We start from the raw sequence: 57,671 nt of genomic DNA, 5'->3' as shown, positions 1-57,671 counted from the left end.
CTCCGGATTGGGACTATCAATCGTTCAAGGTTTAGTGGAACAGCATGGCGGAAAAGTCACCGTCGATAGCGTCGTCGATGAGGGAACCACATTTACTGTTCTTTTGCCCCACGAATAGAATTCTCGCGGGTGGAATCCCCGCGAGCAGATTCCCCACGAATAGGGCTTTTCGTGATCGCAGCCTTCACCATCGCGATAGCCCGCCCATCGCGCGGCAACAAATTGTGCAGTATTTTCACGCCGGGAAAATAATCCTGAAGAAGAACCGGCCTCACGTGGTCCGTCGGCACATCAAACGCAGCACTAGGCCTCACGATGTAATCGGTGCTACTAGCGATGGGAATAACTTCTATCGATCGATCGACACCCTGCAACGCGCGTTGCAAGTCCGGTGAATCCTTGAATTGGTCCTCGGCCGACGCACCCACGGCCCAATATGCAAACTTGTGCGTCAGCCGAAAGAAAACCGAAAGAACGGGGCCATATGAGGACACATCTTTCGGTAGCAGTTTCCACCGAGGAATTCCCGAAAAATGGGCACCCAAGCCAATAATTCGACGAATCGTGACCACACTCTGAACCTCAGGTCGGGAGGCCGCGAGAAGCGCAATCAATCCTCCCCGAGAATGACCAAGAAGAATAAGCTCCCGCGCATGAATCTTTTGGCTCAGCTTAATAATCTGTTCCGCTAATTCATCCACGCACTCATCAACGGGAGCGGTCCCTGCCTCGCCATAATCAACATAAAAAGTCCGTCGATCCGTGATGTACCGAACAAGAACTTCCCAATTGCCTTTCGCCCCTATCATTCCGTGCACACAAAGCAGCGGTGGCTTCTCATCATCCGCCAGCGGGCTAAAATCCTGCTCCGGCACCCGGCCCATGTCGGGAACGTGCGCCATGGCAGGTATCCGGTCGGCCCGATGAAAACGCCCATCCTCGTCGGTGTAGGGATGGACGCGTGACGAACCAGCCCACTGATGACCGCGGGGACGGAGAATCCGCGGGTTCATGTGCAGGGGATGTGCGGTCATAGCCTCACGCAGCCGTTGAGACACTCTGAGCATCGTCAGCTATTCACCGTCAATTATTTGTCGTCGACTCCGGTATCGATCCCGGCCTTGGTCAGCTCCGCGCGGATCTTCGCAGCGGCAGCGTCCATAGCATCCGGGTCGGTATCGTCGGCACGCATGATGTTCTGCAAGCTATAACCGGACATGTCGGAGGCAGGGAAGACGTGGACGTGAGCATGGGGAACTTCAAATCCTGCGATCAGCATGCCGGCACGGGGCGCATCAAATGCGTCGGTAATGGCACGGCCAATGTTGTGGGCGACGGCAGAGACATGCGCCCATTCGTCGGCACTGAGGTCAGTCCACCGGTCAACTTCCTTAATCGGCACAACTAAGGTGTGCCCGTATGCGATGGGTTCGATGGTGAGGAATGCGGCGACGGTCTCATCGCGGTACACGAACCGACCTGGGATGTCGCCGTTGATGATTTTTGTGAATACGGTAGCCATAAGTCCAGGGTAGCTATTTCCGAAGTGGGTAAAAAGCTTTGTATGTCAGGTGGGTGCCTTAGAGTATTGAGTATGCAGATTCTTGTCCTGGGTAATGGTTCTCGTGAGCACGCTCTTCTTTATTCGTTGTCCAAAGATTCGCAGGTGAGTGGGCTGCACGTCGCCCCAGGTAATGATGGGATGACCGCGATCGCGCAGCTTCACCCCGATATCGATATCAACGACGGCCCGCAAGTTGTTGACTTAGCGACGTCATTGGGTGCGGACCTGGTGGTGATTGGTCCGGAAGCGCCGCTGGTTGCTGGGGTGGCTGACGCTCTTCGCGACGCTCACATCCCCGTGTTCGGGCCGAGTGCCCAGGCTGCACAGATTGAGGGGTCTAAGGCGTTTGCCAAGGACGTAATGAAGGCTGCTCATGTGTGTACTGCACAGGCGGAGTCTCTGCAACCAGGGGCCTCGACGGACCAGGTCGACGCAGTGTTGAACGACTTTGGCCCGACGTTTGTCGTGAAAGATGATGGGCTGGCCGGCGGTAAAGGTGTTGTCGTGACGCAGGACCGCGACGAAGCCCGCGACCATGCGGTCGCTGTGTTGGAGTCGGGCCACCCGGTGTTGGTGGAGTCCTTCCTTGACGGCCCGGAGATTTCGCTCTTTTGCCTGGTAGATGGCGATACGGTGGTGCCTCTGCTGCCCGCTCAGGACCACAAGCGCGTTGGCGAGGGAGATACGGGGCCCAACACGGGCGGAATGGGTGCCTATGCACCGCTTCCGTGGTTGCCCGATGGTGCCGTTGACCAGATTGTTGACGAGATCGTGCAGCCGGTGGCCTCAGAGATGGCTAAGCGCGGTTGCCCCTTTAACGGTCTGCTCTACGCAGGCTTGGCCTGGGGGAATGAAGGCCCGGCCGTCGTCGAGTTCAACTGCCGCTTTGGGGATCCGGAAACCCAGGCAGTGCTGGAGCTACTCGATACTCCGTTGGCAGGTGTGCTGAACTCCGTGGCGACGGGGCACCTGGCGGACGTACCTCCGTTGGCCTGGAAAGATGGCTACGCCGTGACAGTGGTGTTGGCCGCCCAGGGGTACCCAGCGGGGCCACGAAAGGGAGATCCCATTTCGGGCGCGGAGCCCGGCACAGAGGACGATGGTGTCCGGCACGCGGGTGTCGCGCGGCTCGGCGACCGCTTAGTGTCCTCCGGCGGACGTGTGCTCAGCGTGGTTGGCGTCGGCAAGGATCTAGACGAAGCACGGGCAAAGGTGTATCGAAGGATGGAAGGTATATCGTTGCCGGGCGGGCATTATCGGCGCGATATTGCTCAGAAGGCCGTCGAGGGCCGTATTGGCATCGCAAACTGATCTGGAGGAGAGCAGAGTAACAGTGGGACGTGACAATTCGGAGTCAGCCGATTACAGTGGAATGAATTATTCGGAGGATCAGCATTCAAATTCGGGTAGTTCTGGAAAGGATTATGGCTTAGCAATTCAACGTGGCCATGCCGATCCTTTTTATACGATGGAAATGGTGGCCCGCACCGCGGAAAGAGAAGCCGAGAAACATGACACGGTGCCGTTATGTATCGGCCAGCCGTCGACTCCCGCGCCGCGCGTTGTTCGAGATGTTGCTATTGAAGCCATTGAAAAGGACAAACTGGGATATACCGAAGCCTTAGGTATTCAACCGTTGCGCGAGCGTATTGCTCGGTGGCATTCCGAAACATATGGGACGGATACCAAGGCCGATAACGTCATTGTCACGACGGGGTCCTCGGGCGCCTTTGTTGCTATTTTCGCAGCGTGCTTGCCTTTCGGTGGGACTGTTGCCCTGTCCAGCCCTGGGTATGCGGCATACCGCAATGTTCTCCAAGCATTGGGTAATTCTTTTATTGATATTCCGACGACGGCTGAAACCCGTTTCCATATGACCCGCAAGCACCTTGAGGATCTTGCTCAGGCGGGGAATAAGCCGGATATGGTGTTGATTACGTCGCCAAATAATCCGACGGGGTCCATTATTGATCCCGACGAATTGCGTGCAATTTCGCAGTGGTGCGATGAAACCGACACGGTGTTGGTTTCTGATGAGATTTACCACGGAATTAGTTATGGTCGGCCCACCGTGACGGCGAGGTCGCTTTCTGATCGTGCCGTGGTTATTGGCTCTACATCCAAGTACTTCTCCATGACGGGCTGGCGCTTGGGTTGGCTGATCATTCCCGATGATCCGACGCTACGGGAAACAATCGAAAATATATTAGGAAACATTTCTCTCTGTGCTCCCGCTCTTTCGCAGATCGCGGCGACCCGCGTGTTTGACGATGACGCCCTGGCTGAACTCCGCGTCCACGTCGAGCGCTACAAGGAAAATCACGACATCCTTAACAAGGAGCTGCCCGCAGTGGGGCTGCCCCGCTTCGCGCCCTCCGACGGTGCTTTCTACTTCTGGGTTGATGTCTCGGATTACACCGACGATTCCGTCGCCTTTGCTCATGAACTTCTTGACGCCACGGGTGTGTCCGTCTCTCCGGGGACGGACTTCGACGGAAGCGCCGACAAAGCGCTGGGCAAGAAGTACGTCCGTGTGAGCTACGCAGGCACACCGGAAGAGATGCGGGAAGCGTGCCGTCGTCTGAAGCCATTCCTGGAGGCCCGGCGTCGGTAACTCCGATTAGTGCGTCGGTAAAAGTGTCTGCCATATCCGGGTGGTGTCGTGGCTGGTTATGGCCCTGGTAGCCCCCTAGACTGATAGTGTGGCTGAGAACAAAACGGACAACTCGCGTACCAATTCCGTCGACACAGGCAAGGACACATCACCCGACCAGGGCAGCACTGGTGCTCCGGCCGGCACACACAAGAAAGACATAGCGAATGTGCTAGCGCATCGGTATGCCTCTCCAGAGCTGGTCAACCTATGGAGCCCGGAGCACAAGATCATCATGGAGCGTCGGCTCTGGATCGCCGTTCTTCGCGCGCAGAAAGAGCTCGGCGTCGACGTTCCCGACGAGGCTATCGAGGCCTACGAGTCGGTTATCGATCGCATTGACCTGGATTCCATCGCTGCCCGTGAGCGCGTCACCCGGCACGACGTCAAAGCGCGCATCGAGGAATTCAACGCGCTGGCTGGGTATGAGCACATCCACAAGGGCATGACCAGCAGGGATCTCACCGAAAACGTTGAACAGCTGCAGGTCTACCGGTCGCTGGAGCACGTGCGGGACAGGATGGTGGCGGTCCTCCGGGCGTTGGCCGATTGCGCGGTTCGCTACCGCGATCAGGTGATGGCGGGGCGGTCCCACAATGTCGCTGCTCAGGCGACCACGTTGGGCAAGCGTTTCGCGTCGGCAGCAAATGAAATCCTGGTTGCCTACGAGAGGTTGGAAAACCTTATCTCGCGGTATCCGCTGCGTGGAATTAAAGGCCCGATGGGAACCTCCCAGGACATGCTGGATCTCGTCGGTGGGGATGAAACCAAACTTGAGCAGCTAGAAAATTCTGTATCGGAATACTTGGGAATTTCCCGACGATTCGATTCGGTTGGGCAGGTGTACCCGCGCAGCCTTGACCTGGACGTGATCTCGGCGCTGGTGCAGCTGGGGGCGGGGCCGTCGTCGCTGTCCATGACCATCCGCTTGATGGCCGGAAATGAGCTGGTCACGGAGGGATTCAAGGAGGGGCAGGTGGGGTCCTCCGCGATGCCGCACAAGATGAATGCCCGCTCGTGTGAGCGCATCGGCGGCCTGCAGATTATCCTTCGCGGCTACCAAACGATGGCTGCAGATCTGGCGGGTCAGCAATGGAATGAGGGCGATGTCTTTTGCTCTGTTGTCCGCCGAGTGGCCCTTCCGGATGCATTCTTTGCTTTCGACGGAATGGTGGAAACCTTATTGACCGTTCTCAAAGAGTTCGGCGCATTCCCCGCCATGATTGATAAAGAACTAGAACGGTATTTGCCGTTCTTGGCGACGACGCGCATCCTCATGGCTTCCATTCGCGCTGGCCTCGGACGTGAAACCGCGCACGAGATCATTAAAGAGAACGCCGTGGCCACCGCGCTTGATATGCGTGAGAAAGGCACGGAACAAAACCTCATCGAACGCCTCGCCGCCGACGATCGGCTTCCGTTGAATCGCGAACAGCTGGATGCGGCGATTGCCGACCGTCACGCTTTCATCGGAGCAGCGGGTTCGCAGGTTGATCGCGTTGTCGCACGCGTGAAAGACATTGTGGCGGAGCATCCCGAGGCTGCCGCGTACATGCCCGGCGACATCGTGTAGCCTCCAGCCCCATCGCAGGGTTAGCCATTCGGCGGAACAACGCTGTATGGTCAGCCATTCTGTACGCCGCGACCGTATGATGGGCCGGTGCATATTCTTGGAGACATTCCCCTCGTGGGGACGATGCCCTCACTAGTCAATGGTGTTGTCATCATTCTGGTGTGGGCTTTCTTCTTCGTATCGACGGCACGCGCCCGCAGCGTCGGCTATGCCATCCGCCTGGCATGTGTGCTGCTCGGCAGCGTGACGACGGTGACGGCCTTGGTGTGGCTGGTCCTGGAAAAGACCTGGAAGCCGTTTGGTGGCGGGACCGCTATCGGGGTGTATGTCGCAGGCTGGGCGCTCATCGTTTTGATTGGCCTGGCGATCGGATCCCATTGCGCCAGGGGTCGAACCCGGTTGGTGCCCTGGTTCAAGAAGTTGCGTGCGACCGAGCCACGTGCGACGGGGCCGCGTTCTTCGAGGCCACGCGCCACTTTTTCGCAGCGGTGGGCGTCGATCAGTTGGAAGTCGGTGCTGCACGCCGTCGGAGCGTGTGTTGCGTTCACTTGTGGCACTGTCGCGTGCGTCAATGTGGTGAATAACAGTTTTGCTCTGTATCCGTCGGTCGATTCTCTGGTTGGCAAGGAGCCGTACACCACCGCCCAATATGCCGACGTCAAGGGAACGTCGACCCCGTTCACTCCTCCTCAGGGCAGTACGATCGCCGGAGCGTGGAATGGGGTTTCACCGCGGAATAAGGGAGTGCTTGTTCCATTTATGATCCCGTCGCCGGTATCTCATTTCCAGACGACTGAGTCTCAGGTGTATTTACCGCCGGCCTATTTTGCGAATCCACGGCCATTGTTGCCGGTCGTTGTCCTGATGAATGGCCTGCCGGGCTCCCCATCGCAGTGGTTTGAGATCGGCAACGCGGGCCAGACCCTTCATCATTTTGAGCGCGTTCACCACGGTTTGGCACCCGTGGTTGTGGCGATTAATACGACCGGTAATGATGATGAGGATTTAGGGTGCTTTGATACAAAGAAAGCCAAAGTGCAGACCTATATGGATACCGACGTTCCGCAACAAATACAAAAGTATTTTCAGGTGTCCAATGATCCGACCCAGTGGGCCATTGGTGGTCTGAGCTACGGCGGAACATGTGCGCTCCAGGCCATCGTGAATAATCCGGAGCCGTATCGTTATTTCCTTGATTTTTCGGGCGACCGCACCCCGGGGACGATGTCGGCCAAAAAAAATGCGGATACATATTTTGAGGGAAACCTCAATGCTTATCTACGGGTCAATCCGGAAGATATCCTAAAGAGAAGAAAATTCACGGGGATTAAAGGTGTCTTCGTTGCCGGCCAGTCTGACAAGTCGTCCGTTCGAGATTTGAAGTATATGAACGGGTTGGCTCAGAGCGCTGGAATCGACTCGTCATTCCGTGAGGTCCCCGGCGGACACGATTTTGGCACCTGGCGGCTGGCGTTAGTTCTCACTCTTCCCGATGTTGCCCGAGCTACGCGGTTAATCGGTTAGCGGTTTATCTGTTAGGCGCTTACTGGTTAGCAGTTAACCGGTGAGAGGTCGTCGCTGCACAGCGCGGTAAATCGCCATTGTGGGGATATGAATCGGGTTTTCGGGTTCAGGGGAGTAACATACCGGGCCATGCGCCCTGAACTCTCTTCATATGAGCACCTTTCCGCGGGAAAGGTTCGCGAAAATTATGAAATTGACGACGACACTTTGTTGATGGTGGCGTCGGATCGTGTTTCTGCGTTCGACTATATTCTGGATACCCAAATCCCGGATAAGGGCAGAATCCTTACCGCAATGAGCACGTTCTTTTTCGAGCAGCTTGATATGCCGAACCATTTGGTTGGCCCTGTTGACGATGAGCGGATTCCAGAGGAAGCGTTGGGCCGCGCCCTAGTCTGCGAAAAGCTCAAGATGATTCCCTTCGAGTGCGTTGCCCGAGGCTATCTGACCGGCTCAGGCCTGAAGGAATACAACGAGACCGGCCGGGTTTGCGGCATCGAGCTTCCAGAAGGCTTAGTTGAGGGCTCGAAGCTTCCAGAACCCATTTTCACTCCCGCGACGAAGGCGGAGTTCGGCAGCCACGACGAGAACGTCGATTATGACTACGTTCTCGAGCACCTGGGGGAGCGTCGCGCGGAAACGATCCGTGACGCAGCACTGTCGCTCTACTCTCAAGCAGCTGCTATTGCCGACGAGGGTGGCCTGATCTTGGCCGACACCAAGTTCGAGTTCGGCGTGGACGCTGACGGAAACGTGAAATTGGCGGATGAGGTGCTCACGCCCGATTCGTCGCGGTACTGGCCCAAGGAAGGCTACCGCGAGGGCCACCGCCAACCGAGCTTCGACAAGCAGTACCTGCGTAACTGGTTGATCGGCCCGAAGTCCGGCTGGTCCCGCGAATCCGGAGTGCAACCACCAGCGCTTCCGGGATCGATCGTGGAGGCCACCCGCGACAAGTACGTGGAGGCCTACGAACGCGTGTCGGGCTTGAAGTTCGCCGACTGGATCGGCCCGTCAGCGTAAGACCGTCAACCTAAGACCCGTCGGGCACGCTATACGCGCAGCTCAATCCTACTTTTCGACGCCATCACATGATCGTGTCCGGGTCGGACAGTAGGGTGGTGGCTATGTCTCACGTTGATGATGCTCATAACGCAACTCACCCACCGCGCAATGTAGCCTCCACGGATCCCGACGAGGGCTCCCTCCAGTACAGTTCCTCGGGCGTGCCGGTCCCTCCGACGGCGCATACTCATTCGACGACGCGCTCGCATCATGGGCACGACGTCGTCGATAATTATGAATGGCTGAGGGATAAGGAAAGCCCCGAGACCTTGGCTTATCTTCGGGCCGAAAACGAGTACACGGAGGCCCGTACTCGTGATTTAGCTCCTTTGCAGGATTCCATTTTCCACGAGATTAAAAGCAGGACGCAGGAGACGGATTTGTCCGTTCCGGTCCGTTCGGGGGATTGGTGGTATTACGGCCGCAGCCTCGAGGGGAAGAGCTACGGGGTATCGTGTCGCATTCCGGCGTCCTCAACGGGGGACAAAACGAAGGATTGGACTCCGCCGGCAATTGATGCCGAGTCCGCGCCCGAGAATGAACAGATCATTCTTGATTCCAATGTCCTGGCCGAGGGGGCAGAGTTCTTTTCGCTCGGTGCGTCGAGTGTTTCGGTGGACGGAAACTATTTGGCTTATTCCACGGATACGACAGGTGACGAGCGTTTTGACCTGCGCATTAAGGATCTCCGGACAGGTGAGCTTCTTGACGACGCTATCGATGGCATCGGGTATGGAGCCACATGGGTCGGTTCGGAGTGGTTGTTTTATGAGCGTGTCGACGATTCCTGGCGCCCGAACGAGGTCTGGCGTCACCGCGTCGGCACCCCGACGGACCAGGACGTGTGCATTTTTCGTGAGGAGGACGAGCGCTTCTGGGTTGGGTGCGGAACAACCCGCTCAGAGAAGTACCTTTTTGTCGAAGTTGGATCCAAAGTCACCTCCGAAGTGTGGTTCCTGGACCTGGGGGCCACCGGTGACGGGAAGTCGAAGACGGTTGACCCCGAGCGTGTGATGGGTGAATTGCAGTGCATCTTGCCGCGGCGTACGGGCGTGCAGTATGACGTTGATCATGCCGTTATCGGTGGGGACGACCGCTGGATTGTGCTGCATAACGCGCATGGCGCGGACTTTGAGCTCGGCATGGCCAGTGCCGCGCCGCTGACCAGCCTGGACGACCTGGACGTTGTGATCCCACACAAGCAAGGCCGTCGCATCGAAGGAATGGATGTGTTCGCGCAGCACATGGTTGTGGGCTACCGCGAGAACGCCATTAACAAGTTGGGGCTTTTTTCGTTTGTCGACGGCACCGTTGGGAATCTCGAGCCTATCGATTTTGATGAGGAACTTTACAGTGCCGGTACCGGGGGAAATGCCGAGTGGGAGTCCCCGTATATCCGCATGGCCTACGAGTCGTTTGTGACGCCCGGCCTGGTTTTTGACTACGACTTGGCGACGGGCGAGCGGTTGGTACGCAAGCAGCGGATCGTGAAGGGCGGATATGACCCGTCTGCCTACGTCGCGCGCCGGATGTGGACAACAGCCCGGGACGGCGCGAAAGTCCCGGTCTCGTTGACTTATCGAGCGGATCTTGAAGGGAAGGCCGATTCCGACGGTCTCCCCACCGACGGCCCTCATCCGACGATTCTTTATGGTTACGGATCATATGAAGCGTCGATGGACCCCGCGTTCTCGATCGCTCGCCTGTCGTTGCTTGATAGGGGCATCGTGTTCGCCATTGCGCATGTTCGGGGTGGTGGAGAGATGGGCCGATCCTGGTACGACAACGGCAAAACGTTGGCTAAGAAGAACACGTTCTACGACTTCATTGACGTTGCTGATGACTTGATCAGCAGGAACGTGACTGACAACAAGCACATGGTTGCGCTCGGGGGATCGGCCGGCGGACTGTTGATGGGTGCTGTCGCCAATATGGCGGGGGACCGGTTCGCTGGGATTGAAGCCGTCGTTCCGTTCGTCGACCCCCTGACGTCGATCCTGATGCCGGAGCTTCCGTTGACCGTGATCGAGTGGGATGAATGGGGTGACCCCCTCCACGATCCCGAAGTGTACGACTACATGGCATCGTATGCTCCGTATGACAACGTGTCGGCAGAGAACACCTACCCGCCTATTCTCGCGTTGACCAGCCTGAACGATACGCGAGTGCTGTACGTGGAACCAGCCAAGTGGGTTGCTAAGATTCGCGCGACTGTTCCACAGGCTGACGTCTGTCTGAAGACTGAGATGATCGCGGGCCACGGCGGGGTTTCCGGTCGCTATGAGCAGTGGAAACAGACCGCGTTTGAATATGCCTGGATGATTCGCCGTGCTGGCGTCGGTGAGGATGCTGCCGTTTAAACTCCGTCACTCTCGAAACTGAGCTGCGCCATGACTGAGCAACTGTGTGCTGAGCGTGACCAGCTCATCGAGGGGCATCGTTTTACCATCGGCAATCCACTGACGGTACATATCCAATGTGCCGGCTACTAGAAAAGTATTGATGGTGTTTTGCTGTTCACGGGAAAGATGCGCATACGGATTATGCCGTGCCCGATTATGGACGAGATTCATGTGGAAGAAACGTTCGGCATAGTGCCGATATTCGGGAGACACCACGAGCTGTTCGAATAAAGGCCCTTGCCGCGTGGAGAAGTCGAAAAATACGCGGTTGATGTCGGCAATAGTCATTGTCGGAGGAATTGAATCAATAGTATCTGCATAGTCTTGCTTCATTGATTCCAATTCCTCGCGAAAGAGTTCATCCACCGAGTTGTAATGCAAGTAAAATGTTTTCCGGTGAATATTTGCGCGCCGGGTAATTTCCGCAACAGTAATTCGATGCGGAGGTTTTTCGCAGACGAGCTCTTCTAACGCACAATGGATAGCCGCTTGTGTTTTGACAACACGACGATCGACACGGCTCTGGGGACGGCCCTGCTCTGTAGAGCTGTCGAGCGAACCGTCGCGTTCGGCAGTGTTGGTCATCGCGCCTCCATCATCGCTACGTGCATAATCACCACTTCGGCATAGAGTGTTGATTATTCGACACATACACCCTTTGTGTTCATTGTGCATGAGGGAGCGTCGTGTGAATATGACTGGCACCACGTGATAGGAGGTCACCATGTCAGCTTCACAACAAGATGCAGACTCACAGCCAGACCAACGCCATACCGATCGATCCATACCCGACGTATTCCGTGAAGTCTTCGACCACGACTATTCGGCGCTGGAATCCTCAGCGCGGGTGGGCGACGAGTTTAACCAGATCACCGACCGGTTTGCTTTTGGCGAGATGTGGTCTGCGGTTGAGCTCGATGACCGTCGCAAGATCTTGGTCAGCGTAGCGTGCGTGGCCGCGAGTGGCAGCGATGAACTATCCGCATTATTGAGAGCAGGCCTTCATCTAGGTGTTGCAGTGGAAGAGCTGCAGGAAGTTTTCCACCAAATAGCGCCCTACGTTGGGATCAGTCCCGCCCGCCGCGGACTGCAGGAGCTAGACAAACTTGTCAACGCTCCCGTCAGCAACCAATCGACGGTGACCGAGGACGACCGCCTGGCCAAAGGAATTGCCGCGCAGAAAGCAATGTTTGGCGACGGAATCGACGCAATGCGTGAGAATGCACCTGAGGATGAAGGTTTCATCCAAGATGCTTTGTCAGCTTATTGCTTCGGTGATACATACACCCGGAAAACGCTAAGTCTTGCTGACCGGGAATTGTTGACGTGGGTGGCCATCATTTCCTTAGGCGGCTGTGACCCGCAAGCTCGGGCCCATGTTTCGGGGAACCTCGCAGTGGGGAATGATCGCGCAATTCTCCTGGGTGCTCTGGCGGTCTGCGTGCCCTGGATTGGTTTCCCAAGGAGTCTTAATGCCCTGGCCGCGATTAATAGCCAGGCCAAAAATGATGCTTCAGAAAACGACGACAAGGAGTCATAAACATGAAAACCACCAATAAAGACGAATTCGACAAAGTCAACAAGTTTGGCACAGGCGAATCCAACGATGCATTTGCCGAATACTTCGTCGGGAAGTCATTTTTACAACCCATCACCCAGCTTGATGAGGCGAACTTGGGAATCGCCAATGTGACCTTTGAACCTGGATGCAGGAATAACTGGCATATTCACCACGCCCGGCGCGGGGGTGGCCAGATCCTGATGTGCACCGCGGGAGAAGGCTGGTACCAGGAAGAGGGCAAGGCCCCCGTCAGCATGACGGAAGGTTCCACAGTGGTCATTCCGCCAAATGTGAAGCATTGGCACGGCGCTAAGGCGGATAGTTGGTTTTCCCATATCGCTATCTCGGTGCCTGGGGAAGAGACCAGCAACGAGTGGCTGGAGCCCGTCTCGGACGAGGAATATCAATCCCTCACATCGTAGCGGCCGGGTGTTCTGGTTCGGGGGTAATCTTATTCGATAATGATTACCCACACAGGGGAACCCGGCTGTAGCATCTCAGCTCATGAGCTCCTCTCCAGTTCGGATCGTCGAACCCAAAAAAGAGAAAAAAGATAAGTCCCACTGGCTTTATATCTCTGTCATTGTTGCCGTTCTTGCGGGCGTCATTCTGGGGCTTGTTGCTCCAGACGTGGCGGTCAAATTCGAGTTATTAGGAAAACTCTTTGTCGCGTTGATCAAAATGATGATCGCGCCCGTCATTTTCTGCACGATCGTGCTGGGGATCGGCTCCGTTCGAGCAGCTGCATCGGTGGGGCGGGCCGGCGCAATTTCGCTGGTGTACTTCATCGTCATGTCGACGTTCGCCCTGGCGATAGGTCTCGTCGTCGGCAATATTGTTAAGCCCGGATCCAGCTTGGCAATGCCAGAGGCTGGGTCGGGAATGTCGTTTGTCGATAACAACAAAGAAGCCGCTCATGGGCTGAGCGGGTTCGTTATGTCCGTTATCCCGGACACGCTATTTTCCTCGTTGACCAGTGGTTCTGTTCTTCAGGCCTTGTTTATTGCACTCCTGTGTGGCTTTGCTATTCAGTCGATGGGCAAAGCGGGGGAGCCTTTATTATCCGCCATTGCTCAGGTTCAAAAGCTTGTTTTTAAAGTTCTGATGATGGTTCTGTGGACAGCCCCTATTGGTGCTTTCGGCGCCATTTCCTGGGTTGTGGGGTCCACCGGCCTCGACGCCGTCAAGCAGCTCGTTTTGTTGATGCTCTGCTTTTACGTCACCTGCGTGATTTTCATCTTCGGCGTATTAGGTCTGGTTCTCTATGCCTTTACCCGTTTCAATATCTTCAAGTTAGTGAAGTATTTAGCCCGCGAGTATCTCCTCATTTTCGCAACCTCGTCGTCGGAGTCCGCGCTTCCCACGTTGATTCGCAAGATGGAACACGTGGGTGTTGATAAATCAACCGTGGGTATCGTCGTTCCGACCGGCTATTCGTTCAATTTGGACGGCACAGCAATTTACCTCACGATGGCGTCGATTTTTATTTCCGACGCTATGCACAAACCCCTTAACTTGGGTGAGCAAATTGGGCTTTTGGTGTTCATGATGATTGCATCCAAGGGTGCCGCTGGTGTCTCGGGTGCCGGGCTAGCAACTCTGGCTGGTGGACTGCAGGCACACCGGGCTGAGCTGTTGGACGGTGTCGGGATCATCGCTGGTATCGACCGCTTCATGTCTGAAGCGAGGGCTTTGACGAACTTCGCCGGCAACTCCGTCGCGACGCTGGTTGTGGGCGTCTGGACACACACGGTCGATAGAAACCGTGTTAACGCCGTGTTGTCCGGGGAGATTCCGTATGTGGAGACTCCGGAGGATATGGAGTCGGATGTGAACCTGCGTAATCCTTCCGTGAAGAACCCCGCCGACAAACTTCAGCCCACGCCTCAGGTGGATGTCGACGAGTATCAGCGCACCTAAATACACCTAAATTCCTCTAAATACGCCTAAATATTTATAGATATTCTGCCCCCAGACACGCGTACTCTGGGGGTATGAGTATTTATGACATCCCAGTAACGACGATCGACGGCAAAGAAACAACGCTGCGCTCGTGGGAGGGCCACGTTCTTTTAATTGTGAACGTAGCTAGTGAATGCGGTTTTACACCGCAATATGAAGCTCTCGAGCACATTTTTGAGGAATACGCGGCCCGCGGTTTCTTTGTCATCGGCGTTCCCTGCAACCAGTTCGGTGAACAAGAACCCGGCTCGAATGAGGAGATCAAGGAGTTCGCATCGTCGAAATTTGGTGTGACATTCCCACTGCTGAGCAAGACGGATGTGAATGGTGGCAACGAGCACCCGCTCTACACCGAGCTGAAGAAAACCGCTGATAACAATGGCGAAGCGGGCGACGTGAAGTGGAACTTTGAGAAATTTGTTCTGTCCGATTCGGGGGAGGTCCTGGGCCGGTTCCGCAGCGATGTTGATCCTGAAGATGATGCCCTCCTGGATCTGATTGAGGACAACCTCCCTCTCTAGCTGGCTTTTCAATTGGTTGAGTTCCCCAACTATTCGGTAATGTTGTCGGTGGTGTAGTCAACTGACCTGATAGGGAGCGCCACTGTGGCTCGAGTTGTTGTCAATGTCATGCCGAAGACCGAGATTTTGGATCCGCAGGGGCAAGCGGTTCTGCGTGCGTTGGGGCGAATCGGGGTGAATGGGATTCGCGACGTCCGGCAAGGCAAGCGGTTTGAGCTGGATGTCGACGGTTCAGTATCCGACGAGGAGCTGGACCGGTTGGCATCGACGCTTCTGGCCAATACCGTCATTGAGGATTATGACGTCGTTGCCGAGCGTGCCGACGATTCCGACGCCACCCCCGTGGCCTCAACCAGCGCGAACGAGGGGGCCAACTAATGCCACGTATTGGTGTGGTGACATTCCCCGGCACCCTCGACGACGGCGACGCTGCCCGCGCTGCCCGATTGGGTGGCGCCGAGGTGGTGCACTTATGGCACGCCGACGCCGACCTGAAAGGCGTCGATGCTGTGATCGTGCCGGGCGGCTTTTCGTACGGGGATTACCTCCGAGCAGGCGCTTTGGCAAGCTTAGCGCCGGTGATGGGTGAGGTCGTGCGTCGAGCTCGCCAGGGACTTCCCGTGCTAGGTATTTGCAACGGGTTCCAGATTTTGCAAGAGGCAGGCCTTCTTCCAGGAGCGTTAACCAGGAATAAGGGCCTGCATTTTCATTGTGTGGACACATACTTGAAGGTGGAACGCACATCCACCCCGTGGACTGCCGGTTTCACGCAGGGCCAGAAGATTTTGGTCCCGGCCAAGCACGGTGAGGGCCGTTTCCAAGCGCCCGCGGAGACGATTTCCCAGTTGGAAGACGAAGGTCGCGTCGTTTTTCGATATACCGATAATTTCAATGGTTCAGTCAATGCCATTGCTGGAGTGTCTAGTGCCGACGGTCGCGTCGTCGGGCTCATGCCGCACCCGGAGCACGCGGTGGAGTTGCTGACGGGCCCGTCAACGGATGGGTTGGGTTTGATTCATTCGGTTCTTGATTCGGTGGGAGTGTAAGCGATGGTGAACCAAACGAATACGAACCAAACGAATAAGACTGACATGAATGCCGAGGATAATCAGATGCCCAAGTCCACAGAGACTGCGCGCGCCGACGCGGGCGCTGATAATGCGGCCGCTGATAACGCGGTCGAAAGTTTTACGGCTGCTCAGGTAAATGACACGGTTGCTGCTGCTCAGTCGGATCCGGATGCGTCGCAACCCTATGCGTCTTTGGGTTTGAAGGACGATGAATACGCCCGAATTAAAGATATTTTGGGCCGACGTCCCACCGATGCGGAATTAGCAATGTATTCCGTCATGTGGTCGGAGCACTGTTCTTATAAGTCCTCCAAAGTGCATCTTCGTTACTTTGGCGAAACGATGACAAAAGAAATGTCGTCGAAAATTCTGGCCGGCATTGGCGAAAACGCCGGCGTAATTGACATTGGCGACGGCAACGCCGTGACTTTCCGCGTGGAATCGCACAATCACCCCTCCTATGTCGAACCACATCAGGGCGCGGCGACGGGCGTCGGCGGAATTGTTCGCGACATCATGGCCATGGGCGCGCGTCCGATTGCCGTCATGGACCAGCTGCGTTTCGGCCCGGCCGATGCGGCGGATACGCAGCGCGTTCTTCCCGGTGTGATTGACGGCGTGGGCGGTTACGGTAACTGCCTGGGCTTGCCGAATATCGGTGGTGAAACCGTCTTCGATGAGTCCTATGCCGGGAATCCTTTGGTGAATGCTTTGTGCATTGGGACGTTGAAAGTTGACGATCTCAAACTGGCCTTCGCCTCTGGTAAGGGGAACAAAGTGATGCTATTCGGTTCCCGAACGGGACTGGACGGCATTGGTGGAGTGTCCGTATTAGCGTCCGACACTTTCGAAGATGGTGCCGAGCGAAAGTTGCCGTCGGTTCAGGTGGGTGACCCCTTTGCTGAAAAGGTCCTCATCGAATGTTGCCTGGATTTGTATCACGCCGGGATCGTCGTGGGTATTCAGGACTTGGGTGGTGCAGGACTGTCCTGCGCAACGTCCGAGTTGGCTGCGGCCGGGGACGGTGGCATGGAGGTCAACCTCGACGCGGTACCGCTGCGCGCGGAGAACATGACCGCCGCCGAGATCCTCTCGTCGGAGTCCCAGGAGCGCATGTGTGCCGTCGTCACCCCGGAAAATGTTGATCGTTTCCGGGAGATCTGCGCCCATTGGGATGTGACCTGCGCGGAGATCGGCGAGGTCACGGATGGTGATCATTTGATCATTCACCACCACGGCCAGGTTGTGGTGGATGCGCCGGCACACACGATTGCCCATCAGGGACCCGTCTATGATCGCCCCTATGAGCGCCCGGATTGGCAGGATGAGCTGCAAGAATCGGGTGTCGAAGCGAAGGGGTTCGCCCGTCCTCAGGGTGCCGGCGAGTTGCGTGAGACGTGGCTGCGTATGGTTGCTTCCCCTGCGCTGTGTTCCCGCGCCTTCATCACCGAGCAGTACGACCGCTACGTCATGGGTAATACGGTGGAGGCGCAAAACGCCGACGCCGGTGTGTTGCGTATCGACGAATCCACTGGTCGCGGTGTCGCTGTGTCGGCGGATGCGTCGGGACGGTACACGAAGCTCGATCCGAACATGGGGGCCCGCTTAGCGTTGGCGGAGGCCTACCGCAACGTCGTTGTGACGGGCGCCCGTCCGGTGGCGGTGACCAACTGCCTGAACTTCGGTTCCCCGGAGGACCCTGCCGTCATGTGGCAGTTCCGTGAGGCCGTGCATGGCCTTGCCGATGGTGCCCGTGAACTGGGCATTCCCGTGTCGGGCGGCAACGTGTCGTTCTACAACCAGACCGGGTCGGAAGCGATCTTGCCGACGCCGCTCGTGGGTGTTGCGGGCGTCGTGACCTCGGTGGATCACCACATCAACCACCTCCTTGGGGGCTTGACGACGGAACGCTCGGCCTTCCCCGAGAGCGAATCGGATGCCGGTGATGATTCTTCGACGTCGGAGTCGACGTCGGCCAATGACCAGTTCGAAGAGCTGTATCTCTTGGGTGAAACCCATGATGAGCTGGGCGGTTCCATCTGGCAGCAGGTGGAGCATAATGCTCTCTCGGGGCTTCCCCCGCAGGTGGATTTGGCAGCGACGTCGGCCCTGGCTGATTTCTTCTGCGATCAGGCTGATCCCGATACGCCGCGGGTTGTCACTGCCGCGCACGACCTGTCCGAAGGCGGACTTGCGCAGGCCCTGGCCGAAATGGCGATGATCTCTGGCGTCGGCATGGACGTGGATGTGTCCAAGGTTCACGCGGATCCCTGCGTTGCGCTGTTTTCGGAATCAGCTAACCGAGTCGTGGTCGCCTGTGCTCACGGAGACGGCGATAAGCTAGTTTCTCTTGCAAAACGCTGTGGTATCCCTGTGCTGCGGTTGGGTTCTGTGACCTCACGAGCGTGTGGGTCTTCACAGGAAATGTCCGCTCAGGTACGAGTCAGGGTTAGCACTGGTGAAGCAGATGAGATCACGCTGCCCGTGACAGAATTGAGAGACGCCTGGACAAGTACGTTGCCTAAGCTCTTTGCTCACGCAGCGGGTGCGAACTCTGTAGTGGAATAAGATATTCAACTTTTTCTGGGAAGAATATCTAAGCTTTCCGTGACAGATTTTCTAAAGGTTATTTTTCCAAACCTGCCAGCGGGGAATACTTGAGTATAGGCCATGACATTTCATGCGCTGTATACCAGTAAGTCCAAGAATCCGACTATCGAGCCCGGCTCCTTCGCACCGACGGCACAGCCATCTGATCTCAGTGCCGTCGCTGGGGGAGTCTCCTCTGGTGAAACCCGCTCCGCTGTATCTACGTTGAATTCGCGTGCCGATTCGGAGAACTCAACTGTCGCTTCACGGGTGTCCACCGCCACGCAGGAGAGTTCATCTGCCACGGGGGAGAGCACGCCTGCCGCGCCGGGTGACTCAGTTCAGGGGAACGCTGAGTCCTATCATCCAACAAATCCGCGCCAGGCCACGGTGGAAATCGTCATTCCTGTGTACAACGAGGCCACGTCCTTGCCCACCTCGATCCCTCACTTGGTGGAGAGTTTGTCGAGCCTGGTGCCATTCACGACGATGGTCACGATTGCTGATAATGCGTCGATCGATAACACATGGATCGTCGCCGGTGAGTTGGAGCGCCAGCTGCCGTCGGTTCGCCGGGTCCATTTGGACCAAAAAGGCCGCGGGCGGATGCTGAAGAAGGTGTGGCTGGAGTCGGAATGCGATGTTGTGGCGTATATGGATGTAGATCTCTCCACCGATCTGCATGCTTTGCTTCCGTTATTAGCGCCTTTGGTTTCTGATCATTCCGATATCGCTATCGGTTCACGGTTAGCTCGTTCAGCCAATGTTGTTCGTGGTTCAAAGCGTGAATTTATTTCGCGGACATATAACCACATGCTGCGTCTCATGATGTCAGCACATTTCTCCGACGCTCAATGTGGTTTTAAAGCAATGCGTACCGACGTTGCTCGCGCGATTTTGCCTCATGTTGAAGACCCCAATTGGTTCTTTGATACCGAAGTGCTTCTCCTCGCAGAAAAAGCCGGGTACCGAATTCATGAGGTCCCCGTCGATTGGACCGACGATCCCGATTCGCGCGTGAATGTCGTCGAAACAGCTTTGCAGGATTTGCGTGGAATGTGGAGAGTGAGACGAAACATTGCGTCTCATCGGATTAATCTCGATTCGTTCCGTCGATCGTCGAGGACATCTGAACCCCCGGTATTGGAGGGGGTGAGGGGCCGGCCGGAGCCCCAGCAGAGTTTTTTAGGCATGTCTGGCGATTCGGCGTTGTCGGAATCGCCTCGACGGTAGCGTATGCCGTCCTCTATTTGGCTTTCTCGGCGTTTTTACCCGCACAGGTTAACAACTTTCTTTGCCTTCTGATCACGGCAGTTTTAAATACCGCGGCTAATAGGGCATTCACCTTTGGTATATCCGGTCGTAAAAACGCGGCCAAAGATCAGCTCAGCGGTTTGTTTATTTTTCTTGTGTGCTGGTTGGTCACGTCGTTATCCCTGGTGGGGTTGTCGTGGGTGAATCCCCACGCTTCGGCAACGACGGAGCTGATCGTGTTGACAGTGGCCAACGTCGTCGCCACGATCATCCGTTTTGTTGCTTTACGTGCGTACTTCTATTCATTCCGACGTCGGCGTCGCACGGGGAGTGGAATGTAAAACACGTGCTGAACAAGGACAAATACGAGAGATATATGACAGGCAAATATCCATTGCACGGTATGTCGAATCGGATTGCTATGCAGTCGTTGGAGTCACGACAAGGCCGTGTCATGACCGACCAGATTAAAGAATAAGGAGCATCACATGACAACCGATGACGTATGCGGATTGTGTGGAAAAGATGTGACGAGAATGAGGAGAAAGAAATGACGATGAGCATGGTGAAAGGAGCTGGTGGCAGTCATAGTGAGACAACTCATCGCAGACAGCATCACGCCGGCGTCCCACAGGGGTCGAACCCCAAGGAAAACGCCACGAAGTCGGGGATTCGTGCCCAGGTTCAGGGCTTCCCGCGTGGAAAAGAATTAGCTGGATTCATAGCCTTATTACTAGGCTCAGCATTCCTTTTCATGTGGGAACTGGATAACAACAACTATGGCAATGACTTTTATGCTGCCGCCAGCCAAGCAGGGTCAAAGAATTGGACCGCATTTCTCTTCGGTTCATCGGACTGGGGCAACACCATTACCGTCGACAAAACTCCACTATCACTGTGGCCTTCAGCCTTAGCCATCAAGATTTTTGGCTTAAATTCATGGTCCGTCCTGTTGCCGTACGCACTTCTGGGTGTGGCATCCGTTGCCGTCCTATGGGCCACGGTCCGGCGCTATGCCGGGTCGACAGCAGCCTTTGTGTCGGGAATTGTGCTGGCCCTCACCCCAGTCGCGGTGCTGATGTTCCGCTTCAACAACCCCGACGCGATGCTCGTCCTCCTCATGACGTGTTCCATCTGGGCGGCCATGCGTTGCGTGGAAACCGGTAAATGGCGCTGGGCCGTGTTAACCGGCGTCTTCGTCGGCCTTGGTTTCTTGGCAAAGCAGGGCGAAGTTTTGCTGATCATTCCCGCGCTCGTCGTCCTTTTAGCGGTGGTTTCCCCGCGTTCCTGGAAGGTCAAGCTGGGGCAAAGCCTTGCCACCGTTGCCGCCATGATTGTTTCCGCTGGCTGGTACATCGTGGCAGTCGCTTTGTGGCCATCGTCGTCACGGCCCTATATCGGTGGCTCGACTAACAACTCTATTTGGGAGTTGACCCTCGGATATAACGGATTCAGCCGGCTCAGCGGCAACGGCAGTGCCCCAGGCGGTGGCGCAGGTGGCGGTCCCGGTGGTGCCGGCCAAGGGGGAAGTTCGGTTTCCGACGCTGCTCAGGGCGCTGCTTCTGCTGCCAGTAGCGGCATGGGTCAGGCTGGAAGTTCTGGGCAGATGGGTAACATGCCGCAAGGTGGATCCCCAGGTGGCGGTGGCCATGGTGGCCCGACGTTCTCTGGTGAGCCGAGCATCCTCCGACTGTTTAACGAACAGTTAGGTGGCCAAGCTACGTGGCTATTCATTGCAGCGCTGATCGCCCTCGTGATGGGGATTGTGCTGTGTGGGCGAGTACCTCTGAAGAACACGAAACGCGGCCTGTACATCGGCCTTGGCGTCTGGCTGCTCATGTGTGCCGGGACGTTCAGCTTCATGGAGGGCACGATGCACCAGTACTACACCGTGGCCATGGTTCCTCCGATGGCTGGACTGGTCGGCATGGGCGCGGCCGATGCATGGCAGCACCGCGACCGCCTGTGGGTTCGTGCCGTGAGCGCCGTCGCTATCCTCGCGTCCGGTGTGACGGCATTCGGCGTCCTTCGTCGTGCGTCCGATTCATTCCCGACGTGGTTACCGTGGGCTATTCTCGTCGCCACCGTTATCGGTGCATCGGGATGGTTCGCTTTGCCGTGGGTGTCCGCGGCAGGGGCTCGTCGGCACGCAGACGGATCTGCGTCGTCGAAGCTTTCCGCAGGTGTCCTGTCACTCCGGGTGGGCGTCGTCGGTGTTGTCGCAGCTGCGATGCTCGCGGGACCGAGTGCGTACAGTGCGTACACCATCGCCCACGCCAATACCGGTTCGGTCGTCGCGGCCGGGCCGAAATCCGATTCCGGAATGGGAGGCCCAGGTGGCGGTGGTCCCGGTGGCCAAAATGGAACCGACGGTCGAGGCGGTGCCGACGGACAAGGTGCCGACGGTCAAAATACTGGCGACGGCCAAGGCGCTACTGATGGTCAATCCGGCAACGGCCAAGAAGGTGCTTCCTCGCCTGGACAGATGCCCGGTGACGGTCAGAACGGCGGTCCCGGCGGCACCCCACCGAACGGTGGCAATGGCCAGGGTATGCCTGGCGGGCCTAATGGCAGTGGCTCGACGTCGGATAACTCGAGTAACGGTATGCCGGGCGACTCGTCGGATGGAAAATCGGATGGAAAAGGTGGATCGTCGGCTTCAGTTGGTAAGCAGGGCGGAGCGTCGTCGCCGGGTGGCCCGGGTCAGATGGCTGTCAGTGAGACTCTGAAGAACAAGCTGAAGGAAGATTCGGACAAGTACAAGTGGTCCGCGGCGACGATCGGTTCGCAAGGCGCGGCCAGCTACCAGTTGGCGACGGACACGGATGTCATGCCGATCGGTGGCTTCAGCGGCAGCGATGATGCTCCGACCTTGGATCAGTTCAAGAAGCTGGTCTCGGAGAAGAAGATTCACTTCTTCATCGCTGATTCTGGTCAGGGCGGCGCCCCTGGCGGGAACAACGAGATCACGTCATGGGTGAAGGAGCACTTCACTGCTACGACTGTCGACGGTGTGACCGTTTATGACCTCACCCAGGAGAAGAGCTCATAACGCTCGGGGTTGCCGGGGTTCTAGCGAGTCGCCATCGCCAGAGCCCAACTTCCCGCCCCGCGCCTCATCGAACGCATACCATCGACCGCCTTACTGAATCCGCCTCGAGATCGGATTTTGTGGCACAAGCGGGTGAGGGGAGTACTCGGCACGCAAATTACGCAGCGTCTCCGCGTGTTCGGCGAGGCGCTTATCCTCCTCCGTCGTAGGAGTGAAGTGGCGCGCAGCCAGCGGGTTCCCGTCCTCGTCGATACCCATATAAGCGGCCGAGGCGTGGATCGCTAGTTTCATTCCGCTGCGGCCTTCCCGCGGGTCGCCAGCGTAAACGTGAACACTAGTTTGCATGGAACGCGTGTCGGTGCGGATGATCCGGGCGTCGGCTTCAATGAGATCCCCGATCTGGATCGGCCGGTAAAACCGAATGCCGCCCGCATAGACCGCCACAGTGCGATGACCAGCGAATTCCATCGTGCAGGCGGTGGCTGCTTCGTCGATCCATGCCATCGCGGTGCCACCGTGGACCTTGCCACCCCAGTTGACATCTTGGGGCTTCGCCATAAACCGAGTGACCAGCTCCGGGGCCGTCGAGTCCTCCGTGTACGTCTGTTTCAGCATCTCGTCTTCGATGGCTTTGCGCAGGTCGACGCGGGAGAGGGCGGCGTCCCGAACTCGGATCTCTTCATCTGTGGTGGGGGTCCAGGTGGGGACGGGGATGGATTTTCCGTGCTCGTCCAGCGCGACGAAGATGACCAGGCAGTCGCAGGCGCGGCTGAAGGAGCCGTCGCGGGGGTCGGCGGAGAAGACTTCGTTCACAATGTGCATCGACGATCGCCCGGTGTAGGCGATGGTGGATTTCACCTCGACGAGGTGCCCGGATGGGATCGGGCGGGTGAAGTGAATATGCCCGACGTATGCCGTGACACAGTAGGCCCCTGACCAGCCGACGGCGCACGCGTAGGCAGCTTTGTCGATCCACTCGAGAACGCGCCCGCCGTGCACACCCATCGCACCCGCGAGCAGGATGTCATTGGGGGCTGCGAGGAACCGTAGCGTGACGCTGTTGTTGCGTCGACCGGTCGCGTGGGGTTTCTCGGCTGTCGCTCCGGATTCTGCGGTGTCGGTGGTGTGTCCTGTGTCCTTAGTTGTCATGGTTTCCTTTATTGATGCGTCGGTGCTTATGCGGGTCCCGCTCAGCGGGCAGTGAACTATGTAACTCTTGCATTGTAAGGGGTGGCGATACAGTTAGTGCGTGACCAAGAGAATTGATGCGCAGCAGTTGGTGGCGGACCTGGAACAAGTCAGGCCTTGGGCGACGGACCCGCAGAACGTCGAACGCCCCCCGCGGAGTGTGATTGCCCGCGCGGTCCGGACGAGTCTGAAGGCATTAGAAGCCGACGCCCCCGGGCATAGCGTGGAAGTTCGCGTTCCTCCGTTTGCGGCGGTGCAGTGCATCGAAGGCCCACGTCACACCAGGGGAACCCCGCCGAATGTGGTGGAAACCGATGGCCTCACGTGGATTCGGCTCGCGCTGGGGATCGTCGAGTGGGAGGACTGCAGCTCCGAGGTAGAGTTCTCGGGTTCTCGCGCGGCAGAGGTGTCGCGCTGGTTGCCTCAGGTCCGGTAGCGGCCGCCTGAGTCTGATTGCCGACGCACCCCACCGCGGTGCCACCCGTGCACCCCTCCTGCACTCCGCATCGTGGGGATTTAGTTGGGAAAACCAGCAATTGTTATTACAGTGGGGGACGTGTCGCGCACTGATTGTGTTGATCCGTGGTGTGTAGAGGCCAATGCCCCCACCTCGAGCGAGCCATTCACGACCGGGCCCTGGGAGGCCGATTCCGGTGTACCTAGTGGAGGATTCGCACCAATCAACCTCGACGATCGCGGTGAAACCGAGCCGCACGAAGAGTGTGGCGTTTTCGGGGTGTACGCGCCGGGGGAAGAGACCGCGAAGCTCACCTACTACGGTTTGTACGCTCTGCAGCACCGGGGGCAAGAAGCCGCAGGGATCGGCGTCGGCGACGGGCAGCAGATCCTAGTTTTCAAGGACCTCGGCTTGGTGTCGCAAGTTTTCGACGAGCCCACCTTGTCGGCTCTCAGAGGCCATGTGGCCATCGGTCACACGCGGTATTCCACGGCCGGCGGTGTTCGGTGGGAGCATGCCCAGCCCATGTTCCGCACGGCTCGCAGCGGTGGCGACGTCGCCCTCGGGCATAACGGGAACCTCATCAACCAGGGCGAGCTGCGTCGGGAAGCCGCAGCATATGGCCTGATTGACCCCGCGTCAGACCCCACCGACTCCGACGTTATGTGCGCGTTGCTCGCGTACTACCACGACGAGGACACCTCGCTGGTCCAGTCGGCCCAGGAACTCCTCCCACGTCTTCGCGGCGCCTTCTGCCTGACCTTCACCGATGGTGAAAAGCTCTACGCCGCTCGCGATCCCCACGGCGTCCGCCCCCTCTGCTTGGGGCGTCTGGAACGTGGTTGGGTTGTCGCGTCGGAAACCTGTGCCCTCGATATCGTCGGTGCCCGCTTTATTCGTGAGGTCGAGCCGGGAGAATTCCTTATTATCGACGACGACGGCGTGCATTCGCACCACTTTGCCCGCCCGCAGCATCGCGGATGCGTGTTCGAGTACGTGTATTTGGCCCGCCCGGATTCGACGATCCGCGGCCGTGCGGTCAATGCGACGCGCGTGGAAATTGGCCGGCGTCTTGCCGAGGAAGCCCCGGTGGACGGCGATTTGGTTATCCCCGTGCCCTCATCGGGAACGCCGGCGGCCGTTGGTTACGCACAAGGTTCGGGCATTCCCTTCGGCGAGGGGCTGACCAAGAATGCCTATGTTGGCCGCACGTTCATTGAGCCCTCACAAACCATCCGTCAGCTGGGAATCCGCCTCAAGCTCAACCCGTTACGCGAAGTCATCCGCGGAAAGCGGCTCATTGTTGTCGACGATTCCATCGTGCGAGGCAACACCCAGCGCGCATTGGTGAAGATGCTTCGCGACGCCGGAGCGGCCGAGATCCACGTCCGCATTGCGTCCCCGCCGGTGAAATGGCCGTGCTTTTATGGGATCGACTTCGCCTCCCCCGACGAACTGGTGGCTAACGCGTTTGACCCAGATGACGTCGTTGAGGGAGTGCGTGCCTCGATCGGCGCGGATTCCTTGGCCTACGTGTCGGTGGAAAACATGGTGGCCGCGTCGCGTCAGCAGAGGTCGGAACTGTGCTGTGCCTGTTTCGACGGCCATTACCCACTCGGGTTACCCGACATCGGCCGCAAGGCTGGTGCCGTGCGTGACCTGCAAGAACACACCGCGCCGGGCGGGCGCTGACGGAGACCGAAACGCCCGGTGCACTTAGGCGACGCGCCTAGTTTTATGTCGATCGCGGTGTACTCACGGCGATTGAGATTAATTGCCCCAGGTTATATTAGTTTTAGTGAGACCGACATTTATTTAGCGAGAAAGAGATATACACAATATGAATGCTCACGAGGTAGACAGCACGGATAATCATGACGACACGTCGTCGGCTCATGAGGGAACATCGTATGCCCAGGCCGGTGTGGATATCGAGGCAGGGGACAGGGCTGTTGAGCTCTTCGCGCCATTAGCTAAGAAAGCGACAAGGCCAGAGGTTCGTGGCGGCCTCGGTGGCTTTGCCGGGCTTTTCGCCTTGGGGAAGTACAAGGAGCCGCTGCTGGCTGCCTCATCGGATGGCGTCGGCACGAAGCTCGCTGTGGCTCAGGCGATGGATAAGCACGACACGATTGGCCAGGATCTCGTAGCGATGGTCGTCGATGATCTTGTGGTGTGTGGTGCGGAACCCCTGTTTTTGCAGGACTATATCGCCATCGGCAAGGTGATTCCGGAGCACGTGGCGCAGATCGTCGGCGGAATTGCTCAGGGTTGCCAGATGGCGGGGTGCGCGTTGCTCGGTGGCGAGACCGCCGAACATCCCGGTGTGATGGAGCCTGGTGAGTATGACATTTCCGCGACCGGTGTGGGCGTCGTAGAGGCTGCGGATGTGTTGGGGCCCGATAAGGTCCGCGATGGTGATGTCATTATTGGCATGGCTTCGTCGGGGCTTCACTCGAATGGATACTCACTGGCTAGAAAGGTTTTGCTCGAGGACGCCGGCCTTCCGCTTGATGGGGTTGTCGAAGAACTTGACCGGCCCTTGGGTGAGGAACTCTTAGAGCCGACGCGGATTTATGCGTTGGATTGCGTGGAGCTTATTCAGGAGTGCGAGACTCACACGTTTTGCCACGTCACCGGTGGTGGACTCGTGGGAAACATGGAGCGCGTGATTCCCGACGGGCTCGTCGCGGAGATGGATCGTGCATCCTGGACGCCGAGTCCCATTTTCCGGTTGATCGCGGAGTTGGGCTCTGTGTCTGACGAGGAAATGGAGAAGACGTTCAATATGGGCGTGGGCATGGTCGCCGTGGTGAGTGCAGATGAGGTCGATCGCGCTCAGGCACTGTTGACGGCTCGCCACGTGGATTGTTGGACCTTAGGCCGGGTGCGTATTGCTGCCGAAGGCGAGCAGGACCGCGCGGTTCTGGTCGGGGATCACCCGCAGGCGTAGGCCCGGGTAAATCGCGGGAAGCGTGCCCTGCCCTCTGGGCACACGAAAATGGCCAGCTCAGCTATGCCGCGCTGGCCTGGGTTTTCGTTGGGTTGTTCCGGGGGTGAGGTGGACTGGATGTGCCCAGGAAAGACGCCCCCAGTGGTAGTTAGCGCCAGTCGTCTTCGTCGGGCTCGTCTTCTGCCCAACGATCCCACTTGTCGTGGGAGTCTTCTTCTTCCCGTTGTCCGGTCAGTTCACGCTGGAGGCGCTCGAGGTCCATCTCAGGTGAGTTGTACTTCAACTGACGTGCTACCTTGGCTTGCTTTGCCTTGGCGCGGCCGCGACCCATGGTCTGACCCCCTTGGGTTAGCGGGCCGGTGCGGTAATCCTGCGCCGGCCCATGACGAGTTCATAGTTTCTTCCTGCCCATACCCTACCGGTTCTGAACGAAAAATTCTGCATAGGGGGACGCTATGTCGCCGAATTGCGCCGTTGTTGCAGCGCACAAGGCCCTTATTGACTAAAAATTCGGGGTAGGTGCCCGGAGTGTGAAGGTATGGGGGCGCTCCGAGTCTGGTGTAGCGGCGCGCGTGGGGTGGTCGGTTGAGAGGCCCCTCGTCGAGACGTTTTAAGTTAGGGCGTTTTCCCGCGCAGCTTGTCGACGGCTTGTCGCCCGGCTTTGGGAGCCTCGTCCAGGTGAGTGGTGTCGGGATCGATGGCGAGTGTTGTACCGCCGACCTCTAGGGCGATGGCGTGTGTGGCCAACGATGACCGTGAATGTGGTTCTCGGCTGGTTGGATCACCGGATACGCCCCCCGATGGACCGGTGAATGCGCCGCCAGCGATTGTTTTTTCGACAATGCTCCGCTTGATGAGTCCCAGCGCGATGGGTCCTTCGTCGCAGTCGTCAACGACGGTTCCGATTCGGCCGACCTTTCTTTTCCCAGCGGTGATTGCCTCGCCAGGTTCGGGTCGGTGGGCAGAGTAACCGTCGACTTGGAACTTGACCAGGAGCCGGGGTGGGCGGCCGAGGTTTTGTATCCTCGATACCGTCTCTTGCCCGCGATAGCACCCTTTGTTCAGGTGAACATAGGAGGACGTGGGCCCATCGTCGACTGTGGCCCGTTGGGTAGGTGCGTTGGCGGGGGTCCCGATAAAGGCTTCTATTTCGTGGGGCACGGTGCGGCTGTCGAGGTCGGCGTGAACGTCCGGTATGACCGCTTTGACGCGTTCTGCCTCGTAGGCCATGAGCCCGGTCGGTTTCGCGTCCGCGTTGATGAGCGCCGTGAAAGCATCGGTGATCGCAGGCCTCGGCATCAAGAGATGGACAGAATCTTCCGTGCCGACGAGGGAATCGATGAATGTGACCGTTCCTTCGGGAAGCGTGTCGGGCGGGGTAGTGGTCGCCGGCGTGCCCGGGGCGTGATGGCCTTCTAAAGCGTGGGCCATAACTGTCGACGTGTCCGGGCCGATGACGGTGATGAGGGCAAGGTTTGCTTCGTGGACGCTGACTGCGGACCAAAAGACCATTTGTGTCAGATATGTCTGAAGAGCGTCGAATGTTTCTGGTTCGGAGACCAGGTAGAGGGTGGGCTCGTCGGAATCAGTGGGCGAAGATACTTGAGGCCGCACAATAGTGAACGCGTGTTCGACATGCCCCTTAGCATCCAAAATCAGCCCGTGAGTGGTTAAGCCAGGGGCAAGAGCATCAACTTTTTGGCTGATCAGTGAGTTCAGCCACGATAACGTGTCCGCACCGCTGATCTGGAGTACTCGTTGATGGGATCTGTCGACGGCCCCCGCGGACCGCTCAAATGCGCGTTGCTCACCAAGGGGGTTCCCGTAGTGCCAGGCCACACCGTATTGCCGGTGTCCGTCGGGCGCGTCGGCGGCTCCATTGATGGCGTCGAGAAGTGGGCTCTGATATGTCGTGGGAGTGGGCGTCTCTACAGGGTTTTGCTTGGTGTTCGAAGTTTCGCGGGTGGCCACGAGTGTCAGTGTAGCTGGGAATGTGGTGGTTATCATGAATTGTTTAACCAGGGTTATGTCCCAGGGCCGTCATACAATACGGATATGTCTTCTGCTTCATCTGCGCTTCCCCCATTGTCACCGCAGTCGCCGGGTACGACCCCACTGCTCGTTGTATCTGTGTTGCATGCAGGTTTGGATTCGGTAGGGCGGGAACCTCGTGTCCATGATTCGTCCCAGCCGCTGTTGTTTGCCGACGACCTCGCCGCTGTTCGTGGCGACGGAATTTTTGAGACGCTCATGGTCCGTGGTGGAAGCGTGCGGAATCTGGACCGGCACGCAAAGCGGTTCCGTCGTTCTGCTGCCATGTTGGGGTTGCCGGAGCCAGACCTGAATTTATGGGGTCGTGCAACGAACTTGGCTGTGGAGTCGTGGAAAAAGCAGTACCCGGAGCTAGCGGATCGCGATTGTGGCCTGCGGTGGGTGTTGTCCCGTGGGCGTGAGTCAACGGGGCGGCCGACGGGATGGATTACGGTGGCCCCGATGTCGGAGGAAGTTGAGCGTGGCCGTCGTGAGGGTGTGAAGGTCATGTCGGCGGAGCGAGGTTTCCGCTTGGATTTGTCAGAGCGATCACCGTGGGCATTGATTGGTGCGAAGACATTGTCTTATGCAGCGAATATGGCGGCCTTGCGTTATGCCCATGAGCATGATTTCGACGACGTTATTTTCATTTCCGACGACGGTGCCGTGTTAGAAGGGCCGACGTCCACTGTGATTGCGGTGTCTGATCGTCGCATGGTGACGCCGAAAACGGACGCGGGGATTCTTGCAGGAACGACACAAGCATCCATGTTCGGAATCGCGCGCGAGCGTGGTTGGGAGTGCGAGGAGCGACGGCTAACGCTAGACGATCTTAAGGCGGCTGATGGTGTGTGGTTGGTGTCCTCAGTACGGGTGGCTGCACGGGTGCTGAGCTTGGACGGGTTCGAGTTTGATCAACCGGATAGAGCTGATGAGGTAGAGGAGATTGCCGCAGAAGCCGTCGGGGAGTGAGCGTGTTTGCGGGATGCCCCGGCTATAAGGAATGTTTTACCTCGTGATAATTAACGATGAATCGGACGACCGTGTTGGTTCCAGCAGCTTCCCGCACCTACTTACATAAGATGTGGCAGACGATCTTCTCCATCCGCTTCGGGTCTCGTCGATAACTGCGGGAATTGGTCAGCCGCCTTGGAAAACGCATGTGTTAGGTGATCCAATGTCTGTCCAGCTTGGCCAGATTTGGGGTCTCGGAGGGTACGGTTTAACTCAATTTGTAGGGCAGAGTGCCCCTTCTTCTGCAGGTAATCAGTCACGGTGTAACCTGATTCTGCCGTAAACTTATCCTGCGACACATGGCCATCAAATTCTTGTTGCAAAGCGCCAACAATGGCATCGGTTGACTCCGATGGTTCGTCGCCGGTGCCGACAGACACAGGTTCGTTCAGCGACGAATCTTTCATACCATGAATTTCTACGATGACGGCATTATCAGGCAGACTATCAATAATCCGAGTGAACTCGTCATCCCTCGTAGACCAATCCTTGTTCCAATCTGAAACTTTGCCGGTCGTTGTTAATGATGACGCTCCGACGCGGTCGGCCACAATCTCTGTAATGCCACCGGTGTAGAGGTCAGCGGGCTTTCTTTTTCCATCACGAGTCTGTGTTGTGGCGTGAGGGGCGATTAGCACAAGAGGTGAGCTTGCCGTCCTATCCGCCCATCGCACCGAATCAGCTGGCCCAGCACCATCATTGTGATTAGCCTGGTACTTTGCATTCCGCGCGATGAGCTCCGCAGTTCCCGAGTCGTGGGTTGTCATAGATTCTGAAGCCGTGGGATCGGAAGTAGCAGGTTGGGCCATTAGTGAGGTGTTAGAAACAGTTGACGTGTCAGAAACGGATGCGTGTGCTGAGCCTAGAGTTCGTCCGTTTACCGCCCCATGAATAAGAAATGTGCCAGCGAGACCGAGAGTCAGTCCCAACGCTATCCCTAATCTTTTGTTGCTTAATAAGGAGCTGCGCTGATCTGTGGAGTGGTGAGCTCTTCTGGTGTACGTTCTGGCAGATTCTGCCGGATAGATATCGCTAGTCAAAAGCTGTTCCGGGGGCCTATGTCTGCGAGTAGGCCGGCTATGGATAGACAGATTGTGAATAGGTTGATTATTACGCATACCTATACACTAACGCAGAATTGACACTGAAAACCAGTAGGTGTGATCGGTGTGACTCCGTCGCAAGGGCTGCATTTTCGCTGCTTAAGGGCCCATATCGGGTTTTAGAAGACCTGGGAGTCACGCCGATGAGCTACGTCTAGGCCAACCGCACCTAAGCCGTGGCCTCCGCTTTTTCTTGTCGCGTCGCCCATTCCAGAAGCTGGAACAGGTTCTGGTAATTCTGGCCGGTTGCCTCGGTCATTCCTTGCTCGCACGTCCGGTTGATCGATGCGTAAGCAGAGTATGGCCGCTCATTGACCTCGTGTGCTTCCGCCCTCGTGGCACTCTTTGTCAGCTCAGGGTGAAGCATGCCACGGTCACCCGCGTACGCGCAGCAACCCCAATGCTTCGGCACCGTCACATCCCGGGCGACAACGCGCGCGATCGCGCACATCTCGTCGATAAGACCTAAATGAGTCAGAGAGCACGTCGGGTGGAGGACCAGAGAATCCAGTTGGCGCTTCGCTTCCACGTGGGGCAGCAGATAGCGCACACAGAACTCGACGGCATCCATCACCTGCACGTTTTCCCACTTAGGGTCGCAGGCCGCGGCCTTCTTAACAGTGTCCCGCATGACCTGAATGCCCTCTGTGCACGAGGCAGCATCGCACACGATCGGCAGTCGGCCTTCCTCCGACGCCTGCCACAACCCGGAGAGCACGCGTTTGCGCATGACCTCGTAGCCCTCCAGCATGCCCTTGGACTTCCACGGCGTACCGCAGCACATGCCACCAATACCTTTCGGGGTGCGCCACGTGAGCCCCGCACGCCGCGCGACGGCCTCGAAAGCCTTTGTCGCGTTCATTGCTCGCTTTCCGTCGCCATCAACGCCGCCGAACATTTCGTTGACGCAGGCGGGGAAGAAAACAAAATCCGCATGGTCGGTGGAGACATCATGGCGCAAGGGGCCACCTTGGGGCAGCGCACTCTTATACAGAGGCATCGTGTCATCGCCGACCACTTTCCTCGCAACCCGCGTGGCAGCCGTCGGCAAGGACGACGGGACAGCATGCGCGGCAGTCATCGCCAGCGAACCAGCCTTAGCGCCCAGGTTCCACCCGTGTGCGGCCGCCTTCCAGCCTTTCTGTGCAACACTGCCAGCACTTTCCGCACGCAACTGACGGATCAAATCGCCCGTGTTGATCCCCACGGGGCACCGCGTGAGGCACATACCGTCCACCGCGCACGTATCCTGCCCGTCATACTGCCACCGCTCCTGCAACTCTGTGGCCAGCTTCGTATCTCCGCGGTTCTTCGCCGCAGCGATCTCACGGCGAACAACAATCCGCTGGCGTGGCGTCAATGTCAGATTTCGCGATGGGCACACCGGCTCGCAATACCCGCACTCGACGCACCGATCCGCCACCTTCTCGATCTGGTCCGCCACCTTCAGATGCTCAACATATTCATGCGGATCGTCGGTAATAATAACCCCGGGATTGAGCATTCGCTTCGGATCAGCCGCGTCCTTAATCCGACGCATAATCTGGTACAACTCCGAACCAAATTGGCGCTCAATAAACGGAGCCATAATGCGCCCCGTTCCGTGCTCCGCCTTGAGCGAACCGTTATACCCCAGAATGACATCAACCATATCCTCGGTAAAACGCTGATATCGCTGAAGTTTCTTTATATCACGGAATTGTTCATTTAAAAGGAAGTGAACATTGCCATCTTTTGCGTGACCAAAAATAACGGAACCAGGATAATCGTGATTCTGGAAAAGATGCGTGAGATCATCGCATGCCCGCCCCAAATCCTGGACTGGAACGACAACATCTTCCAGCAGCGCATTCGTCCCGCTTGGTCGGGCTCCCGCCACGGCCGCATACAAATTATTTCGCGTTGCCCACAAGAGATTTCGTTCTTTTTTATCCGACGTCATCTCATGTGGCACCGCCAAGGGCATGGCTTCAAGATGGGGGAGCGCAGCTGAATACCGGTCGTGCAGTTCGTCGTCGCTGTCCCCGGTGAACTCCACCAGCAGCGCAGCGTGATCCTTCACGTCAATTTCGCGAATTGACCGCGCTACCGACCCCGTCCGCTGTGCCACCTTGAGGCTCGTCGCGTCCAACAGCTCAGCAGTCTGAAATCCATCCGCGACCAACTGAGGAACTGCCGACGATGCGTCGATCAGATTAGAGAAAACCAAGAGCCCAGTAGAAACTCGTGGTTTTACTTCCAAGGTATTAAACGTAGCTTCGGCAATATATGCCAGAGTGCCTTCTGAACCGATTAAAAGGTGTGTGAAAATATCGAGCGGAGACTCATAATCCAAAAAAGAATTTAAGCCGTACCCCATGGTGTTCTTCATCGAGTACTGGTGCTTGATTTTCCGCACTAACTCAGGACTCGACGTAATCTGCCGACGCATCTGAACGAGAGCATCAAACAGATCCGGCTCCTGCGTGCGGAACTGTTGCTCAGCATCGTGGTCAGCTGAGTTAATGACAGTTCCACTAGGAAGAATAAATACCAAGGAATCCAGCGTCTGATAGGTATTGAATTGCGTACCGCAATGCATCCCTGACGAATTATTCGCCACCACGCCACCAATCGTGCACGCACTTGACGACGCAGGATCGGGCCCTAGCTTCCGTTTGTATAGCGACAAATAGGCGTTAACCATTTGGACCGTCGCGCCCGGCTGAACGCGTACCTTGTGGCCATTATCCAGAACCTCGATGTCTTGGAACCGCCGTCGGGTATCGACCATCACCGCGTCAGTCGTCGCCTGCCCGGACAGGCTGGTCCCTCCAGCTCGGAAGCTGACCTGCAAGTTGCACCGGTCGGCGGCCGCCATGATGCGGGCGACCTGGCCGGCACTGTCGGGGCGCATGATTCCCTTCGGAACGAGCAGGTAGTGCGAGGCATCGTGCGCTTGCGCGATGCGGGACAGCCCGTCGTTCGCATAGTCAATATGTTCCTTGCCGTCCGACTGAAGGGTGTTTAGAAAACGTCGGAATTGTGGGTCCTCATCGGCGTGGGGATGAGTGATGGGGGATTCCGCCTCCGTGACAGGGGTTGAGGTCGGATCCATATGTGTCGTCGTCATGACCCTTAGTCTAGGAATGCAATCCAAAAATCCATGCACCGGTGGCTCTGGATCGTGGCACGTTACACCCATAAATGCTTCATGAAAGTGGATCCAGCTGCCGACTACGTGCCAGTAGCCGTTTAGCGGTTCGGCACACATTGATGAGTCACCTGCGAGATATTTTCCGCCATTTGGTTGACAAGTCACCAAAATATGAGCAATATGGTGGATGTGTCACATAAAGTGGCATGGGCACAACGTGTCAAGCACTTAAAAAGGAGAAAATAATGTCCGACCTGTCCACCATTAACGGAACCTACGACATTGATGCATCGCACTCGCGTTTAGGATTCGTCGTTCGCCACGCCATGGTGACGAAAGTTCGCGGATCGTTCTCGGACTTCACCGGGGAAGCCTCTGGCGATGCATCCGATCCGTCGTCAATCAAGGTGAATGTGACGGCACAAGCTGATTCATTTACCACGGGTAATGAGGACCGCGATAAGCACGTCAAATCAGGTGATTTTCTGGATGTGGAAAGCAACCCAACATTAACGTTCACCTCCACCTCGGCAGAGATTAAAGGGGACACGCTGGAGCTCACTGGTGACCTTACTATTTCAGGAACTACCCGATCTGTGACGATTCCATTTGAATTCGGTGGTGAGGCCAAAGATCCATTCGGCAACGTGCGCGTTGGCTTCGAAGGCGGCATCACCATTTCCCGAAAAGACTTCGGATTGTCCTGGAACGCGGCCCTGGAAACTGGCGGAGTTTTAATTTCCGACGCCGTTGCGCTGGAATTAGAAATCAGCGCCATAAAGAAGTAAGCGTAACCAGGAAACAATAGTTAGCGAAGGCGCTTAACTAATCATCGCCGGTGGAGTACCCGTCGGGGATATTTTGCCGGTGTTGTTAGCCTGTGGCCGACTGGTACCGGTGGTGCCATCTCGCCATTCCTTGTAGAAAGGCGATATGGCTACTAAAACAAAGGGATTTGTCCAACAGTACGCAACAAAGACTGACGATAACCGCAAGCCGACCCCTGATCCGGCGGAGGATAACGCCTTCTTCCCCTCGGCATACTCCCTCGAGCAATACACCGCCGATACCACCGACTTCTCCGGGCTCGCCACCGAAGACACCTACACCGGTGGCCGGTGGAAAGTCCTCGTTATTGCAACCGAAGAGCGCTACATGCCGATGCAAAATGGCACGTTCTTCTCTACCGGCAACCACCCTGTGGAAACACTTCTTCCTCTCTATCACATGCACAAAGCAGGTTTCGGGGTTGATGTCGCGACTATCTCGGGCAGCCCGGCGAAGTTCGAATGGTGGGCGTTCCCGTCGGAGGACGACGCCGTCAACGACGCGTGGAATGCAACGAAAAGCGCTTTTAAGCAGCCCAAGAATCTCAGCGACGTCGTTGCGAAAGGGCTCGATGATTACGCTGCAGTTTTCATCCCGGGTGGTCACGGCGCCATGAATGGCGTGCCGTCGGATAGTTCAGTCGGAGAAGCACTGCGCTACTTTCTGAACAATGATCGGCTCATTATCACGCTGTGCCACGGGCCAGCAGCTCTCCTCGCGGCGGGTATCGGGGCCGACGAGAATCCTTTCGCAGGATACAGTGTCGTGGCTTTCCCGGATGCCCTCGACTTCGGCGCCAATATTGAGATCGGTTATTTACCGGGCGAGATGCCGTGGAAGCTGGGGGGGAAGCTCCAGGAAGCGGGCATCACCATTTCCAATGAGGACATGTCTGGAGCAACCACGCGGGATCGGAATCTTCTGACAGGGGATAGTCCCTTAGCTGCGAACGCGTTAGGGAAAGAATCGGTGCTCGCCCTGTTGGAGAAATTTAATGGCTAACTAAAAAGCGGCTAGGCAGAATTAAGTTACCGACACTGTAGCTACGCGCGGCCGAGTGATGTAGGTTAGCCTCATGATCCCCATGACCGCTCCCCGCCGCACAGCGTTTTCCATGTGCGTCATCCTCACCGCCGCGATCACGCTATTGCTGTCGTCCCTCCCCGCCCACGCTGGTGACGCTCAACCTTCAGCGGCCGGCGAATCATCGTCCACCGACGGCCCGCTCCCAGTCATCTACGTTTCCGCCTCCAATGAATCACGGGAGTCCGCGGAATCGTATGCAGATAGCCTGCGCAAGCACGGATTAGACGTTAACGTCTTCATGACATGGGAGCCAGACGACCCGACCACCAGCCCCTATGTCACCGTCAAAGGCAACTCGGCGCGCCTGGCCAACTACGTCGACAAGCTGAAAGAAGAAACCGGGCACGATAAGTTCGACGTCGTGACGTGGTCCCAGGGTGGACTCGTGACTCGGTATTGGCTTAAGGATTTCGGCGGAGCCGATTTCGTCCGAAAAGCCGTGATACTTTCCGGAATGATCAAGGGATCGCCCCACCACGCCGATGCCCTGCGCAAAGGCCAGTGCCCGCCACCGAATGCGCGGCTTTATGTTCCGAAAGAGCTGCTCAAGAGCCCCAGTGACACCTGCTTAGAAATGTCCTCGGAGGGTGAGAGTATTCGCGCGCTCAACACTCCGTCGGAGGCACTGCCGGGCATCAAGTACTACGCCATCACGACGAAACAGGAAATCAACGCCGCACCGTATGACATCAACCTGATAGGCGGCCCGGGTGACTACACCAACATCGTCACCCAAGATCTGTGCCCCAATGACATTGTCGGACACGGTGGGCTGACCAAACTTCCGTCCATGCAGGCGTTGGTGTCCAACCTCCTGAAAGACGACAATCCGACAATGCCCTGCATGGCGCCCAATTCGCCTGAAGGTCTGCCGACTCTCGGAGAGATCATCCCGCCCCTCACGTCCGCTCCGAGCCTTGGCTAAGAGGCGCTAGGTGCGGGATATCCACGTCTGAACTGACCTACCCCGCGTGGCGAGTGAGTTCCGCCGACATGCGGGGAACCATTTCATTATCGACGGCGCGCTCGTCAACCCAACCCAAGTGGTTATTCGGCATAAGCCCGTAGAGGCGCTTACCGGGGCCCAGTGTGGAGGGGCCAGACGCCGTCACCATCGTCGACGCGGACTGCACATCCCATTGGCGCTCAGTCGTCGGCTGGCCATAGAAAATTTCGACGACACCGCTGGCGTGTGCGCACACGAATTCGATCTCATCTTTATCGTTAATACGCCAGAAACCCGATTCGCGCTCATCGGGACCGGAGGCCTCGCCTTCTTTATTTATCCTCCACGTACGGGACTCATAGGACAGATAGTTCTGGCCGTCATGAGCAAACGTAATTTGCTGACCAAAGGGATATTCTTCGCCCGTCGATAGATCCCGGGCTTGCCCTTCGCCCCGCCAGACCCCAACCAGGGGAAGGAGCGCCAGAAGGCCATCGTGAAGAGACGGTCCCTGGCGTAAATTCGCCGTGTCATCCGGGATAGGAAGATCACCAAAAACAGGAATGTTACGGCTGGCCGTCGTTTTAGCCTGCTCCGCAGCGCGATTCACGGCCTCATTGCCGTCAAGCTTGTGACCCTGTGGTACGTCCTCACCAACGGAACCGTCGCTGGGGGAGTGATCTGCCTGTCCCGCGGAACCAGTTCCGGGAACGCCGAATTTCTGTGCACTATCTTTGTCGTTTTCAGCCATGGTGCCCAGCGTACCGGAGGGGTAGGACTCATCACGCTCCCGTCCTCACTATCCCTTACTCCTTGCCTCTTACTCTTTGTCGTTTTCGTATTTCGCTTCCTCGGGTTCCTCTCGCGCCATGGGGGCCAGATCCGACAAATTAATCGTCACATTTTGTTGGCTAGCCTGCAGGAAAATAGATCCGCCTTCGCAATAAATAAAGTCAGGACGTGCCCGTAGTGGAAGATATTTTCCTTCTAATTGGAGGGAAAAGGCTTTCTTTATTTCATCCCGAATGTCTTCCGGGATCTCTCGCCCCTTCACAACCGGGGCGTCCTTATCCCTGCTCGCCGGCCCGTCGAGAACCTCGTAAGCATCCATCGAAATAACGTCGCCTTTAATTCTCAATCGGACTGCAACTGTGGCTGGCTTATCTAAACCACCAATAGAACCACTAAACACCGAATCCGATTCCTGACCACCATTCGGCGCTGTATTTGCTAAGCGTCGGATAGTCAGGTCGGTAATCCCGAGCCGCTCGCCCAAGGCTAATCCGTCCAGTGAGAGCGTCGTCGATACTGTTTCTACGGGGGCATCCTCAATTCGTCCGTGGAGAATGTCGTGTGTCGACGCCTCAATATTCGTTGCCGAGGAATGGACAGTCACCAAACCAAAACCCGGAACGTCGAGATCCTGAGCATCGACGGTGAGCGATGATAACTTCCCGCGCTCGGCTTCATACAAGAAAGGAAAACCGCCGGCTGTCACATCAGGTTGAACGGGCAAATTAGAGTAGTGCTGCAGTTCACCCGAGATACGCGACTCCGTTCGAGCTGCCACCAATGAATCCCCCACCCATGCGCACACAGCAAGAACCATCAGGACGATAGCGACGATGATGCCGACTTTGCGCACCGTCCGACGGCGACGAGACCGCGCCACAACGGGTACGGAACCGGCGGGCGAGGAAGGCTGATGAGTCACCCCTACAGTTTTACCGGTTTCCGGGCTATTCATCGAACCTACAAGCGCAAATAGACTATCCGGTTCGGTCAATGGGGCGAACTGGGCTAAAGTGACCCAGTATTGAGCTGTTGAGCTAGTCAACGAAAAAGGATTACACCGTGAGGATAGCGTTACTCACCAATGCCACAAGCGTGGCCGACGTGCTCCCGCCTTTGGCCCTGTTGCCACACGAGACCGTCATTCTTCCCCCCGACGCTACGTCCTCACGACAACTCGACGACGTCGAACTCGCAGTTATCGACGTCACAGGCTCCGACCTCCTCGGCGCACGCGAGCTCTGCCGCACCGTTGCCGCTGCTCACCCCGATATGCCCGTGGCCGTCGCCATCGCGGAAACCAGCCTGATCGCCCTAGATTCCTCCTGGGCCGTCGACGAATTCCTCCTGGCCAGCGCCACGCCGGTCGAAATCGACGCGCGCTTCCGGCTCCTGCTCACCCGTCGGCCAGTCCCCGTCAACGAGATCGACGATTCGAATGTCGTTACCGTCGGCGAACTTGTCGTTGATGACGCCACATACACTGCGCGGATTCACGGCACCCCGCTGGATCTGACGTATAAAGAGTTCGAATTGCTCCGCTTCCTGGTCCAGCACTCCGGCCGCGTGTTCACGCGAAAGCAGCTGTTGCAAGAAGTGTGGGGGTACGACTTTTTCGGCGGCACCCGGACTGTCGACGTGCACGTTCGGCGGCTCCGCGCCAAGTTAGGCACTGAGTACGAGGGAATGATCGCCACTGTGCGTAACGTCGGCTATAAGGCTATCGACGTTGACGCATGATCGCGGCGTGCCCGAAACTATGACTCGCGCCAGAACCCCGGTAGCCTGTGCGACGAAAGCCAACCACATTCGGCCGGAACAGTACAGACGAACAGCTCAGACGAGCAGAACCCAGAAATGAGTGAGGATCGTAGTGATGGCAGACGCACCCACGTTCAACGCACAGCCATGTGACATCATCACGCAGCTGGTGTTAGGGCCAGTTTCTCCCCGGGTTCGCAATGCTCGACAAGCCTCAGCCGATCGCTGGATGGAAATCGAAACAATTCTGCACGAGAGCACCCGGCATGACGGCGTCGCACCGTTTTCCGAACAATTCTTGCGCGGGATGGAGGAGCCGGATCTCAACCATTGGCACGCGTTAGTCAGGGTCGACGGGCATGTGCGTGGCATTGCAGCTGTCGATCCTTCTGGTCCGGCCGTTGAGCTGGCTGTTCATCCTTCTTATCGACGAGGCGGGCTGGCGACAGCGCTGCAACGTGCGGTGCGTGCACATGCGTCGTCGCTTGGCCTGGGCGATGAGCGTGATATTCACACCAATGGAATTGGGTTGACGTGGTGGGCGCACGGTGACCTTCCCGCGGCGCGGGCGGCGGCTGAACACATTGGCGCTACCGCTGATCGTGAACTCCTCGTGATGGAGCTTTCGGGTTCTAAGATTAAAGACGAGTCTGATACCAATCCCGTTGCTCAGGCCGCAGCGACGCTACCCGACGATGTCACGGTTCTCAGCTGGACGGAATCAGTGCGTCGATGGGGGAAAGACGCGGTTGATGCTGCCTGGCTGGCTGTCAACAATGAGGCCTTTGACTGGCACCCCGAGCAAGGCGGCTGGGATCAGGCACGGTTGGATCAAGCTCGGAGAGCCTCGTGGTACGACCCTGACGGCGTGCTTTTGCTCTGGGGGAGTGCGGGTGATGACGCTGATTCGCTTCCCCCTCTTCTAGGGTTCCACTGGACGAAATTAGCGCGTGAGGGTGACGACGAAACCGGGCGTAAGGTCGGCGAGGTGTACGTGATCGGGCTCGCGCGAAAGGCCCAGGGCCGAGGCTTAGGCCGCGCCTTAACCGCGAAGGGAATTCAGTACCTGGCCAGCAACGATGCGGCCTACGTCGAACTCTATGTGGAGGCGGATAACGCACCCGCCGTCCATGCTTACGAAGCGCTCGGATTTACGGTGGTTGAGCGCCACACGGCGTGGAAATTCTGAGTGTTCACTCTCTGTTCATCTTGAATCTGCTCACTGGCAACCTCCACGGGTTACTTTCAAAACTGAAACCGCATGTGTCGGAATCAGTAGGCGCCGAACGAGGCAGATGACGTCAGCCATCCGACGTGGCTCGTTCTGCTCCTCACCTGGCGAAATCCCTGAGTCCCGGAGGAAAAGTGAACAGGAAACAAGTAGGACGTGGCACTGCCCTGGCTACCATCGCAGCCGTCTCAGCCCTCACCTTGGTGGGCTGCAACAGTGATGACAACAGCGCGGACGGGGGATCATCGTCGTCCAACGGAGATTCAAACCTCTCTGGAACCACTGGACAACTCACCGCAGAGGGCTCATCTGCCCAGCAGAAAGCCATGAGCGTCTTCTCTGCGAAATACTCACAAGCAGTTCCTGGCGCACAGTTCTCGTACAACAGCACCGGTTCAGGCGCTGGTCAAAAGCAATTCATAGCCGGACAGGTCAATTTCGGCGGGTCGGATTCGCCTCTTGACGATAGCCAAATGACTGAGGCGAAGGATAAGACCTGTAAATCCGACGTGTGGCAGCTTCCTATGGTGATCGGGCCGGTCGCTGTCGCTTATAAGCTCGATGGTGTTGACAGTGTCAACCTCAGTCCCGAAGTAATCGCCAAGATTTTCAAGGGCGAGATCAAGAAGTGGAATGACGACGCCATCAAGAAACTCAATGATGGAGTTAACCTTCCCGACAAAGACATCAAGGTTATCTATCGTTCAGATGAATCGGGAACGTCAGATAACTTCCAAAAGTTCTTGAAGGCATCCGCGCCGGGGCAGTGGGATTCCGAAGGGAAGGCGTTCCCCTCCACCACAGGGTCCGGGGCGAACGGGTCCTCCGGCGTCGTCCAGGAAGTCGGAGCCACCGACGGGGCCATCACATATGTCGAAGCTGGGTTCGCCAAAGAAGCCAAGCTGAAAGAGGCGGCGATCGATTTCGGGCAGGGGCCCGTCGAACTTAATAAGGAAACCGTCGGCAATGCCTTAGACAAGCTCACATATAAAGGTGAGGGCAACAACATGGTTGTCGATACCGACGCCCTGTTCGGTCTGAAAGAAAAAGATAGCTACCCGCTGTTCCTCACCACATATGAGCTGGTGTGCTCGAAGTACCAAGATTCGTCCACCGGTGATCGCGTCCGCGACTTCCTGACCGTCGCCATCAATGATGGGCAGGACTCGAATTTGGAAGATCAGGGCTATATTCCGGTCACCGGTCAATTGAAAGACAAATTGACCAGTGCCATTAAAGAAATCAAGTAATCCGAGGGAACGCGCGTCATTTCAGATGTTTTGGATTGCGCGCTCCCCAGATACAGCCAAGTGCAAACGTTCCTATAGACCCCAATGAGTGCAGAGACACCAATGACCACTCCATCTAGCGCCGGAGCTGCGACATTCCAGCCCGCCGGATCCAATCTTCCAACCGCTGCTGACCAGGCAGGATTATCATCGCCGAGTAACGGAGATATCCCGCCGAAGGCCCAAGGCGGCCACAACGCACCAGGAAAAGTCCGCGCAGGCGACCGAATCTTCCACGGCTTGGCGACGGGGTCCGCAATGATGATCACCGTCATCATCGCTGCTATCGGAGCGTTTTTGCTGTGGCGTGCAGTCCCCGCACTACGGAACAACACCGAGAACTTCTTCACCTACAGCGGTGACTGGAATACCGCGACGACGTCGGCCATGCACTTCGGTATTCCGAACCTATTCTTTGTCACCGTGACAGTGTCCCTGGTGGCCCTTGTTTTGGCTATGCCGGTTGCGCTGGGGATAGCGATCTTTTTAGCGCAATACTGCCCCCAGCGATTCGTCAAACCGATCGCTTTTGTTGTTGATCTTCTCGCTGCCGTTCCCTCCATTGTTTTTGGTTTGTGGGGTGCCCAAGTTCTGGGGCCAAAACTCGGGGGCTTCTATGAGTGGATTCATTCCTGGGCAGGCCAGTTCATTCTTTTCAAAACCTTTGCTAATTCCCCTGCTTTCGCAACAAGTAGAAACCTGTTGACTGGTGGCATCGTTCTCGCCATCATGATTCTCCCCGTGATCGCGGCGACGGCCCGAGAAGTTTTTGTTCAAACTCCGCAAGGTCACATTGAATCTGCCCTGGCATTAGGAGCAACGCGATGGGAAGTCGTCAGGTTGACCGTCTTACCTTTCGGCTTTTCGGGATATATCTCCGGAGCCATGCTGGGATTAGGGCGCGCCCTCGGCGAAACAATGGCCTTGTACTTAGTGATCTCGCCGAGCTCAGAATTCCGCGGATCCCTCTTTGACGGTGGCACAACGTTCGCCACGGCCATTGCGAACGCCGCTCAAGAATTTAATAACAACATTCAGGCGGGGGCCTACATTTCAGCTGGCCTCGTTCTTTTCCTCTTGACGTTCGTCGTTAATGCCATCGCCCGGGCCATCGTGGCGAAGAGATAAACGCAGAGATAAACCCCGAGCCGACATAACAGCCATCAGTTACACACAGTAGGGAGCGCCAGGATGTCACACGCGGTCTCATCGCCAGCATTACAACCACATATTTCTCCGCATCAAAAAATCGAAACCTCCACAACCTTTACTGCTATTTCGACTCGTCGAAAAGTGACGAATGAAACAGCGCGGGTCCTCGTTTTTGCGACGGTGATCGTTGCTTTCATTCCGCTGCTATGGGTGCTGTGGGAGCTGGTCTCACGCGGTGCTGCCGTCACCTTGAGTTCCAACTGGTGGATGAAGTCCCAGATGGGGATCATCGAATCCCAGGCCGGTGGCGGTGCGTATCACGCGATTATGGGAACGCTCATTCAAGCGCTCATAACCTCGGCGCTATCGATCCCAATCGGTGTACTGACGGGAATTTACTTAGTTGAATACGCAGGACAATCGCGCCTAGGAAAAGTGACCACCTTTATGGTGGATATCTTGACGGGCGTGCCCTCCATCGTTGCCGCGCTATTTATCTATTCGCTATGGGTAGTGCTCTTCGGATTTGAACGCTCAGGTATGGCAGTATCTCTTGCCTTAGTTCTGCTTATGGTCCCGGTGATTATCCGAAACACCGAAGAGATGTTGCGGGTTGTTCCTCAAGACCTTCGAGAAGCCGCCTACGCATTGGGAGTTCCGAAATGGAAAACTATTGCCCGTATCGTTCTTCCCACCGCAATGTCCGGCATTATCACGGGAATCATGTTGTCGGTCGCGAGGATTATGGGGGAATCAGCGCCCGTTCTTATTTTGGTTGGATATAACGTCGGTACGAATTTCAATCCGGTCGAAGGGCCACAGACGTCGCTTCCGCTGATGATGTTGGCCATGTACAAAGCGGGAACCACGGGTGCAGCCGTCGACAAGATGTGGGGTGCAGCCTTCACACTCGTCGTCATTATTGCTGTATTGACTATTGCGGCTCGGCTTATTTCCCGTCGGTTCTCGGTCAAGACATAAGGCTTCCGGCCCGGGCCTTGGTAGCCCGGACAATTATCTGCACACGGTTACAAGGAGAACGGTCACGATGGCTAAGCGCTTAGATTTAGAAGATGTCAATATTTATTACGGTGATTTCCACGCGGTGCAAGACGTCACCATGCATGTTCCGCCGCGATCTGTGACCGCTTTTATCGGACCATCGGGATGCGGTAAGTCCACCGTGCTCAGGACAATTAACCGGATGCATGAAGTGACACCCGGGGCATATGTCACGGGGTCGATCAAGCTAGACGGCGAAGACATTTACGACGCCAAAGTAGACCCCGTAGCCGTGCGAAACACCATCGGTATGGTTTTCCAAAAAGCGAACCCTTTCCCGACAATGTCTATTGAAGACAATGTCGTCGCGGGATTAAAACTATCTGGCGTTAAGAACAAAGCGCGCTTGAAAGAGGTTGCCGAACGGTCGCTGCGTAGCGCAAACCTGTGGGATGAGGTCAAAGACCGTCTGGATAAACCAGGTGGCGGACTCTCCGGTGGGCAGCAGCAGCGATTGTGCATCGCGCGCGCGATAGCGGTGGAGCCAGAAGTATTGCTCATGGACGAGCCCTGCTCCGCGCTCGACCCCATTTCCACGTTGGCGGTGGAAGATCTGATTCACGATCTGAAGAAGGAATACACCATCGTCATCGTGACTCACAACATGCAGCAAGCTGCGCGTGTCAGTGACCAAACCGCCTTTTTCTCGCTCGAATCGACGGGTAAGCCAGGTCGGCTCGTCGAAACTGGACCGACACAAGAAATCTTCGAGCGCCCCAAGCGGAAAGAAACGGAAGACTACATTTCCGGTCGGTTCGGATAGCAACCCGTACTAGTAGACCGTGCGGGGTCGCCCAACGTGACACAGAGCCGGCACAGGTCAGGTTGTCGAAACATACTGTCGTGAAAAAGTGACAGGGCCCATACTGCGCCACGGGCGAAGACATGAGATAGTCATAGGGGTGTGCAACCATAGCCACGTTCACCGGAAAAGTGGGGTGGTTGCAGACCGGTGTTCGCGGGCACAGCGCCCGACATAACAGGTAGCGCACGCGGACATCCAAATCAGAGGGCGAACTGGGGGTCATTCGGGCCTAGGGGAGTCCTGCAAACTTGTCAACGTAACTGCACGGTAACGTAACCGCACGGTGGCGTCATGACGTGTCCCGAACAGGAGAAAACATGGGCCGACAATCAACTCCGCATATCAACCCGAACGGCGTACCCATCGCCGAGACCATCCTCCTGCCCGGCGACCCGCTCCGCGCAAAATTCATCGCAGAGACCTACCTAGACGACGCCGTCCAGTTCAACTCCGTCCGCAACGCCTTCGGATACACCGGCACCTACCAGGGCAAAGAAGTCTCGGTCATGGGGTCGGGGATGGGCATCCCCTCTATCTCGCTCTACGCCTGGGAGCTCATCCATGACTTCGGAGTGAAGAAACTCGTCCGCGTCGGCTCATGTGGCTCACTGCAGAAAGATCTCAACCTCTACGACGTCGTCATTGGGCAAGCTGCCTGCACCGACTCCAATTTCCTGTCCCAGTACAACCTGCCCGGGACGTACGCACCGATCGCATCGTACCGGTTGATCGAGGACGTCCGAAATCGTGCGAAGGAAGCCGGAATCACCACCCACGTCGGCAACGTCCTGAGCTCTGATGTGTTCTACAACTACCAGGACGACGTCAACCAACGGTGGGCCGCAATGGGTGTCCTCGCTGTGGAAATGGAATCTGCCGGGTTGTATGCCACCGCCGCTGAAGCAGGCGTCGAAGCACTGGGGATTTTCACCGTCAGCGACAACATCGTGACGGGCGAGGCTACCACCGCCAGCGAACGGGAAAAAGCATTTACTACCATGATGGAGCTCGCGCTTCCACTCGCGGCGATCTAAGCAGGCAACGATGGCACATACTGAAACCGCAACACTAGCCCCGGAGAAGGCCGGCAAAAAGGTACTTAACCCCAAAGCCGCCGTTCCGGTTATTTTATTTACCTTCGTATTCAGCTTGGTCATTGACAACGGCTTTAAGTTCATGTCCAAGCCCATTGCCGACGACCTCCACCTCTCTGCAACAACAGTGAGCCTGCAAGCCACACTGGCAGGAATTGTTATCGGCATCGGCGCTGTGGTGTATGCCGCGCTTGCCGATACGTTCAGCATCAAGAAGCTGTTGTACGTGGGGATCGGGCTGACCGTCATTGGTTCCATCATCGGGTTTGTTTTCCAACACTCGTGGCCGATGGTGCTGACCGGGCGAATTATTCAAACCACCGGGTTGGCCGGTGCGGAGACGCTCTACGTCATCTACGTCACCAAGCACATCTCCGCGAAAGACCAGAAGACGTACCTCGGGTTCTCCACTGCTGCGTTCCAGCTGGCCATGCTCATCGGTGTGCTCACCAGCGGATTCGTGTCCACCTACATCTCGTGGACCGCAATGTTCCTGGTCTCTGCGGCCCTTATCCTCGCAGTGCCGTTCATCGCGAAAACTGTTCCCGATGATGAAAAAGTCAGCGCCAACCTGGATATCATCGGGCTCTTTCTCATCGGTGTCTTTGCCACATTCGCTGTCATCTTCATGCAAGAGTTCCAGCCCATCTACGCTGTCGTTTCAGTCATCGGGGTCGTGCTCTTCGCGGTGTATATCAAGATCAACAACAAGGCCCTCGTCAGGCCAGAATTCTTCCTCAACGGCCGCTACGTGTGGGCCCTAGTCGTCGTTCTTATTTTGTACTCCGTGCAGCTGGGATACATTTTTTTCTTCCCCTTCATCGTGTCTACCCTGCACGGGTTGGGAACCGATACGGCATCCATGTTGATCGCGCCGGGCTACGCCTGCGCAACCGCCGTCGGAGCCGCGTCGGGAGCTATCGCAAAGGTGCTGAAAACGCGGCCGGCCATCATTATCGCGTTATGTTCGATTTGTGGTGCCCTCGTCATTCCCGCAATTATTCCCGACACATCCCTGTGGTTATTGATCCTTTCCATGATGTTCTTCGGCAGCGGATTCGCGCTCATGTACGCACCGCTGATGGCCTCAGCGATCAAGAAGATTCCGGCCGAAAAGACGGGCGTTGCCATCGGTTTTTACAACCTGACCATCAACATCGCGATCCCCGTCGGCATTGCGTACACAGCCAAGCTGATCGATATCGAACCGACATTCCTCAGCGGGCTGACGCAGGGTTCAGGACACACAGCGCACGCGTATGCAACCGTGTTGTGGATCCTCGCAGGCATTACCGCCGTGGCCTTCGTCGTTTATGTGGCGTCCGATCGTTATCTCACCAGGAGAGAGAAGCAGCGTGGTGAGACGCTTGATGGGGATAACGCGGTTGACCCCGCAGCTGCCGAGGCCTACGCGCTGAGCTGACGGCTGATCCCGCAGTTCGGGGATGCTAAAACGTTCCCCCGTAGCGCTGCTGGATCTCATCGAAGTGGCGGGTGAACGTGGCTTCGCGGTCGCGTTCATCTTTCCCGCCGACGTACTCTTCCGGACGCATACCCGTCGCCAAGTAAATAACGCGGGCACCAATCTGGACCGCGTGATCGGAGTAACGCTCGTAGTAGCGCGATAGCAAGGTGACGTCCACGGCGTTCGTCGTCGTGTATGGCCACTCGCGCTGCGTCGTTAAGACAAAAATGTGGTGGTGGAGATCATCGATGGCATCGTCGTCGCGGGCCAGTTGCAATGCCAACTCGGGATCGTAGGACACCAACACGTCGTGCAAGGTAGTCGTGATATCCAGACACTGTTTCGCCATCTCGGAGAAGTACGGCACCATGGATTCCGGAACCGCGCAATCCGGGTGACGGCGGCGAGCTACCTTCGCGATGTGCACCATCAGCGCCGACATCCGCGACAGATCTTCCACAATGTAGGTGCCAGAAATAACACGACGAAGATCCCGGGCCACCGGGCTCTCTAGCGCAAGAAGCTGAAAAGCTTGTTGTTCGCACTTCACACGAAGCTCTTCGACGTCCTCCACACTGGTCAACACATCTTCTGCAGAAGTGAGATCAGCGCTCAATAACGCTCGGGAAGCATGCGACGCCATTTCTTTAATCGAATCGCACATGACGATGAGATTATGGGCGAATTCCGCCAAGTGTTCCCGATAATCGTCTCTCATGATGGCCTAGTTTAGGACAAATCGGCTAACAATGCTTGGCTAACCCAAGGCCACGCAGTTCACACCGGCCCCGAGTTAGCCACCCGAGTGCATGATGTCCGCACCGGCGGGAACGGTCCGGTCATCAGGATCATCCAGCCACCCTTCCGGCAGCGTCACCGCCTTCGCGGACCCCTGGCGGCCACGAGGGCCGTCGGCATCGTCGGGAAGAGCCGACGCCAACGCCGGATCGCTCACTACCGTATTCAGGATTTCTTCCAGTTCATGAATGCTGGTGATGCGCGTGACCTTCTGACGCAAATCCGACCCCGCAGGGTAGCCCCGCAAATACCAGCCCATGTGTTTCCGCATGTCCCGGCACGCGGTGGACTCCCCGGAGTGAGCAGCCAACAACCGCGTGTGGCGCAGAATCACGTCACATACCTCCGCGAATGTGGGCTGAGCAGGGAGGGGCTCGCCGCGCAGAGCTGCCGATAGCTCCGCAAACAACCACGGGCGTCCCAAACAACCGCGCCCCACAACCACGCCGTCGCAGCCCGTCTGGTCCATCATGTCCGCGGCATCCGTCGCCTTAAAAATGTCGCCATTGCCGAGCACCGGCACGCCCGTGCCCGCCAAATGCTCCTTAAGCTCACCGATGCGGTTCCAGTCCGCCGTGCCCGAATAGCGCTGCGCTGCCGTCCGCGCGTGTAACGCCACAGCCTGGGCGCCCTCCTCGGCGGCAATCGCACCCGCATCCAAAAACGTCAGATGGTCGTCGTCGATACCCGTCCGCATTTTGACTGTGACCGGGATCGTCGTTCCCTCAACACCACGGACTGCCGCTGCGACAATCTCGCCGAACAGGCGGCGCTTATAGGGCAGGGCAGCTCCGCCGCCTCGTCGAGTCACCTTCGGCACCGGGCACCCAAAATTCATGTCGATGTGGTCAGCCAGGTTGTCGTCGGCAATCATGCGAGCAGCTTCGTACGTCCACTTCGGGTCCGTGGTGTACAACTGCATGCTGCGGGGTGTTTCTTCGGGAGCGAACTCCGTCATATGCAGAGTTTTCTCATTCCGCTCGACCAGTGCTCGCGCGGTCACCATCTCGCAGACATAGAGGCCCGACGTCGTCCCCGTTTTTTCTATCTCGAGTTCACGACACAACAACCGAAAAGCCACATTTGTTACCCCCGCCATAGGTGCAAGAACGACGGGGGACGATAGCTCAAATGGGCCGATTCGGAGGGGTGTGCGGGATCCAGAAATCACCGTGCCAGTGTAAACGTGTGTGAATCTGACACCAAGCGGGGGAAGGGGGAACCCATTTAGGGGAATAGTCTGGGCTAAGACTGCCGTTTCTGTCCTCCTCTTGACCTAAAGTGGTACACGTAACAACACACCACGATCGTGGTGCGCCTCACCGAGCGGTGCCCCCTCGATGACGCGCCATATTTACGACGTGGAATGTAAAGAGAACCCCCGATTGACCAGGAATTTCGGCGGGAGCACAGGAGGAAAATATGTCAGGACGGATAGCCAACCCGAAGTTGCAAGGCCTCATCATGAGTGCCGACGAAGCCGCCGCCAAGATCAACCCCGGCGATCAGATCGGCTTCAGTGGATTTACCGGTGCCGGATATCCCAAAGAATTCCCTCAAGCCCTGGCCCGCCGGATCAAAGAGGCACATGACCGCGGTGAAGAATTCAAAGTCAATGTGATGACTGGTGCATCGACCGCCCCGGAGCTCGATGGTGCATTAGCCGAGGTCAATGGCATCAACTGGCGCATGCCGTACCAATCCGACCCGACTCTTCGTAAGCGGATCAACGCTGGCGATACGTACTACAGCGACATTCACCTCTCACACTCGGGAATGCTCCTGGACCAGGGGTTCTTTGGGGCAACCGATGTGGCCGTCGTAGAGGCGGTGCGCATTAAGGAAGATGGGGCAATTATTCCCTCGTCGTCCGTCGGTAACTCGACAAACTACCTGCGTAATGCCAAGAAGATAATTATTGAGGTAAACTCCTGGCAGTCCGAAGACCTCGAAGGCATGCATGACATCTGGAGTTATGGTCAGCTGCCTAACCGTCAGCCCATTCCGATCGCCGACCCCGGTGACAGGATCGGAACCCCCTACATTGATATCGACGTTGACAAGGTCATCGCAGTTATCGAAACCGACGCTGCGGACCGCAACTCCCCGTTTAAGCCGATCGACGACGATTCCAAGAAGATTGCCAACTACCTGCTTGATTTCCTCGACGGCGAGATCAAGGCTGGGCGTCTGACCAAGGAACTGCTTCCGATGCAGTCCGGTGTCGGTAATATCCCGAACGCTGTTCTCGCGGGCCTGCTGGAAGGGCCGTATCACCACATCACGTCCTACACGGAGGTTATCCAGGACGGGATGATCGACTTGATGGATCAGGGCACCATGACGGTGGCGTCGGCAACCGCATTCTCGCTGTCGCCTGAATACGCACATCGAGTCAACGAAAATGCTGCTGAGTACGCCAAGAAGATTGTTCTTCGCCCGCAGGAAATCTCCAACCACCCAGAGGTTATCCGACGCCTCGGCGTGATTGCATGTAACGGAATGATTGAGGCCGACATTTACGGCAACGTCAACTCCACCCACGTCACGGGCTCCAAGATGATGAACGGCATCGGCGGATCCGGCGACTTCACGCGTAATGCCTTTGTCTCGTGCTTCGTCTCGCCATCGCGCGCGAAGGGTGGCGACATTTCCGCGATTGTGCCCATGGTGTCGCACGTGGACCACAATGAGCACGATGTCGACGTGATCATCACCGAGCAGGGCCTGGCGGATCTGCGCGGACTTGCTCCACGGCAGCGCTCCCGGAAGATCATCGAGAACTGTGCCTACCCGGACTACCGTGAGCCGTTGTTGGAGTACGTGGAGCGGGCAGAGAAGAACGCATCCGGATTGCACACTCCTCACGACCTCCACGAGGCGTTCAATTTCCACACGCGTTTCATGGAGACTGGCTCCATGATGCCGGAGAAATAGTTGACGGTGGCAGCGGCGTTGGGCTGTTCTCCAGGCCGTTTGCCAGGCCTCTGCTGTCATGATCTATACTGACTAGCGCACATTCAAACATTGTGTTGAGTGCTGCCGTTTGCTTTTGTGGTGGCGACAGCAATTAGCGCCCAATGAGAATGTGTGTGGGCCTTTAGCTCAGCTGGTAGAGCTACGGACTTTTAATCCGCAGGTCGAGGGTTCGAGCCCCTCAGGGCCCACAATAACGCCCCTCACCAGAATTGCCTGGTGAGGGGCATTAGTGTTAGTTCTTCGGCGTGCCGACGTCGTTGTGAGCTAGCCATTCTTTTGCAATGCGAGCGGCCCGTTTCTGATCGGTGACGCTTTCGTTATTGAGCTCCGCTAGATCCTCTGTCGTCATCTTTTTACTTATTGAATTGATGATGTCCTCCGCTTTGCCATCCTTGAAGTTATTCAACTTTTTACTAGCTAGAGGAACGACATTGGACGGGAGGAGCAGGTGCTGCGGGTCATCGAGAACAGTGAGATTATTTTTCTTAATGGCCGGATCTGCACTAAAGATATTCGCCACCTGAATTTTTCCGTCCGTCAGTGCCTTAACTGTTAACGGCCCACCAGAATCTTCGATAGGCGTGAAATCAACATCGACGTTATAGACGGCTTTGAGTCCCTTTGGCCCGTAGGGTCGAGATTCAGCCTCTGAGGGCCCTCCATATTTCACCGACCCCGGTACGCGTGCGAGGTCACCGACGCTATGAAGGTGGTAACGCTGGGCGAAGTCGTGGGTAACGGTGTATGTGTCCTGGTCCGATGCGGAGGAGTAGTTGAGGAGATGAAGCCCCTGTGGCGCGGCGTGAACGAGGTCTCGATACACGTCGTCAGGATCTTTTGCGCCTTCCGTGCTCTCATCATCGCCGTGTGATGATTCTTTCTCGAAGTATTGGAGTAAGTTTCCCGAATATTCGGGGATGAGGTCGATGGATTGTTGCTCTATTTCAGGGATATAGACCTCACGTTGACCAATCCGGAATTGTCTATCAACCTTAATGTCGTTCTTTTCCAACGTTTGGGCGTAGATTTCGGCGATTATTTCATTTGAGTAGTAGTCCTGGGAGCCGATGACGATGGTATCTGAATCAGCACTCCCACTGGATAAAGGATTAGATCGCGCGCATGACGATAACGTGATGATAAGGAAGCTTAAAGTAATGATGGCAGCAATAATTTTGAAAGATCGTGATCGGGATCGTGGTCTGGCACCTGAAAGAAACATGTCGGCGGCGGGAAACGGGGGTCGGCCTGATGCGGTGTGTATGTAATCCAATCGGTTGATCGTCATGGTAAGTGTCCCAGCTTTGGTGTCTATAGTTTGTGTGCGGGGCGGGAGTTTTTATCCGTTACATAGTTGCAGCTACATAGCTATCTTTAGCTCCGCCGTAAAGTTTAATGAGCGCCGAAACGATTCCCGGCCCATTTCTGAGCACGCCCAAGGGCTGCGTCAATGACAACTGCGAGAGCAATGACAATAAGGGAAGATCCCAACATTTCGGAATAATCACGTGATTTCAATCCTGCGAAAAGAAATCGCCCAAGCCCAATATCAGCGGTGTATGCCGCGAGCGTTGCGGTTGCGATGACTTGTAACGTTGCTGCTCGGATTCCACCCATAATGACGGGCAACGCTAGAGGGAGTTCGACGGAAGTGATGACTTGCCAAGGCGTCATTCCGATTGCTTGGGCTGCCGACGGGATATCCGGTGAAATCGATTCGACGCCGGAATAGGCTCCAGCCAATAAGGATGGAATAGCTAACACAATGAGCGCGAGGGTGGGTGCTTTTAATCCGATGCCCAGCCACAGACCGAATAGTGTCAACAAACCTAATGTGGGGATCGCGCGTGCTGCTCCGGTCAGTGCGCCGATGAGGCCAGCTCCTCGTCGAATATGGCCAATGACTATTCCCGTTGGTATTGCTACCACAGAAGAAATAGCCACAATCATTAGCGTGAACCATAGGTGTTCAATTAAACGCTGGGTGATGGAATTGTTTCCCGACCAATGGTCTGCTGAAAAAGCCCAGATGAGGGCGTCGATAAAATAGTTCATGATGATGCGCCACCCGATGCGTGGCTCCACGGTGTCAAAAGCCAGGTAAGGCCTTGAATAATGGCGTCGATGATGAGGGCAACAATAATCGTGGCGATGATACCTGCGGTGACTTCCGCTGTGATGCCGCGTTGAAAACCGTCGGTGAGCAGTGAGCCCAAACTAGGGATACCGACGAGTGCACCGATGGTGACCAGGCCAATCGTGGAGGATGCGACCACGCGGAGTCCCGACGCGATGACGGGAATAGCTAGCGGTAGGTCCACTTTCCACAGGATTGTGTGAGGGGAGTGCCCGAGGGCGACGGCCGCATCCCGAGTGTGTGCGTCGACGGAGGCGAAAGCATCGGCTGCAGTGCGGACGAGTAACGCGACCCCATAGACCGTGAGCGCAGTGATCATCGTGAGGTTTGATCGCAATGGTGTGCCAATGATGATCGGAATGGTAATGATCAGTGGTAAGGAAGGCACTGCGTACATGAGGGAGGCGGCATTTAATAAAGGCCTGCCGAACAAGGGGTGGGAAAATGCATAGCGTCCTATTGGAATGGCAATAAGTAGTGAGAAGACAATCGGCGGCAGCGCTAATCGGAGGTGTTGGCCGGTTAATTCCGCGATATCCTCCCAATTGGTGATAACCCAGTTCATGAGGTAAGTACCCCCACGCTTCTTCCGTAGGAATCAACAGCAACGGTTTGCCCATTGACTGTTCGCGTTGTCAATTTTCTATTCGTATTGCTTGCTCCGGTAAACGATGCAACGAAGTCATTCTTTGGGTTGGTCATTATCTCGGAAGGTGGTCCATGCTGCGATATCACGCCACCTTTTTCGAGAATAACGACAGAGTCGCTGAGTCGAAATGCTTCGTCAATATCGTGGGTTACAAAGAGGATCGTTTTCCCTAATTCTTGCTGGAGTCGCAGGAGTTCGTCCTGCAATTCCCGACGAACGATCGGGTCAACAGCTCCGAAGGGCTCATCCATGAGCAGGATATTCGGATTCGACGCGAGGGCGCGTGCCACACCGACCCGCTGCTGCTGACCACCCGAGAGCTGGTGAGGGTATCGCTTCGCTAAGGCTGGATCGAGTCCCACGCGCTCCATGATCTTTCGAGCGTTTTTTCGGGCTTCGCGGCGGGGCGTGCCTTGGAGCGTCGGCACGACGGCGATATTCGCTTCGACTGTCCTGTGGGGCATGAGCCCGCCAGATTGTATGACATACCCAATTCGACGACGGAGGTCGACAGCGGACTCATCCATGACGCTGTGATCGTCGATGCAGACTTGCCCGCTGGTGGGCTCGGTCATGCGGTTAACCATGCGTATTAACGTCGTTTTTCCCGAGCCAGACGTGCCGACGAGCGACACAATGTGATGCGATGGTACGACCAGTGAGAAATCGTGGACGGCGGCTGAGCCATCTGGGTAGGTCTTGGATACGTGATCGAAGGTAATCAATTACTAGGCCTCCTCAGCAATAGTCTCGAGGCTATCAGAATTCGACGTACCGGTGCCTGGAAGCAGTGGGGGAGAGTAGTTCTCCTGGGGCTGAGGTGGTGTTGATGTAGTGGCCGTAAAAAGAGGTGGCTTACCAGGCGATTTTGTGAATTTTAGGTGGTTAACGTAGTCTGTAGCAGCTGCTGCAGAGAACTCTGTAGCGCGTGCTCTCATCGTCTAGTGGCCTAGGACTCCGCCCTTTCACGGCGGCAACACGGGTTCGAACCCCGTTGAGAGTACCAAACCCCCCAACCTGTTTGTGCAGGTCAGAGGGTATTTTTTATTTGTCAAATCAGGATTTTTAGCGTCTTTGGCTCTAATTTGGCTCTATGCGAAATAGGCCAGCCATAGCCTGTCCCACAGTATCGAGGTCCTCTTCGAACAGATCTGCGTATGTATCCAGCGTTAAAACAGCTGAAGCGTGGCCGAGTTGCCGCTGCACGACTTTCACGTTCGCCCCGGCTGACACCAACAGGCCAGCGGCCACGTGGCGTAGGCCGTGAGGGGTGATTCGCGGAAACGATGGGTCCTCGGCTTGAGCTTTCTTCACAGCTGCCGCGAACCAGCCTTTAGTGCCGTCGGCCCGTTTCAGTGGCCCTCCACCGGTGTGGGGAAGAGCCATGCACTAGGCAACCTCCCCGCCACCTGCTCGTGGATCATGCGCATAACAGGAAGGCTTACGGACACGGTGCGCCTCTCATGCGTCTTAGGCAGCGTCTCTTCAGGCTTGCCGTTGATGTAGATCACGGACCGGTTTATGCGTAGCCGGGAGTGCATTTCGTCCACGTCCTCGACTTTGAGGCCGACCAGTTCACCCCACCTCAGTCCCACGGTGCCGAGCACCCATACCACTACGGCTTTATCCCCCGCATGGTGAGCCAAGCGCTCAAGCTGCGTAGGCGTGAGATATACCTTGACGGGCTTCCCTTTGGGCGGGAGTTTCACCCCGCGCGCCGGATTAGATTTCAGATAGTTATCGTCTACGGCGACGTCGAGGATTTGGGCTAGCAGGTTGTGGGCGTGTCTGATGCTGGAGCCGGACAAGGTGGACGCCGATACCCAGGCTTGAATCTCACTTTTGCGTAGGGTTCCGATTTTCCGTTTACCCCACATGGGCAGCACGGTGCTGCGTAGGCGTGAGGCTTCACGGTCGAGGGTGGAGGGTTTGAGGTGTTGTCGGCCTTTCCGCCATGTTTTAGAGAGTGTTTCGACGGTGATGTTTGCTCCGGCGGGGTCGCGCCATTGGCCGGTGGTGAGGTCTACGGTGTTTTCTGCGGCCCAGTTTTCGGCTTGCCACTTTGTTGCGAATCCGCGTTTCTGCCGTTTGCCTTGGGCGGGGTCGTAGTATTGGACGCGCCAGGCTTTTCCTTTGGAGGTTGTGTAGGGTTTGATAGAGGACACGTGTTGTTTCTTCGTTGAGTTGGGGTACGTCAGGGGTGGTACGCGCTTTGCTATTAGCGGCTAGTTAGGTGTGGTGTGGGGTGGCTAATTCTGGGGGCGTTTGCGGTAAGTGAAGACCCCCGCAACCGGTGTGGTGTGGATTGCGGGGGCCTTGCCGTGGTGCGTGTTAGGCGACTACCGGCCAGAGGAAGCCACCGATTTTGAGGCCGATTTCGACGATGTCTTTAGCGACCTCAATTCCTTTCTTGGCGTTGTCGAGGCGCTTGGCAGAGATCTCTGCTTGCTTTTCCTTTTCTTCAGCGGTCTTTTCTTTCTTCTGGTGCTTGGTGGTGTCTTGGGTGGAGGTGGTGTTGTCGGCGGTGGGGGTGGTTTCCGCAGCGGTGGTTGTTTGGACTGCGGCGGTGGGCTCGGCCGGGGTGGTTTCTGCCATTGCTGGTGCTACTGAGGCGGTGGCGGCGATGACGAGGGAGGTCAGGCCGATGGATGCTTTGCGAAGCAAGGGGTTTCTCCTTTTTGATTCTGTTTTCCGAATGCGTGTTGTCACGCGTCTAACAGGCTAGTATGTGTGCTTAAAAATTTCAGGTTTTGTAGCCGACTGCACACACCGGGGGCTGGTCTACCGTTTAGATCGGCGTGTTGAAGTGCCCCGGGTTTTGTTCCTAGGCGTTTGCCTTGATTTCTATTATTGCTTGCGGCGGGTGCTGGTCCCAAAATTCGGTTTCCACTTCAGCTGGCGTGCGGTAGCCCAAGCTTTGGTGAAGCC

General features: G+C 56.8%; 50 protein-coding genes, 2 tRNA genes and 1 pseudogene (1 of these 53 running past the window's edge). 34 read left to right on the top strand and 19 right to left on the bottom strand.

Annotation, left to right across the window (positions count from 1 at the left end; translation table 11 throughout):
- Nucleotides 1-118: the 3' portion of a sensor histidine kinase gene (locus tag JMN36_RS07530; protein WP_301731841.1), read on the top strand. The gene continues 1,697 nt to the left of window position 1, outside the view; 118 of the gene's 1,815 nt are visible here — the last part of the coding sequence; the start codon falls outside the window, past its left edge; the stop codon is at nucleotides 116-118.
- On the opposite strand, the gene JMN36_RS07525 is transcribed toward JMN36_RS07530, so the two are convergent.
- Nucleotides 93-1,058: an alpha/beta fold hydrolase gene (locus JMN36_RS07525; RefSeq protein WP_221924142.1), complete on the bottom strand. Its 966-nt coding sequence runs from the start codon at nucleotides 1,056-1,058 to the stop codon at nucleotides 93-95. The genes JMN36_RS07530 and JMN36_RS07525 overlap by 26 nt on opposite strands.
- A 29-nt stretch (nucleotides 1,059-1,087) precedes the next feature.
- Nucleotides 1,088-1,522, bottom strand: a complete 435-nt coding sequence (locus JMN36_RS07520) for an HIT family protein (RefSeq protein ID WP_221924141.1) — start codon at nucleotides 1,520-1,522, stop codon at nucleotides 1,088-1,090.
- A gap of 72 nt (nucleotides 1,523-1,594) precedes the next feature.
- On the opposite strand from JMN36_RS07520, the gene purD reads away from it, so the two are divergent.
- From purD to JMN36_RS07490, 6 genes are all read left to right on the top strand, one after another.
- Nucleotides 1,595-2,875 (top strand): phosphoribosylamine--glycine ligase, encoded by a 1,281-nt coding sequence (gene purD / locus JMN36_RS07515; protein ID WP_221924140.1) that lies wholly within the window; start codon nucleotides 1,595-1,597, stop codon nucleotides 2,873-2,875.
- 22 nt (nucleotides 2,876-2,897) lie between these two features.
- A complete protein-coding gene (locus tag JMN36_RS07510) occupies nucleotides 2,898-4,178 on the top strand; it encodes a pyridoxal phosphate-dependent aminotransferase (protein ID WP_221924139.1) in 1,281 nt (426 codons plus the stop codon).
- A gap of 199 nt (nucleotides 4,179-4,377) precedes the next feature.
- A complete protein-coding gene (gene purB, locus JMN36_RS07505; protein WP_221924258.1) occupies nucleotides 4,378-5,790 on the top strand; it encodes an adenylosuccinate lyase in 1,413 nt (470 codons plus the stop codon).
- 87 nt (nucleotides 5,791-5,877) lie between these two features.
- Nucleotides 5,878-7,314, top strand: coding sequence for an alpha/beta hydrolase (locus JMN36_RS11005; protein ID WP_221924138.1), 1,437 nt, complete (start codon nucleotides 5,878-5,880; stop codon nucleotides 7,312-7,314).
- Nucleotides 7,315-7,443: 129 nt separating this feature from the next.
- On the top strand, nucleotides 7,444-8,337 hold the full coding sequence (locus JMN36_RS07495) for a phosphoribosylaminoimidazolesuccinocarboxamide synthase (RefSeq protein ID WP_046205277.1): 894 nt from the start codon (nucleotides 7,444-7,446) through the stop codon (nucleotides 8,335-8,337).
- A gap of 104 nt (nucleotides 8,338-8,441) precedes the next feature.
- A complete protein-coding gene (locus tag JMN36_RS07490) occupies nucleotides 8,442-10,739 on the top strand; it encodes a S9 family peptidase (RefSeq protein ID WP_236881743.1) in 2,298 nt (765 codons plus the stop codon).
- 6 nt (nucleotides 10,740-10,745) lie between these two features.
- On the opposite strand, the gene JMN36_RS07485 is transcribed toward JMN36_RS07490, so the two are convergent.
- Nucleotides 10,746-11,366: a TetR/AcrR family transcriptional regulator gene (locus JMN36_RS07485; RefSeq protein ID WP_204088007.1), complete on the bottom strand. Its 621-nt coding sequence runs from the start codon at nucleotides 11,364-11,366 to the stop codon at nucleotides 10,746-10,748.
- A 139-nt stretch (nucleotides 11,367-11,505) separates the two neighbouring features.
- Here JMN36_RS07485 and JMN36_RS07480 point away from each other — a divergent pair, with 139 nt between their 5' ends.
- The 9 genes and pseudogenes from JMN36_RS07480 to JMN36_RS07435 all read left to right on the top strand — a co-directional run bounded on the left by JMN36_RS07480 (nucleotide 11,506) and on the right by JMN36_RS07435 (nucleotide 22,790).
- Complete coding sequence (locus tag JMN36_RS07480) at nucleotides 11,506-12,321, top strand: carboxymuconolactone decarboxylase family protein (RefSeq protein ID WP_204088008.1); 816 nt, start codon at nucleotides 11,506-11,508, stop codon at nucleotides 12,319-12,321.
- A gap of 2 nt (nucleotides 12,322-12,323) precedes the next feature.
- On the top strand, nucleotides 12,324-12,764 hold the full coding sequence (locus JMN36_RS07475; RefSeq protein WP_221924137.1) for a cupin domain-containing protein: 441 nt from the start codon (nucleotides 12,324-12,326) through the stop codon (nucleotides 12,762-12,764).
- 82 nt (nucleotides 12,765-12,846) lie between these two features.
- Nucleotides 12,847-14,262, top strand: a complete 1,416-nt coding sequence (locus JMN36_RS07470; protein ID WP_204088010.1) for a cation:dicarboxylate symporter family transporter — start codon at nucleotides 12,847-12,849, stop codon at nucleotides 14,260-14,262.
- Between the two features lie 74 nt (nucleotides 14,263-14,336).
- Complete coding sequence (locus JMN36_RS07465; protein WP_204088011.1) at nucleotides 14,337-14,825, top strand: glutathione peroxidase; 489 nt, start codon at nucleotides 14,337-14,339, stop codon at nucleotides 14,823-14,825.
- 84 nt (nucleotides 14,826-14,909) lie between these two features.
- Nucleotides 14,910-15,203 carry a phosphoribosylformylglycinamidine synthase subunit PurS gene (gene purS / locus JMN36_RS07460; RefSeq protein WP_204088012.1) on the top strand — a complete coding sequence of 98 codons (294 nt, stop codon included), beginning with the start codon at nucleotides 14,910-14,912 and terminating at the stop codon, nucleotides 15,201-15,203.
- The gene (gene purQ, locus JMN36_RS07455; protein WP_221924136.1) at nucleotides 15,203-15,871 is read left to right on the top strand and encodes a phosphoribosylformylglycinamidine synthase subunit PurQ; all 669 of its coding nucleotides are present in this window, start codon (nucleotides 15,203-15,205) and stop codon (nucleotides 15,869-15,871) included. The genes purS and purQ overlap by 1 nt, the downstream gene beginning before the upstream one ends.
- 3 nt (nucleotides 15,872-15,874) lie before the next feature.
- The gene (purL, locus tag JMN36_RS07450; RefSeq protein ID WP_221924135.1) at nucleotides 15,875-18,463 is read left to right on the top strand and encodes a phosphoribosylformylglycinamidine synthase subunit PurL; all 2,589 of its coding nucleotides are present in this window, start codon (nucleotides 15,875-15,877) and stop codon (nucleotides 18,461-18,463) included.
- Nucleotides 18,464-18,754: 291 nt separating this feature from the next.
- Nucleotides 18,755-20,079, top strand: a pseudogene (locus JMN36_RS07445) (glycosyltransferase).
- 215 nt (nucleotides 20,080-20,294) lie between these two features.
- On the top strand, nucleotides 20,295-22,790 hold the full coding sequence (locus JMN36_RS07435; RefSeq protein WP_221924132.1) for an ArnT family glycosyltransferase: 2,496 nt from the start codon (nucleotides 20,295-20,297) through the stop codon (nucleotides 22,788-22,790).
- 90 nt (nucleotides 22,791-22,880) lie between these two features.
- Here JMN36_RS07435 and JMN36_RS07430 read toward each other — a convergent pair whose 3' ends face one another.
- A complete protein-coding gene (locus JMN36_RS07430) occupies nucleotides 22,881-23,939 on the bottom strand; it encodes an acyl-CoA thioesterase (protein ID WP_221924131.1) in 1,059 nt (352 codons plus the stop codon).
- Between the two features lie 100 nt (nucleotides 23,940-24,039).
- On the opposite strand from JMN36_RS07430, the gene JMN36_RS07425 reads away from it, so the two are divergent.
- The 3 genes from JMN36_RS07425 to purM all read left to right on the top strand — a co-directional run bounded on the left by JMN36_RS07425 (nucleotide 24,040) and on the right by purM (nucleotide 27,385).
- Nucleotides 24,040-24,414 carry a sterol carrier family protein gene (locus JMN36_RS07425; protein ID WP_012731050.1) on the top strand — a complete coding sequence of 125 codons (375 nt, stop codon included), beginning with the start codon at nucleotides 24,040-24,042 and terminating at the stop codon, nucleotides 24,412-24,414.
- Between the two features lie 99 nt (nucleotides 24,415-24,513).
- Nucleotides 24,514-26,127 carry an amidophosphoribosyltransferase gene (purF, locus tag JMN36_RS07420; RefSeq protein ID WP_370659573.1) on the top strand — a complete coding sequence of 538 codons (1,614 nt, stop codon included), beginning with the start codon at nucleotides 24,514-24,516 and terminating at the stop codon, nucleotides 26,125-26,127.
- Nucleotides 26,128-26,275: 148 nt separating this feature from the next.
- Nucleotides 26,276-27,385: a phosphoribosylformylglycinamidine cyclo-ligase gene (purM, locus tag JMN36_RS07415; RefSeq protein ID WP_221924130.1), complete on the top strand. Its 1,110-nt coding sequence runs from the start codon at nucleotides 26,276-26,278 to the stop codon at nucleotides 27,383-27,385.
- 148 nt (nucleotides 27,386-27,533) lie between these two features.
- On the opposite strand, the gene JMN36_RS07410 is transcribed toward purM, so the two are convergent.
- Together JMN36_RS07410 and ygfZ are read right to left on the bottom strand one after the other, a co-directional pair.
- A complete protein-coding gene (locus JMN36_RS07410; protein ID WP_012731053.1) occupies nucleotides 27,534-27,716 on the bottom strand; it encodes a DUF3073 domain-containing protein in 183 nt (60 codons plus the stop codon).
- A gap of 284 nt (nucleotides 27,717-28,000) precedes the next feature.
- Nucleotides 28,001-29,356 (bottom strand): CAF17-like 4Fe-4S cluster assembly/insertion protein YgfZ, encoded by a 1,356-nt coding sequence (gene ygfZ / locus JMN36_RS07405; RefSeq protein WP_221924129.1) that lies wholly within the window; start codon nucleotides 29,354-29,356, stop codon nucleotides 28,001-28,003.
- A gap of 84 nt (nucleotides 29,357-29,440) precedes the next feature.
- On the opposite strand from ygfZ, the gene JMN36_RS07400 reads away from it, so the two are divergent.
- Complete coding sequence (locus tag JMN36_RS07400; protein WP_241865253.1) at nucleotides 29,441-30,388, top strand: aminodeoxychorismate lyase; 948 nt, start codon at nucleotides 29,441-29,443, stop codon at nucleotides 30,386-30,388.
- A gap of 101 nt (nucleotides 30,389-30,489) precedes the next feature.
- Here the strand turns inward: JMN36_RS07400 and JMN36_RS07395 are convergent, their stop codons facing one another.
- On the bottom strand, nucleotides 30,490-31,197 hold the full coding sequence (locus tag JMN36_RS07395; protein WP_221924128.1) for a hypothetical protein: 708 nt from the start codon (nucleotides 31,195-31,197) through the stop codon (nucleotides 30,490-30,492).
- Nucleotides 31,198-31,702: 505 nt separating this feature from the next.
- The gene (locus JMN36_RS07390; protein ID WP_236881741.1) at nucleotides 31,703-34,645 is read right to left on the bottom strand and encodes an FAD-binding and (Fe-S)-binding domain-containing protein; all 2,943 of its coding nucleotides are present in this window, start codon (nucleotides 34,643-34,645) and stop codon (nucleotides 31,703-31,705) included.
- Between the two features lie 269 nt (nucleotides 34,646-34,914).
- Here JMN36_RS07390 and JMN36_RS07385 point away from each other — a divergent pair, with 269 nt between their 5' ends.
- From JMN36_RS07385 to JMN36_RS07375, 3 genes are all read left to right on the top strand, one after another.
- Nucleotides 34,915-35,457: a YceI family protein gene (locus JMN36_RS07385; protein WP_221924126.1), complete on the top strand. Its 543-nt coding sequence runs from the start codon at nucleotides 34,915-34,917 to the stop codon at nucleotides 35,455-35,457.
- Between the two features lie 145 nt (nucleotides 35,458-35,602).
- Nucleotides 35,603-36,499 (top strand): glyoxalase III HchA, encoded by an 897-nt coding sequence (gene hchA / locus JMN36_RS07380; protein WP_221924125.1) that lies wholly within the window; start codon nucleotides 35,603-35,605, stop codon nucleotides 36,497-36,499.
- 73 nt (nucleotides 36,500-36,572) lie between these two features.
- A complete protein-coding gene (locus JMN36_RS07375; RefSeq protein ID WP_221924124.1) occupies nucleotides 36,573-37,508 on the top strand; it encodes an esterase/lipase family protein in 936 nt (311 codons plus the stop codon).
- A 37-nt stretch (nucleotides 37,509-37,545) separates the two neighbouring features.
- Here the strand turns inward: JMN36_RS07375 and JMN36_RS07370 are convergent, their stop codons facing one another.
- Together JMN36_RS07370 and JMN36_RS07365 are read right to left on the bottom strand one after the other, a co-directional pair.
- Nucleotides 37,546-38,280, bottom strand: a complete 735-nt coding sequence (locus JMN36_RS07370; protein WP_221924123.1) for a heme-binding beta-barrel domain-containing protein — start codon at nucleotides 38,278-38,280, stop codon at nucleotides 37,546-37,548.
- Nucleotides 38,281-38,349: 69 nt separating this feature from the next.
- The gene (locus tag JMN36_RS07365) at nucleotides 38,350-39,276 is read right to left on the bottom strand and encodes an LmeA family phospholipid-binding protein (RefSeq protein WP_221924122.1); all 927 of its coding nucleotides are present in this window, start codon (nucleotides 39,274-39,276) and stop codon (nucleotides 38,350-38,352) included.
- A 107-nt stretch (nucleotides 39,277-39,383) separates the two neighbouring features.
- Here JMN36_RS07365 and JMN36_RS07360 point away from each other — a divergent pair, with 107 nt between their 5' ends.
- The 8 genes from JMN36_RS07360 (at nucleotide 39,384) to JMN36_RS07325 (ending at nucleotide 48,138) form a co-directional block, all read left to right on the top strand.
- On the top strand, nucleotides 39,384-40,061 hold the full coding sequence (locus tag JMN36_RS07360; RefSeq protein WP_012731063.1) for a winged helix family transcriptional regulator: 678 nt from the start codon (nucleotides 39,384-39,386) through the stop codon (nucleotides 40,059-40,061).
- Between the two features lie 136 nt (nucleotides 40,062-40,197).
- On the top strand, nucleotides 40,198-41,271 hold the full coding sequence (gene mshD, locus JMN36_RS07355; protein WP_221924121.1) for a mycothiol synthase: 1,074 nt from the start codon (nucleotides 40,198-40,200) through the stop codon (nucleotides 41,269-41,271).
- A gap of 176 nt (nucleotides 41,272-41,447) precedes the next feature.
- Complete coding sequence (gene pstS, locus JMN36_RS07350) at nucleotides 41,448-42,563, top strand: phosphate ABC transporter substrate-binding protein PstS (protein ID WP_221924256.1); 1,116 nt, start codon at nucleotides 41,448-41,450, stop codon at nucleotides 42,561-42,563.
- 102 nt (nucleotides 42,564-42,665) lie between these two features.
- Nucleotides 42,666-43,730 (top strand): phosphate ABC transporter permease subunit PstC, encoded by a 1,065-nt coding sequence (pstC, locus tag JMN36_RS07345; RefSeq protein ID WP_236881740.1) that lies wholly within the window; start codon nucleotides 42,666-42,668, stop codon nucleotides 43,728-43,730.
- Nucleotides 43,731-43,793: 63 nt separating this feature from the next.
- On the top strand, nucleotides 43,794-44,735 hold the full coding sequence (pstA, locus tag JMN36_RS07340) for a phosphate ABC transporter permease PstA (RefSeq protein ID WP_221924119.1): 942 nt from the start codon (nucleotides 43,794-43,796) through the stop codon (nucleotides 44,733-44,735).
- A 67-nt stretch (nucleotides 44,736-44,802) separates the two neighbouring features.
- Nucleotides 44,803-45,579: a phosphate ABC transporter ATP-binding protein PstB gene (pstB, locus tag JMN36_RS07335; protein ID WP_221924118.1), complete on the top strand. Its 777-nt coding sequence runs from the start codon at nucleotides 44,803-44,805 to the stop codon at nucleotides 45,577-45,579.
- A 359-nt stretch (nucleotides 45,580-45,938) separates the two neighbouring features.
- Complete coding sequence (gene deoD / locus JMN36_RS07330; protein WP_221924117.1) at nucleotides 45,939-46,655, top strand: purine-nucleoside phosphorylase; 717 nt, start codon at nucleotides 45,939-45,941, stop codon at nucleotides 46,653-46,655.
- 10 nt (nucleotides 46,656-46,665) lie between these two features.
- Nucleotides 46,666-48,138 carry an MFS transporter gene (locus JMN36_RS07325; protein WP_221924116.1) on the top strand — a complete coding sequence of 491 codons (1,473 nt, stop codon included), beginning with the start codon at nucleotides 46,666-46,668 and terminating at the stop codon, nucleotides 48,136-48,138.
- A gap of 25 nt (nucleotides 48,139-48,163) precedes the next feature.
- On the opposite strand, the gene phoU is transcribed toward JMN36_RS07325, so the two are convergent.
- Both phoU and dusB read right to left on the bottom strand, forming a co-directional pair.
- On the bottom strand, nucleotides 48,164-48,898 hold the full coding sequence (gene phoU / locus JMN36_RS07320; protein ID WP_221924115.1) for a phosphate signaling complex protein PhoU: 735 nt from the start codon (nucleotides 48,896-48,898) through the stop codon (nucleotides 48,164-48,166).
- A 75-nt stretch (nucleotides 48,899-48,973) separates the two neighbouring features.
- Nucleotides 48,974-50,077 (bottom strand): tRNA dihydrouridine synthase DusB, encoded by a 1,104-nt coding sequence (gene dusB, locus JMN36_RS07315; protein ID WP_221924255.1) that lies wholly within the window; start codon nucleotides 50,075-50,077, stop codon nucleotides 48,974-48,976.
- A gap of 323 nt (nucleotides 50,078-50,400) precedes the next feature.
- Between dusB and JMN36_RS07310 the strand changes: the two genes are divergently transcribed.
- Both JMN36_RS07310 and JMN36_RS07305 read left to right on the top strand, forming a co-directional pair.
- Nucleotides 50,401-51,915, top strand: coding sequence for an acetyl-CoA hydrolase/transferase family protein (locus JMN36_RS07310; RefSeq protein WP_204088050.1), 1,515 nt, complete (start codon nucleotides 50,401-50,403; stop codon nucleotides 51,913-51,915).
- A gap of 157 nt (nucleotides 51,916-52,072) precedes the next feature.
- A tRNA-Lys gene (locus tag JMN36_RS07305) sits at nucleotides 52,073-52,145 on the top strand.
- A 44-nt stretch (nucleotides 52,146-52,189) separates the two neighbouring features.
- Here the strand turns inward: JMN36_RS07305 and JMN36_RS07300 are convergent.
- The 4 genes from JMN36_RS07300 to JMN36_RS07285 form a co-directional block, all read right to left on the bottom strand.
- On the bottom strand, nucleotides 52,190-53,245 hold the full coding sequence (locus tag JMN36_RS07300) for an ABC transporter substrate-binding protein (protein ID WP_236881739.1): 1,056 nt from the start codon (nucleotides 53,243-53,245) through the stop codon (nucleotides 52,190-52,192).
- A gap of 104 nt (nucleotides 53,246-53,349) precedes the next feature.
- Nucleotides 53,350-54,012, bottom strand: a complete 663-nt coding sequence (locus tag JMN36_RS07295) for an ABC transporter permease (protein WP_204088051.1) — start codon at nucleotides 54,010-54,012, stop codon at nucleotides 53,350-53,352.
- Nucleotides 54,009-54,659 (bottom strand): ABC transporter permease, encoded by a 651-nt coding sequence (locus JMN36_RS07290; RefSeq protein ID WP_204088052.1) that lies wholly within the window; start codon nucleotides 54,657-54,659, stop codon nucleotides 54,009-54,011. Before JMN36_RS07290 ends, JMN36_RS07295 begins: the two co-directional genes overlap by 4 nt.
- Entirely contained in the window at nucleotides 54,656-55,468 is an 813-nt protein-coding gene (locus JMN36_RS07285) for an ABC transporter ATP-binding protein (protein ID WP_221924114.1), read from the bottom strand. Before JMN36_RS07285 ends, JMN36_RS07290 begins: the two co-directional genes overlap by 4 nt.
- Nucleotides 55,469-55,673: 205 nt before the next feature.
- Here JMN36_RS07285 and JMN36_RS07280 point away from each other — a divergent pair.
- Nucleotides 55,674-55,749 (top strand) — tRNA-Glu (locus JMN36_RS07280).
- A 74-nt stretch (nucleotides 55,750-55,823) separates the two neighbouring features.
- Here JMN36_RS07280 and JMN36_RS10910 read toward each other — a convergent pair.
- From JMN36_RS10910 to JMN36_RS07270, 3 genes are all read right to left on the bottom strand, one after another.
- Nucleotides 55,824-56,129, bottom strand: coding sequence for a tyrosine-type recombinase/integrase (locus JMN36_RS10910; RefSeq protein WP_269091311.1), 306 nt, complete (start codon nucleotides 56,127-56,129; stop codon nucleotides 55,824-55,826).
- Nucleotides 56,096-56,908 carry an Arm DNA-binding domain-containing protein gene (locus JMN36_RS07275; RefSeq protein ID WP_301731839.1) on the bottom strand — a complete coding sequence of 271 codons (813 nt, stop codon included), beginning with the start codon at nucleotides 56,906-56,908 and terminating at the stop codon, nucleotides 56,096-56,098. The genes JMN36_RS10910 and JMN36_RS07275 overlap by 34 nt, the downstream gene beginning before the upstream one ends.
- A 166-nt stretch (nucleotides 56,909-57,074) precedes the next feature.
- Nucleotides 57,075-57,407, bottom strand: coding sequence for a hypothetical protein (locus JMN36_RS07270; RefSeq protein WP_046202055.1), 333 nt, complete (start codon nucleotides 57,405-57,407; stop codon nucleotides 57,075-57,077).
- Nucleotides 57,408-57,671: the final 264 nt, after the last annotated feature.

This window comes from Corynebacterium pseudokroppenstedtii (genome assembly GCF_019754945.1).
GTDB classification, from domain to species: domain Bacteria; phylum Actinomycetota; class Actinomycetes; order Mycobacteriales; family Mycobacteriaceae; genus Corynebacterium; species Corynebacterium pseudokroppenstedtii.
Note: the sequence above shows the minus strand (reverse complement) of the source record. Positions and strands in the feature narration are given on the sequence as shown.

Coding starts and splice junctions, on each gene's coding strand:
- purL (WP_221924135.1), top strand. CDS start 15,875: ATGGTGAACCAAACGAATACGAACCAAACGAATAAGACTGACATGAAT.
- JMN36_RS07470 (WP_204088010.1), top strand. CDS start 12,847: ATGAGCTCCTCTCCAGTTCGGATCGTCGAACCCAAAAAAGAGAAAAAA.
- JMN36_RS07395 (WP_221924128.1), bottom strand. CDS start 31,197: ATGACAACCCACGACTCGGGAACTGCGGAGCTCATCGCGCGGAATGCA.
- JMN36_RS07370 (WP_221924123.1), bottom strand. CDS start 38,280: ATGGCTGAAAACGACAAAGATAGTGCACAGAAATTCGGCGTTCCCGGA.
- purM (WP_221924130.1), top strand. CDS start 26,276: ATGAATGCTCACGAGGTAGACAGCACGGATAATCATGACGACACGTCG.
- JMN36_RS07465 (WP_204088011.1), top strand. CDS start 14,337: ATGAGTATTTATGACATCCCAGTAACGACGATCGACGGCAAAGAAACA.
- mshD (WP_221924121.1), top strand. CDS start 40,198: ATGGCAGACGCACCCACGTTCAACGCACAGCCATGTGACATCATCACG.
- pstB (WP_221924118.1), top strand. CDS start 44,803: ATGGCTAAGCGCTTAGATTTAGAAGATGTCAATATTTATTACGGTGAT.
- deoD (WP_221924117.1), top strand. CDS start 45,939: ATGGGCCGACAATCAACTCCGCATATCAACCCGAACGGCGTACCCATC.
- phoU (WP_221924115.1), bottom strand. CDS start 48,898: ATGAGAGACGATTATCGGGAACACTTGGCGGAATTCGCCCATAATCTC.
- JMN36_RS07300 (WP_236881739.1), bottom strand. CDS start 53,245: ATGACGATCAACCGATTGGATTACATACACACCGCATCAGGCCGACCC.
- JMN36_RS07325 (WP_221924116.1), top strand. CDS start 46,666: ATGGCACATACTGAAACCGCAACACTAGCCCCGGAGAAGGCCGGCAAA.
- JMN36_RS07485 (WP_204088007.1), bottom strand. CDS start 11,366: ATGACCAACACTGCCGAACGCGACGGTTCGCTCGACAGCTCTACAGAG.
- JMN36_RS07475 (WP_221924137.1), top strand. CDS start 12,324: ATGAAAACCACCAATAAAGACGAATTCGACAAAGTCAACAAGTTTGGC.
- hchA (WP_221924125.1), top strand. CDS start 35,603: ATGGCTACTAAAACAAAGGGATTTGTCCAACAGTACGCAACAAAGACT.
- JMN36_RS07435 (WP_221924132.1), top strand. CDS start 20,295: ATGAGCATGGTGAAAGGAGCTGGTGGCAGTCATAGTGAGACAACTCAT.
- pstC (WP_236881740.1), top strand. CDS start 42,666: ATGACCACTCCATCTAGCGCCGGAGCTGCGACATTCCAGCCCGCCGGA.
- JMN36_RS07290 (WP_204088052.1), bottom strand. CDS start 54,659: ATGAACTGGGTTATCACCAATTGGGAGGATATCGCGGAATTAACCGGC.
- JMN36_RS07390 (WP_236881741.1), bottom strand. CDS start 34,645: ATGACGACGACACATATGGATCCGACCTCAACCCCTGTCACGGAGGCG.
- JMN36_RS07385 (WP_221924126.1), top strand. CDS start 34,915: ATGTCCGACCTGTCCACCATTAACGGAACCTACGACATTGATGCATCG.
- pstA (WP_221924119.1), top strand. CDS start 43,794: ATGTCACACGCGGTCTCATCGCCAGCATTACAACCACATATTTCTCCG.
- JMN36_RS07310 (WP_204088050.1), top strand. CDS start 50,401: ATGTCAGGACGGATAGCCAACCCGAAGTTGCAAGGCCTCATCATGAGT.
- JMN36_RS07490 (WP_236881743.1), top strand. CDS start 8,442: ATGTCTCACGTTGATGATGCTCATAACGCAACTCACCCACCGCGCAAT.
- JMN36_RS07520 (WP_221924141.1), bottom strand. CDS start 1,522: ATGGCTACCGTATTCACAAAAATCATCAACGGCGACATCCCAGGTCGG.
- JMN36_RS07375 (WP_221924124.1), top strand. CDS start 36,573: ATGATCCCCATGACCGCTCCCCGCCGCACAGCGTTTTCCATGTGCGTC.
- JMN36_RS07400 (WP_241865253.1), top strand. CDS start 29,441: ATGTCTTCTGCTTCATCTGCGCTTCCCCCATTGTCACCGCAGTCGCCG.
- JMN36_RS07480 (WP_204088008.1), top strand. CDS start 11,506: ATGTCAGCTTCACAACAAGATGCAGACTCACAGCCAGACCAACGCCAT.
- JMN36_RS07295 (WP_204088051.1), bottom strand. CDS start 54,012: ATGAACTATTTTATCGACGCCCTCATCTGGGCTTTTTCAGCAGACCAT.
- dusB (WP_221924255.1), bottom strand. CDS start 50,077: ATGGCGGGGGTAACAAATGTGGCTTTTCGGTTGTTGTGTCGTGAACTC.
- JMN36_RS07495 (WP_046205277.1), top strand. CDS start 7,444: ATGCGCCCTGAACTCTCTTCATATGAGCACCTTTCCGCGGGAAAGGTT.
- JMN36_RS07410 (WP_012731053.1), bottom strand. CDS start 27,716: ATGGGTCGCGGCCGCGCCAAGGCAAAGCAAGCCAAGGTAGCACGTCAG.
- JMN36_RS07430 (WP_221924131.1), bottom strand. CDS start 23,939: ATGACAACTAAGGACACAGGACACACCACCGACACCGCAGAATCCGGA.
- JMN36_RS07365 (WP_221924122.1), bottom strand. CDS start 39,276: ATGAATAGCCCGGAAACCGGTAAAACTGTAGGGGTGACTCATCAGCCT.
- purQ (WP_221924136.1), top strand. CDS start 15,203: ATGCCACGTATTGGTGTGGTGACATTCCCCGGCACCCTCGACGACGGC.
- purD (WP_221924140.1), top strand. CDS start 1,595: ATGCAGATTCTTGTCCTGGGTAATGGTTCTCGTGAGCACGCTCTTCTT.
- JMN36_RS10910 (WP_269091311.1), bottom strand. CDS start 56,129: ATGGCTCTTCCCCACACCGGTGGAGGGCCACTGAAACGGGCCGACGGC.